Raw genomic sequence first — 56,496 nt, 5'->3', positions numbered from 1 at the left:
TTCAACGATTTCAGCGAACGATAAATAACGGCTGCCCAACAGACCCATGTCGTGTTGGAGGACTCGGTGCTACCGGACCGACTGGGCCAACCGGCATTGGCGGCGGCATTACAGGGCCTACAGGCGCTACTGGCATTGGCATTACTGGACCGACTGGTGCGACAGGCATTGGAATTACCGGGGCAACTGGTGTTACTGGTGCCACCGGCAATACGGGGGCAACTGGTGTTACTGGTGCCACCGGCAATACGGGGGCAACTGGAATTGGGATCACTGGTGCTACAGGCGTTACAGGAGCAACAGGGATTACTGGACCAACTGGTGATGGCGGTGGCGTTACAGGAGCGACAGGCGCTACAGGGGCAACTGGTATTACCGGACCAACTGGAGCAACTGGCTTAGATGGTGCCACTGGCGCCACGGGGGCGACTGGTGTCACTGGGGTTACAGGTGTCACAGGTCCAACTGGTGGTGGCGGCGGAGAGATTTTTGCTGCACTCCGAGCTGTTAGAACCATTTCAACGACGATTCCTGCACCAGGTATTTTCACAGTTGATTATGACGCCACACAATATCTTTTCAATGCAGGCTTTGATGGGATTAACTTCACTGCACAAATAGGTGGAATTTATCAAATTGAAGCAGGCCTGAGAGCTGTACTAATTGACCCGATTAACCAAACAAGTCCCGAGAACTTCTTATATATTCAAGTAAATGGTGCTAATGTGGCAGAAAATAATACCGTTACCAATACTGCTCAAAATACCTTTCAAGTATCAACAAGCGTCTTCTTGAATCCAGGAGATAGTGTCGCCATTGCTGTTCAAAGTGATCAGGAAGTATCGATTGAACCAACACCAGAAGTAAGCTTCTTTAGCGTGACAAGACTACCATCACCTGAGACAATTTAATTCAAAAAACTCCCCTTTTGCAATGGGGGGTCCTACATAAACAATCCCAAGCTTAAGTTTGAGAGCCTTGTGTGATATATTAACGTTCAAAGAATATCAATAAAAAACACCATGCACACGCGGTTCATGGTATTCCTAATTTATATACTTTCTTAACTTCCAAAAAAAAGCAGACATTCATGGATTTCCATGAACACCTGCTTCTTTACGATTGGCATGCACCTTAATTGACTAACGTCGACATAAAGTTAGATGCTTTTCTGCTTCTGTGCCTTCAAATGTGTCACCTTAATCTGCTGCAGCAACCTTATAAATTGAACCGCCATCAGTGCTTGCAATTAGCGCGCCATCCTCCGTTACAAGAATATCACGGAAACGTTCGCCTTCGTCAGTTAGTAGGCGTTCTTCTCCAACGATAAGGTCATCTTCAATCACGACACGTACAATGTAGCTCGGTGCTAAACCACCAATAAACAAGTTGTTCTCCCATTCAGGAATGGCGTCGTTATCATAGAATGACATCCCACTTGGTGCACTTGTTGGATCCCAATAATATCTTGGTTCAATAAAGCCTTGCTCTTCGTGTTCTGAAATACCATCATTAACTAATTCACCAGTGTACTCAATCCCATAGGAAACAATTGGCCAACCATAGTTATTACCTGGTTCAATAATATTCAATTCGTCCCCAGCTTGTGGGCCAAATTCAACAATCCATAAGTCTTCTGTTTCAGGGTGGAAGTCCACACCTTGAATATTACGGTGACCGTAGCTGTAAATACCATCTAGCGCGTCTTCATCATCAATAAATGGATTCGTATCTACTGCTTCACCATCTTGTGTAATGTGAATGACTTTACCTAAGTAAGCATCTAAGTCTTGTGCACGTTCGCGAATCGGATCATCTGAACGCTCACCAGTTGTTAAAAACAAGTTGTCTTCATCATCAAAGATAATACGTCCACCATAGTGTAAGTCACCATCATATGCTGGTTCTGCTTGGAAGATTACTTCAAAATCTTCAAGTGAAGCTTCATCTTCTGATAAAACACCTTTACCGACAGCCGTTACAGTGCCACCTTCAACATCTTGAGCAAACGTCATAAATACTAATCTTGATTCGTCAAAATCAGGTGCAATGGTTACATCAAGTAAACCACCTTGACCTTCGTTATTTACTTCTGGTGTACCTTCGATTGGATCTGAAACAGAGCCATCTTCAAGGTCTACAATAAGCAGTTCTGCTGAATCTCTTTGCGTTACAAGTAAGCGGTTTGTATCAAACTCTTCCATACCCCAAGACACACCAAGATCCTCTACAACAACTTCCACATCAAGTTCTGTTTCAGTCTCTACTTCAGGTGCTCTTGTTTGTTCTGGAAATGCTGGTTCAAACTCAGTAACTTTTGGTTCAGACTCTGCACTATTATCTGTACTTTCATCAGCGCCTTCGTCAACACTTTCTTCTGTATCAGCATCCGAGTTATCCGTTGATTCTTCATCTGAAGTATCACCATTGCCACATGCTGCCAAAGTCAATACAAACATCAGCATTGTCAAAGACATTAATCTTGACCACGAAACTTTCGTCATTGCTTTTCCTCCCTATTTCTAAAACATTAAACTGAATATATGGTATAAAAATCTTAACCACTTTTTGACACTGAATTAAAGGGGACTGAACTTTTACGAGCAAAATGAAACCCCTTTAAAAACAACACTATCAAAATTATCTCCAAATGACAAATTATTAAACGAATGTACCTAAACTTGAGTACATTTTTCTTTTTTTGAATTGCAAAATCAACAACAATCCTTTATTCAGAACTGTGGTAAAAATGACAGAAAATAAGCACCAGCAAGATGCTGATGCTTTAAATCTTTTAAGTGCTTTATACCGTTCAAACCAATTTGCATCGATTTGAACAAAAAACCCTCTCTGCTCCAGAAGGGCAAAGAGGGTAAACATTGATATAGCAAGTATATTAACGTTTTGAGAACTGAGGCGCACGACGTGCTGCTTTAAGACCGTATTTTTTACGTTCTTTCATACGAGCATCACGCGTTAAGAAGCCAGCAGACTTTAACGTTGGACGGTTGTCAGGATCTACTTGAAGCAGCGCACGCGCTACACCATGACGGATCGCACCAGCTTGACCAGTGAAGCCGCCTCCGTTTACATTAACGTGTACATTGTATTGATCAGTTACACCTGTTTCAACAAGTGGTTGTTTCACGATAAGCTTTAATGTGTCAAGACCGAAATATTCGTCAAGAGAACGACCGTTTACAACGATTGTACCGTCACCAGGAACGAGACGAACACGTGCTACAGAATGCTTACGACGACCTGTGCCGTAGTATTGTACTTGAGCCATAATCCATTACCTCCTAAAGATTAACCGCGAAGCTCGTACGCTTCTGGTTTTTGTGCTTGATGATTGTGTTCAGAACCTGCATATACATGAAGCTTCATGCCTTGCTTACGACCTAAAGTGTTCTTTGGAAGCATTCCTTTGATCGCTAGCTCAAGCATACGCTCAGGCTTGTTTGCACGCATTTCGTGTGCAGCTGTTTGCTTAAGTCCACCTGGGTGGTTCGTGTGACGGTAGTAGATCTTATCTTGAAGCTTGTTACCAGTTAACTGGATTTTGCTTGCATTCAAGATGATTACGTGATCCCCTGTGTCTACATGTGGTGTAAATGTTGGTTTGTGTTTTCCGCGTAGGATTGAAGCAACTTCTGAAGATAGACGACCAAGCGTTTGACCTTCAGCGTCAACAACGTACCACTTACGCTCAACTTCGTTTGGCTTTGCCATATATGTTGTACGCATCATTAAACCTCCTAATAATAAAACAAGTGTTGTTTATTCTCTATTCAGTGCTTGTGTTTTTTAAGCTGGCTGTTCAAGAAACACAAGGCGTTATTGTGATTTCATTCCGCAACCCGGGGCAGTGGGTCTTTAGAATTACCATCTAACATCATACAATATATAAGGAATAATGTCAATTTATTTTATAAAAACTTATCCGGGTGTTTCCTCTTTTTTGAAAGGGTCTGTTTCATAATCAACATGCCACAAAAATAAGCCTTGGGCAGCTGCTGTTTTACCTGCTTGAGTACGATCCTGACTAGCTAAAATCGTCTCCATATCTTTTGCTGTTCGCTTGCCTGTCCCCACTTCGATTAAGGTTCCAACAATGATCCGAACCATGTTGTAAAGAAACCCATTTCCTCTAATAGAAAATTCTAGTTCTCCATCATTCGGTTGTATTGATACATTTGTGATTGTCCGAACTTTGTCCACAACTGCTGTGTTCGCTGCACAAAAAGCCGAAAAGTCGTGTGTTCCTAATAGATATTGCGCAGCTGTCTGCATAGCAGGAACATCAAGTGATTGTTTGCTGTGCAACGCGTGGTTCCGACGAAATACATTCGGCACATCGCCGTGATGAATATAGTAACGATATTCTTTTCCAATTGGTTGAAAGCGTGCGTGAAAGTCCTCTTCCACTTCACTTACTTGTTCTACAACGACGTCAGATGGTAGATGTGCATTTAACGCTTGAAGCCAGTTTCGTTGCTCCATTTGTAGAGTAGAGTCAAAATGAATCACTTGTGCCTTTGCATGAACACCTGCATCGGTTCTTCCTGATGCTGTGACAGGGACAGGCTGCCCTTTATGAATTTTTTCCAAAGCGTGCTCGACAACAGCTTGAACCGTTCTTTTTTCAGGCTGCACTTGATAACCACTGAATTCAGTGCCATCGTAAGCAAGCTTGCATGCATACCTTGCCATGATTTCTCTCCTTTTTACTAAAGCCATAGAACAAGACATGCCACTACAATACTAACTGAAAGTGCGCAGGAATCTTTTCCTTGCCATTTTTTCTGTTTCCACATTGTATAGGTGCCTCGACTACTGTAGCCTCTTGCCTCCATTGCTTCTCCTAATTCTTCTGCTCGCTTTAATGCACGAACAAGGAGCGGGACAAGCAAAGGAATGAACAACTTGATTCGATTTTTTATAGATGTGTTATAACGAATATACCCTCTTGCCCGTTGCGCTTGTTGAACCAAGTGTAGTTCATCACGCAATATGGGAATAAAGCGTAAGGAGATCGACACCATCGTTGCCAGATCTCTTACCGGAACGCGAAGGTTTTTTAATGGGTTTAATAGTAACTCAATGCCTTGTGTTAATTGGTACGAACTTGTAGTTGCTGTCATGACGATCGCAATGAGGAAAAGCATAAGCGTTCGCCACATAAATAAACTAGCCATCGTTATCCCTTCATCGGAAATAGCAAGAGGTCCGATTGAGAACAAGACTTGTCCCTCTTGAATGACAACAACCTGAAAAAGTGAAAACACGATTAGAAAAACAGCTACTGGCATCAATGACCGGATTATCATTTTTACTGGGAGTCGGCTAAAACCGATTAAGACGCCAACTAAAAGTGACGCTACAAAAATGGCGCCCATTGACGTAACAAAGAACAACACAAGCGCAAATAAAAAGGTGCTAATAAGTTTCACCCTTGGATCAAGCGCATGAATGATCGAATCTCTTTCAATATAATCGCCAACAACCAAAGATTTTCTACTTGTCATCTGCTTGATTCCCTACATTTTTTAGCCATGAGGTGGCGACCCAGTCAGCGACTTCTTCAGCTGTTTTTAAGAAAGGAACCGATCCTTTGTCATGAACCAAGTTGTTTGCGAATGCCATCGCTCGGGGATATGGTACATTTCCGCTCACGAGTACATCAGCTGTTTTACCAACACCAACCAGTTTTCCTTCGCTTAAGGCAATACAGTAGTCACAATATAAAGCGACATCATCCATGGAGTGAGTCACCATCCAGATGGTTGCACGCTCTTGTTGCTGGTAACGTCGAAACACATCCATCATCCCATGCTTTAATTTAGGATCAAGTCCTGATGTTGGTTCATCCAATATCAATAGCTTAGGTCTCATAATTAAAATGGCAGCGATGGCCACCCGTCGCATTTGTCCACCTGATAAATGAAAGGGCGAGCGCTTTAAAATAGATGGATCTAATTCGACCATATCGAGGGTGTTCGCAACCTTTTCTTGAATACATTCTTTTCGCTCACCTTTAAGCTGTAAACCAAATGCTAATTCTTCGTAGACGGTATCAGCAAATAACTGCTGCTCCGGGTATTGAAACACATACCCAATCTCGTCTAACGCTCGGACATGTTGATGGTCATGAATATTTTCCCCGTTAACAAGTACCGTACCCATAGTTGGCTCCAGTACACCACTTATTAATTGAGCAAGTGTCGATTTGCCTGACCCAGTCTTACCAACTACCGCTGTAAAACTGAGCTTTGGGATGTGTAAATTGATCGTCTGCAAAGCATGTCGTTGCGTTGTTTGTCTTGTTGCATATTGGTAACTTACGTTTTTAAAGCAAACCTCCATAATGCATCACATAGCTCCTCATCCGATGTTATGGCGTTCTTATTTACATGGATTCCATTTGCATTTAGATCGTTAATTAACGTATAAAGAAATGGAGCATCAAGACCTAATTCCTCCATAATCTTTGGATCATCGAGTAATGGCAGTAACGATCCATCAAAACCAATCTCCCCATCCACTAGTCCAATGATACGTGTGCATTTAGCCACTTCTTCCGCGTCGTGGGTTATCGTTACAATCGACGTACCCTCATGCTGAAGTTGATCCATATACTGCAAAATCTCTTTTCGTCCCTCTGGATCAATCATGGCAGTGGCTTCATCTAAGATTAACCACTTTGGTTCAAGAATCAGAATTCCAGCCAACGCTACACGTTGTTTTTGTCCACCAGATAATTCATTTATTGGTCGAGTTCGCAAATGATGAATGTCTAGCTTTTTTCCATACGTGTCAATTCGCTTGCTAATTTCACTTGCTTGAACGGACTGGTTTTCTAGACCAAAGGCTAAATCATCTTCTACAATCGGGCGCACCATTTGATTATCTGGATTTTGAAACAAAAACCCAATGTCAGCACCACGAAGATTATTGCTAAACTCTATTGAGCCCTCTGTCGGTGTGAGTAATCCCTTTATCAGCTTTCCAAGTGTTGATTTGCCCGAGCCACTTTTGCCGATAATCGCTACCCGTTCGCCTTCATAAAGTGTGAGCGAGACGTGCTTAATGAGGGGGTCTTCACTGTTGTATGAAAAAGAAACGTCTTTTATGGCAAGCATCAAGCCTATTCCTTTCTAAAACAAAAAAGGGCATAGAGTGAAGAAAGCTTCTTGCTTCCATAATCTCCTGCCCTTAATCGCCGCTTACATGAGTTCTTTATACGAACTCAATAATTGCCATTGGTGCACCGTCTCCGCGACGAGGACCAACTTTAAGAATGCGTGTGTATCCACCTTGACGCTCTTCAAAGCGAGGCGCAATCTCAGCGAATAGCTTTTGGATTGCGTCTTGACCATTTTCTTCGTTTGCAACTTCTTTACGTACGAAAGATGCTGCTTGACGACGAGAATGAAGGTCTCCACGTTTACCTAATGTCACCATTTTTTCAACGAGTGGACGCAATTCTTTTGCTTTAGCTTCAGTCGTTTCAATACGCTCATTAATAATTAAATCTGTTACTAAATCACGTAGCAACGCCTTACGTTGTGAACTTGTACGACCAAGTTTTGCGTATGCCATGCTATATTCCCTCCTTTAACCCAAAAAAACAATTATTCTTCGTTACGAAGCCCGAGACCTAACTCGCCTAGCTTCTCTTGTACTTCTTCTAGAGACTTACGTCCAAGGTTACGAACTTTCATCATGTCTTCTTCTGTTTTATGCGTAAGCTCTTGTACCGTATTGATACCAGCACGCTTTAGACAGTTATAAGAACGAACAGAAAGATCAAGCTCTTCAATCGTCATCTCCAAGACTTTTTCTTTTTGGTCTTCTTCCTTCTCAACCATGATTTCCGCATTTTGTGCTTGATCCGTTAAGCCTACGAAAATATTTAAATGCTCTGTTAGGATTTTCGCTCCAAGAGATACTGCTTCTTCAGGGCGAGTGCTTCCATCGGTCCATACATCAAGGGTTAGTTTATCATAGTTTGTGACTTGCCCAACACGTGTATTTTCAACTTGATAGTTTACACGCGCCACCGGTGTATAGATCGAGTCAATTGGAAGAACGCCAATTGGCTGGTCGTCGCTTTTATTTCCATCAGCAAGGATATATCCTCGACCGCGTTTTGCCTGAAGGCGCATGCGGAACGATGCTCCTTTTGTAAGCGTAGCGATATGAAGCTCAGGATTTAAAATTTCTACATCACTATCGTGAGTCAAGTCTCCAGCTGTAACATCGCCTTCACCTTGAACATCAATTTCAAGTGTTTTCTCATCATCCGAGTAAATCTTTAAAGCTAGTTTCTTAAGGTTCAAAATGATCGTTGTCACATCTTCCACGACACCCTCAATTGTTGAGAATTCATGTAGGACACCGTCAATTTGAACTGAAGATACAGCTGCACCAGGAAGCGATGATAGTAGAATGCGACGTAAGGAGTTTCCTAGTGTTGTTCCATAACCACGTTCAAGGGGCTCAACAACAAACTTGCCGTATGTTGCATCTTCACTAACTTCAACCGTCTCAATATTCGGCTTTTCAATTTCAATCATTAAACAAACCCTCCTTCAAAACGTCGAACTCTGGTAAACACAAGGATTGCCCAAAGGACAATCATTAAGCCTTCCCATGAGCAATGCCTATTAGTCTAACCTTCATTGTCTAATAGATCTCGTCTTATCCATTATAGACACTACTAAGAAATCTATACAATGATTGATTTTATTATACTCTGCGACGTTTCGGCGGGCGACAGCCGTTATGAGGAACAGGTGTTACGTCTTTGATCATGTTAACCTCTAACCCAACTGCTTGTAATGAACGGATAGCCGCTTCACGACCAGCTCCAGGACCTTTTACAGATACCTCGATTACCTTCATGCCGTGCTCCATTGCTGTTTTCGCAGCAGTTTCAGCCGCCATTTGTGCAGCGAAAGGAGTAGACTTACGAGAACCTTTAAATCCTAAAGCACCAGCACTTGCCCAAGAGATTGCATTACCATGCGTATCAGTGATCGTCACAATTGTGTTATTGAACGTTGAGCGAATGTGAGCCATTCCTGTATCAATATTTTTCTTTTGACGACGCTTTGGACGAGTATTCGTTTTCTTAGCCATATGATTTGTTCCCTCCTATCTATTTTTTCTTGTTCGCTACTGTACGAGCTGGACCTTTGCGCGTACGAGCGTTGTTTTTTGAATTTTGTCCACGAACGGGCAATCCACGACGATGACGGATTCCACGGTAGCTTCCAATTTCAATTAGACGCTTAATGTTTAGAGACACTTCACGACGAAGATCCCCTTCAACTTGAAAACTTTCAACAGCTTCACGGATACGACCAAGTTCTTCCTCAGTCAAATCGCGAACACGTGTATTCTGATCAATACCAGCAGTTTCAAGAACTTTCGCTGCTGTTGATTTACCAATACCGAATACGTACGTAAGTGAAATTACAACGCGCTTATCGCGTGGAATGTCAACACCTGCAACACGTGCCATAGGCTCGGCACCTCCTTATCGTTTAGCCTTGTTTTTGTTTATGCTTTGGATTTTCGCAAATTACCATGACATTGCCTTTACGGCGAATAACTTTACATTTTTCACAGATCGGTTTTACCGACGGTCTTACCTTCATTGTATAAACCTCCTTGTGTACGGAGAGTGTTTTTTATTTATAGCGGTACGTAATTCTTCCACGCGTTAGATCATAAGGAGAAAGCTCAATTGTCACTTTATCACCAGGCAAAATGCGGATAAAGTGCATACGAATTTTCCCAGATACATGCGCAAGAATTTTATGACCGTTCTCAAGTTCAACACGAAACATTGCGTTTGGAAGTGGCTCGATAACCGTACCTTCAACTTCAATAACGTCTTCTTTCGCCATGGGTAGTTTCCTCCCTTCGAGTTAGATGCTAACAAATCCAGAACTACACAGACATTCTATCTTACCTGAAAACTTATGCTTTCGTCAAGATTTCATACCCGGTTTCTGTAATTGCAATCGTATGCTCAAAATGGGCACAATTTTTCTTATCTACAGTTACGACAGTCCAATTATCAGAAAGTGTTTTTACATATCGACTACCTGCATTAATCATTGGCTCAATCGCAAGTACCATACCGGGCTTTAAGCGCGGCCCTTTTCCTGGAGGTCCGTAATGAGGAATTTGTGGATCCTCGTGTAAGTTTTGACCAACACCGTGGCCAACATACTCACGAACCACAGAAAATCCAAGAGGTTCAACATGTGATTGAATCGCATGTGAGATATCTGACAAGCGATTGCCTGGTCGAGCTTGCTCTAAGCCTTTATAGAGCGACTCTTCCGTCACATCAAGCAACTGTTGATCTCCCTCTTTAATTGAACCGACCCCATACGTCCAAGCGGAATCGCCATGGTAGCCATTATAATATGCGCCTATATCTAAGCTAATAATGTCACCATCTTCAAGCACTCGATTACCAGGAATGCCGTGCACCAACTCTTCGTTTACGGAAGCACAAACGCTTCCTTTAAACCCCCCATAACCTAGGAAAGAAGGTGTTGCATCATGTGAACGAATAAACGTTTCAGCAATTGAATCGAGTTCACCAGTCGTAATACCTGGTTTGATATATGGTTTCAAGTGAGCATGTGTCAGTGCGACAATACGCCCAGCCTGTCTCATAATTTCAAGTTCACGTTCTGTTTTAATTACAATCATGCATGCGTCTCCGCCAGTAATGCTTCGATATCTTTATAGACATCATTAATATCTCTATTACCGTCAATATGCTTTAGATAACCTTTTGACTCGTAAAAGTCAATTAATGGTTGTGCTTGTTGTTGATTCACTTCAAGACGTTTCTTAACCGTCTCTGGTTTATCATCATCACGTTGGATCAACTCACTACCATCTACATCACATTTTCCTTCAACCTTTGGTGGGTTGTAAAGAAGATGATACGTTTTACCAGAAGTTGGTGAAACGCGACGTCCTGTTAATCGCTCAATGAGTAAATCTTCAGGAACGTGGATATTCAACACATAATCGAGTTCTTTATCAAGAGATGAAAGGATCTCTTCAAGACCTTCTGCTTGTGCAATGGTTCTCGGGAAGCCATCTAGTAAAAAACCTTTTTCACAATCCTTTTGTGAAAGACGATCTTTTACGATTCCGATCGTTACTTCATCCGGAACAAGACCACCAGCATCCATATATGATTTTGCTTGTAATCCAAGTTCTGTTTCATTTTTCATCGCAGCGCGAAACATATCACCAGTTGAGATATGCGGTAAGCCAAATTGATCAACAATTTTTTCTGCTTGTGTACCTTTTCCGGCACCAGGCAATCCCATCAAAATTAAGTTCATTTTAAATCCCCTTCCTGCAAGTTCTAGAAAAGATGAACGGAGGAGGGCAAGACCCAATTCCGCTCTCTTTAGTTGATAAATCCTTTATAAGATCGTTTTATTAACTGACCTTCAATTTGCTTCATCGTATCAAGGGCAACCCCGACGATGATTAAAAGACCAGTTCCACCAATCTGAACTTGAGGTGGGAGATCTAAAAGAGCAATAAAGACAACCGGGATTGTTGCAATGGTTGCTAAGAATAATGCACCCACGAACGTTAACCGGTATAAAATCCGTGTAATAAACGTTTGTGTCGCTTGACCAGGACGAATGCCGGGAATATATCCACCTTGTCTCTTTAAATTGTCGGCCATTTTTTCTGGATTTACTTGCACAAACGTATAGAAATACGTGAATGCCACAATCAGAAGAACAAAAATCGATCCGCCAATTAAAGTTCCAGGAACAAAGTTTTGTACAATCCAATTTGCCCAAGCACTGTCTTCCGTACCAACAAACGTTGCGATTGTGGATGGGAAGTAAAAGAGTGCAGATGCAAAGATGACTGGGATAACCCCTGCTGCGTTTACCTTAATTGGTAAGTGCGTTGATTGTCCGCCCACTGGGCTGCGATTGACAACACGTTTTGCATATTGCACAGGAATTTTACGTAGTGCTTGTTGCACATAGATCACACCGATAATAATAAGTAAAACAATAATCGCCAACAGTGCCACAGTAACGATTGCTAGGAATAGCTGATCGCCTGCTCCTTCAATTTCCGAAACATATAACGTATTTAACATGTTTGGTACACCTGCAGCGATACCGGCAAAGATAATGATAGAGATTCCATTTCCAACACCATGTGCTGTAATTTGTTCACCCACCCACATTAGAAATGCCGTACCAGCAGTCAATACCATCGCAATGTAAATGTACGTCATTGGACCAGGATTCACAATTAAATCAACTGAGCCTGTTGCAGCCATAGAGTTAAAACCGATGGACATGGCAATAGCTTGAACAAAACCTAAAACGATCGTTCCATAACGAGTAACCTGTGTTAGCTTTTTCCGACCAGCCTCACCTTGCTTCGCCCACTCAGCAAACTTCGGTACCACGTCTAGCTGTAAAAGCTGAACGACGATGGATGCTGTAATGTAAGGCATAATCCCCATCGCAAAAATCGAGAAGTTACTTAATGCTCCACCACCGAAGGTATCAAGAAAACCGAACGCATTCGCTTCTCCAAATAGCATGTCAAGTGCATCACTATTTGTACCTGGTACTGGAATAAATGTACCAACTCGAAATACGATAAGCATCAAAAGCGTAAAGATGATTTTGCGACGTAAATCTCTCACACGGAAGATGTTGGAGATCGCCTTAAACATTAAACCACCTCGGTTGTTCCGCCAGCAGCTTCAATTGCTTTTACTGCAGATGCAGAGAACTTGTTTGCTTTAACAGTCAAGTTTTTATCTAAGCTGCCATTTCCTAACACTTTAATACCGTGTTTTACATTCTTAACTGCTTTTGATTCAATTAAGAGTTCAGGAGTAACTTCTGTTCCTGCTTCAAAACGGTTTAGTACATCAAGGCTAACAACCGTGTATTCTTTACGGTGAATGTTCGTAAAACCACGTTTTGGTAAACGACGATAAAGTGGATTTTGACCACCTTCAAAACCAAGTCTTACGCCACCACCTGAACGTGCTTTTTGACCTTTGTGTCCTCTACCAGAAGTTTTTCCGTTACCAGAACCAATTCCGCGACCTACACGATTACGGACTTTGCGTGAACCTTCTGCTGGTTGTAACTCATGAAGTTTCATGCTTCCTACACCTCCTCGTTGCTAAAAATCATCTATTTACGCGTCAATTTCGCTTACAGTTACTAAGTGTTTTACTTTGTTAACCATTCCACGAATTGCTACGTTATCTTCTTGTACTACAGTTTGGTGCATTTTACGTAAACCAAGTGTGTTTACTGTCACGCGTTGATCGCTAGGACGGCCGATCAAGCTACGTGTAAGGGTGATTTCTAATTTCTTTGCCATCGTAATCCCTCCCTTAACCTAACAGTTCTTCTACGGATTTGCCACGTAGTTTTGCTACTTCTTCAGCGCGTTTAAGGCTTGTTAAACCTGTAAGTGTAGCACGAACCATGTTAATTGGGTTGCTTGAACCTAGAGACTTAGAAAGAATGTCACCAACACCAGCAAGATCAAGTACAGCACGTACAGGACCACCGGCGATAACTCCAGTACCTTCTGAAGCTGGCTTAAGCAATACGCGTCCAGCACCAAAACGTCCAACAATTTGGTGTGGGATTGTTGTATTAACAAGCGGTACTTCAATTAAGTTTTTCTTTGCATCTTCAACAGCTTTACGGATTGCTTCAGGTACCTCCTGAGCTTTCCCCATTCCAAAGCCGACGTGACCGTTTTTGTCTCCAACTACAACAAGTGCAGCAAAGCGGAAGCGACGACCACCTTTAACAACCTTAGCGACACGGTTGATCGTGACGACTTTTTCTTCAAGTTCCAAAGTATTTGGATCAATTGAACGCATAAAAAGGTTTCCCTCCTTCGTTTTTAGAATTTCAGACCTGCTTCGCGAGCTGCATCTGCAAGCTCTGCAACGCGTCCGTGATATAGATATCCTCCACGGTCAAACACGATTGTTTCGTGTCCCGCTTCGATCGCACGTTTTGCAACGGCTTCGCCAACTTGGCGAGCTGCTTCTTTATTTGAACCCTTTTCGATCTTCAATTCTTTATCAAGTGATGAAGCTTGAGCAAGAGTTACACGATTCACGTCGTCAATTAGTTGAGCGTAAATGTGCTTAGAAGAACGGAATACGTTTAAACGTGGACGCTGCGGCGTACCGCTTAAAGTGCGGCGTACGTGAGCGTGTCTTTTCTTACGGCCTGTATTTGAGTTAGGCTTCGTAATCATGAGACGTCATTCCTTTCTTTGTCGATACTAATTATTTACCAGTTTTACCTTCTTTACGACGCACATACTCGCCTTCGTAACGAATACCTTTACCTTTATAAGGCTCAGGCTGACGTACAGCGCGGATGTTAGAAGCAAGTGCACCAACACGTTCCTTGTTAATTCCTCTAACAATAACTTTTGTGTTAGATGGCACTTCAATTTCTAGACCTTCTTCAGGTGTAATTTCAACTGGGTGAGAATAACCAACGTTAAGCACAAGCTTATTGCCAGATTTTGAAGCACGGTAACCGACACCGTTCAGTTCAAGTCCACGCTCAAATCCTTTTGTTACTCCTTCAACCATGTTGTTTACATTCGCACGCATCGTACCATGAAGAGCGCGGTGCTCCTTATGATCAGACGGACGTTCGAAAGTCATTTCATTGTTTTCTAAGTTTACTTTAATATCTTGGTGAAGCTCACGGCTTAATTCACCTTTAGGTCCTTTAACAGTACAAAGGTTACCATCTAAAGAAACTGTAACTCCCTCAGGAATTGTAATAGGTTTCAGTCCAACTCGAGACATTTGTAGTACACCTCCATTTCAATTAAGCTTTATTACCAAACGTAAGCGAGAACTTCGCCGCCGATTTGTTGTTGACGCGCTTCTTTATCAGTTAATAAACCTTTAGAAGTCGACACGATTGCAATCCCAAGACCACCTAATACGCGAGGTAGTTCCGTTGATTTTGCATAAACACGTAGTCCTGGCTTAGAAATACGTTTAAGACCAGTAATAACACGTTCGTTTGATGTTCCGTATTTCAAAAAGATACGAATAACACCTTGTTTATTATCTTCAATGTACTCATAATCGCGAACAAAACCTTCACGCTTAAGAATTTCAGCGATTTCCTTCTTCACCATAGAAGCAGGAAGCTCAAGTTTCTCGTGACGTACAAGATTCGCGTTACGAATACGAGTTAGCATATCTGCAATTGGATCCGTCATGACCATAGTTAATTACCTCCTTCCCAATCGATTTACCAGCTTGCTTTTTTCACACCAGGAATTTGCCCTTTATAAGCAAGTTCTCTGAAGCAAATACGGCAAAGTTTAAATTTACGCAACACTGAATGAGGACGTCCGCAACGCTCACAACGAGTATAAGCTTGAACGTTATACTTAGGTGTGCGCTTTTGCTTTGCAATCATAGATTTTTTTGCCAACGTGTTCCCTCCTCTTCTTTAAGAGATTATTTTTGGAACGGCATGCCTACTTGTGTAAGTAATTCACGCGCTTCTTCATCTGTTTGTGCAGTTGTTACAATAACAATATCCATACCACGGACTTTATCAACTTTATCGTAGTCGATCTCCGGGAAAATTAGTTGTTCTTTCACGCCAAGCGTGTAGTTTCCACGACCGTCGAATGCTTTTTTAGAAATCCCACGGAAGTCACGTACACGTGGAAGTGAAACGGAAACCAATTTATCCAAGAAGTCATACATACGCTCTCCGCGTAGTGTAACTTTCGCTCCGATTGGCATACCTTCACGCAACTTAAAACCAGCGATTGATTTTTTCGCTTTCGTGATAACAGGCTTTTGACCAGTGATCTGTTGAAGTTCTTCAACCGCTTTGTCTAAAACTTTTGCGTTTTGAACAGCTTCACCAACACCCATGTTCACAACAATTTTTTCAATCTTTGGCACAGCCATCACAGAAGAGTAGTTAAACTTCTCTGTTAGAGATGAAACAATCTCGCCTTGATATTTTTCTTTCAAACGATTCATTTAGGTTGGTCCTCCTTTCACCTTACTGACTACTTGATGATTTCGCCAGATTTTTTTGCTACACGCACTTTTTTACCATCTTCATCTTTAAAACCTACACGCGTACGCTCTCCAGTTTTAGGATCAACAAGCATAACGTTAGAAGAATGAATTGGTGCTTCTTGATCAAGAATTCCACCTTGTGGATTATCTTGTGAAGGTTTTGCGTGTTTCTTCACCATGTTAATTCCTTCAACAAGCACACGGCTTTTTTTCGGGTAAGCTTCAAGGATCGTCCCTTGCTTCCCTTTGTCTTTACCAGCAATAACGATTACTGTATCGCCTTTTTTGACATGCATCACTTTTGCACCTCCCTGAGTAAACATCGATTGATCTCTTTATTCCGAACGAAACTTATAGTACCTCAGGAGCAAGAGAAACAATTTTCATAAACTGTTTGTCTCGAAGTTCACGTGCTACCGGACCGAAGATACGAGTACCACGAGGACCCTTATCGTCACGTACGATTACAGCTGCGTTCTCATCAAACTTAATATACGAACCGTCGTTACGGCGAACACCGCTTTTAGAGCGAACGATTACAGCGCGAACAACTTCGCCTTTCTTAACAACGCCACCTGGTGTTGCTTGTTTTACCGAACAAACAATGACATCACCAACGTTAGCTGTCTTACGTCCAGAACCACCAAGAACTTTAATACAAAGAACTTCACGCGCTCCAGAGTTATCAGCAACTTTTAAACGGCTTTCTTGTTGAATCATACTGTTTTACCTCCCTTCAACCGTAGCCTATTAAATAATAATAGCTTCTTCTACAATTTCTACTAAACGAAAACGTTTATCTTTTGAAAGTGGGCGAGTTTCCATGATACGAACGATGTCGCCTACTTTTGCAGTATTTTCTTCATCATGTGCTTTGAACTTCTTTGAGTACTTTACACGTTTACCATAAAGGCGATCGACCTTGTATGTTTCAACAAGAACACTAATCGTTTTCTCCATTTTGTCAGAAACGACACGACCTTGGTAAACTTTACGCTGATTGCGGTCCATGCAGCAAACCTCCTTTTTTAGCCGTTGTTAATTCCGAGCTCACGTTCACGCAAAACAGTTTTTGCACGAGCAATACCTTTGCGGACTTCACGAATGCGAACCGGGTTTTCAAGTTGCCCAGTTGCTAGTTGAAAGCGTAGGTTGAAAAGCTCTTCTTTAAGAGTTTGCGTTTTTTGTTCGATTTCAGCAGTGGTTAAGTTACGGATATCAGTTGCTTTCATTTGAGTCACCACCCACTTCTTCACGTTTTACGAATTTACATTTAATAGGCAACTTATGAGAAGCAAGACGTAAAGCTTCACGAGCTACTTCTTCAGGTACGCCTGAGATTTCAAACATGATCTTACCAGGTTTTACAACGGCAACCCAACCTTCTGGAGCACCTTTACCTGAACCCATTCGAACTTCTAGTGGCTTAGCAGTGTAAGGCTTAGATGGGAAAATCTTAATCCAAACTTTACCGCCACGTTTCATATAACGAGTCATTGCAATACGAGCTGATTCAATTTGACGGTTTGTGATCCATGAAGCTTCTAGAGCTTGTAAACCATATTCACCGAAATGTACTTCTGTACCGCCTTTCGCACGACCACGCATTTTTCCACGGTGTTCACGACGATATTTAACGCGTTTAGGCATTAACATGTTTAGTTGCCTCCTTCCTCTTTGTTCGTTCCTTTCGCTGGAAGGACTTCACCACGGTAAACCCAAATTTTCACACCGATTTTTCCGTATGTTGTATCAGCTTCAGCTGTACCATAGTCAATATCAGCACGAAGTGTGTGAAGTGGAACTGTTCCTTCGCTATAGTGCTCAGCACGAGCGATATCTGCGCCACCAAGACGACCAGATACTTGTGTTTTGATTCCTTTAGCGCCTGAACGCATTGTGCGTTGGATCGCTTGTTTCATTGCACGACGGAAAGAAATACGATTCTCTAATTGACGAGCAATATTTTCAGCAACTAATTTCGCATCAAGATCAGCTTGCTTAATTTCTGAAATGTTAATGTGTACTCTTTTACCTGTAAGTTGGTTTAAAGATTTACGTAAAGCTTCAACTTCTGAACCGCCTTTTCCGATCACCATTCCTGGCTTGGCAGTAGAAATTGTGATATTCACACGGTTCGCAGCGCGTTCGATTTCTACTTTAGATACTGATGCATCTTTTAAACGGCCTTCAACGTGCTCACGGATTGAAATGTCTTCATGAAGTAGATCAGCATAGTCTTTTTTGCTAGCGTACCACTTTGAGTCCCAATCACGAATAACGCCAACGCGAAGTCCGATAGGATTTACTTTTTGACCCATGTGTTATCCCTCCTTCTTTTCTGATACAACCAATGTAATGTGGCTCGTACGTTTGTTAATCCGGCTTGCACGACCTTGTGCACGCGGACGGAAACGTTTAAGCGTTACGCCTTCGTCAACGAAAGCTTCTGAAATAACGAGATTATTCGGCTCCATTTCGTAGTTGTGCTCTGCGTTCGCAATTGCGGAGTTAAGAAGCTTTTCAACTACTGGAGAAGCAGATTTAGGTGTATGCTTTAAGATTGCAATCGCTTCGCCGACTTGTTTTCCACGAATAAGATCGATCACAAGACGAACTTTACGAGGCGCAATGCGAACCTGTTTAGCAACAGCTTTAGCTTGTTCCATGAGAGTGGTCCTCCTTTCTTACTTAACGTCTTGTTTTCTTATCTGCGGCATGCCCTTTATACGTACGTGTAGGAGCAAATTCACCAAGTTTGTGTCCAACCATATCTTCTGAAACATATACCGGTACGTGCTTACGTCCATCATAGACAGCGAAAGTGTGTCCAATAAAGTCAGGGAAGATAGTAGAACGACGAGACCAAGTTTTTACAACTCTTTTCTCGCTTGTTTCGTTTAGTGCTTCAACCTTTTTCATCAAGTGATCATCAACGAAAGGTCCTTTTTTCAAACTACGGCCCATGTGAGTGCCTCCCTTCGAGATTCGACCACGGTCCTAAATGAGAACCGTAGACAAACCACGTTATTTTTTACGACGACGTACGATGTACTTGTCGGAGTGTTTGTTTTTCTGACGCGTTTTGTATCCAAGAGTTGGTTTACCCCATGGAGACATTGGTGACGGACGACCAATTGGTGCTTTACCTTCACCACCACCGTGTGGGTGATCGTTAGGGTTCATTACAGAACCACGAACTGTTGGACGAATACCTTTCCAACGAGAACGTCCAGCTTTACCGATGTTAATAAGCTCGTGCTCTACATTTCCAACTTGACCAATTGTTGCACGACAAGTTGAAAGGATGTAACGAGTTTCACCAGAGTTCAAACGTACTAATACGTACTGACCTTCTTTACCAAGAAGTTGAGCTTCCGTACCAGCAGAACGAACTAACTGACCGCCTTTACCAGGGCGAAGTTCAATGTTATGAATCACAGTACCTACAGGGATATTGATAAGTGGTAACGTGTTACCAACTTTGATATCCGCTTCAGAACCAGACTCAATCATTGCTCCTACTTTTAAACCTTTTGGTGCCAAGATATAACGCTTTTCACCATCAACATAGTTAATTAATGCGATATTCGCAGAACGGTTTGGATCATATTCGATCGTAGCAACGCGACCTGGAATTCCATCTTTATTACGCTTAAAGTCAATAACGCGGTATTGACGCTTATGACCGCCACCTTGGTGACGTACAGTTAAACGACCTTGGTTGTTACGTCCACCTTTATTGTGTAGAGGCGCAAGTAACGACTTTTCCGGTTTGTCTGTAGTGATTTCAGCAAAATCTGATCCACTCATATGACGACGACCGGCACTGGTCGGTTTATACTTTTTAATAGCCATGTTCAGTTCCCTCCTTCTCTAAATTCTTACGCTTCAAAGAAGTCTAGTTCTTTACTATCTGCTGATAGTTGAACGACTGCTTTCTTGCGTTTTGCAGTAAAGCCTGTGAAACGACCGAATCGCTTAGACTTTCCTTTGTAGTTGACTGTATTGACGCTGTTAACCTTCACTTCAAAGATTTCTTCAATCGCATCTTTGATTTGAGATTTATTCGCGCGAACATCTACGTCAAACGTGTACTGTTTATTTTCCATTAAGTCAGCAGACTTCTCAGTAATAATAGGGCGCTTAATGATATCACGTGCGTTCGACATTACGCAAGCACCTCCTCTACCTTTTCGACTGCGTCTTTAGTGATGACAACTTTGTCATGCTTAAGCAAGTCTAAAACGTTGACACTGTCGGCTGTAAGGAAAGTAACATTTGGTAAGTTACGAGCAGATAAAGCAACATTTTCATTGTAGTCAGCTGTTACAATCAATGCTTTTGAATCTACTGATAAACTTGCAAGTACTTCCTTCATAGATTTTGTTTTAATTGCTTCAAAAGAAAGATTATCAAGAACAACTAATTCTGAACCTTGTACTTTAGAAGACAAAGCAGATTTAAGTGCTAAGCGACGAACTTTCTTTGGTAGTTTGTAGCTGTAGCTACGTGGAGTTGGTCCAAATACAACGCCACCGCCAACCCATTGTGGGGAACGGATAGAACCTTGACGCGCACGTCCGGTTCCTTTTTGACGCCATGGCTTTCTTCCACCACCACGAACTTCAGAACGACCTTTTGTTTTATGCGTACCTTGACGTAAAGACGCTTGCTGCATGATAACTGCATCATGTACAACACTGTTATTTGGTTCAATCCCAAATACTGCATCAGCAAGTTCGATATCTCCAACTTCAGAACCTGTTTGGTTAAAAACTGTAACTTTTGGCATTCGAATGGCCTCCTTTCTATAACATTAAGCTTTAACTGCAGATTGAACAGTTACGTAGCTTTTTTTCGCTCCAGGAACGTTACCTTTTACTAGAAGAAGATTACGCTCTTCATCTACACGAACGATCTCTAGGTTTTGGATTGTAATTTGCTCTCCACCCATACGTCCAGGTAATAATTTACCTTTGAATACGCGGTTTGGCGCTACAGGTCCCATTGAACCTGGGCGACGGTGGTAACGAGAACCGTGAGTCATAGGTCCACGAGATTGGTTATGGCGTTTAATTGCGCCTTGGAAACCTTTCCCTTTAGATGTACCTGTTACATCAACGACTTCTCCTGCTGCAAATGTTGTTACGTTAATCGCTTGACCAACTTCTACCTCGTCAAGTTTAACGTCACGGATTTCCTTGATGAAGCGCTTAGGTGTTGCTTCTGCTTTCGCTGCATGACCCGCTTCTGGTTTGTTAGGCTTTTTCGCATCAGCAAAGCCGATTTGAATTGCTTCATATCCATCTGATTCAATTGTCTTCTTTTGAAGAACGACGTTTGGCTCAGCTTGAATTACTGTTACAGGAATGGCTTCACCGTTTTCAGCAAACACTTGAGTCATACCAATTTTTCTTCCTAAGATTCCTTTGGACATCCGTTACACCTCCTATTAAATATATAAATTTTATTTTAGCTTATAGCTTAATTTCAATATCAACGCCAGATGGTAAATCTAAACGCATTAAAGCATCCACAGTTTGTGGTGTTGGATTCACAATGTCAATTAGACGTTTGTGCGTACGCATTTCAAACTGTTCACGAGAATCTTTGTACTTGTGAACTGCTCGTAATACTGTGTATACAGATTTCTCAGTTGGAAGTGGAATCGGTCCTGATACGCTCGCACCTGAACGTTTTGCCGTTTCAACAATCTTCACAGCTGACTGGTCTAGCACACGATGATCATACGCTTTTAAACGAATACGAATCTTTTGCTTTGCCATGATAGCCCTCCTTTTTCGCCCATTTTATAAAATAGACATACTCCGCGGAAATTTCCTCACCCTCCCATGGCAAAGGGGCCGGGTGTGTCAGCAACCTTCCGCATCATCGCTGTCAAACATGCCACACATAATAATTGTATTTCTAGTATAAAAACAAAGAAACGCACCTATCGGGCACACTTCTACTATTATATAGACTAATACCTATGAATGCAAGGGGTTATGCTGTTTTTTTCAAAAGAAAAAGAGGACGAAATAAATCCGTCCTCTTTTTTATTTATTACTTCTGGATTGTAGCTACAACGCCAGCGCCTACAGTACGGCCACCTTCGCGAATTGAGAATTTAGTACCTTCCTCAAGTGCGATTGGAGCGATTAGCTCAACAGTCATTTCAACGTTATCACCAGGCATTACCATTTCAGTACCTTCTGGTAATTGGCAGATACCAGTTACGTCAGTTGTACGGAAATAGAATTGTGGACGATAGTTAGAGAAGAATGGAGTATGACGTCCACCTTCTTCTTTTGAAAGAACATAAACTTCAGCTTTGAAGTTTGTGTGTGGCGTGATTGTACCAGGCTTAGCTAGTACTTGTCCACGTTGGATATCTTCACGAGCTACCCCACGAAGAAGCGCACCGATGTTGTCGCCAGCTTCAGCATAGTCAAGAAGCTTACGGAACATTTCTACACCTGTAACAGTTGTAGATTTTTTCTCTTCTTCAATACCAAGGATTTCTACAGTATCACCAACGTTAAGTTGTCCACGCTCTACACGACCAGTAGCAACTGTTCCACGACCAGTGATTGAGAATACATCCTCAACAGGCATCATGAATGGCTTATCTTTGTCACGCTCTGGAGTTGGGATATATTCGTCAACAGCGTTCATAAGCTCAACGATTTTTTCTTCCCACTCAGCTTCACCTTGAAGTGCTTTAAGAGCAGAACCTTGGATAACTGGAGTATCATCACCAGGGAAGTCATACTCAGAAAGAAGGTCACGTACTTCCATTTCTACTAGTTCAAGTAGCTCTTCGTCATCTACCATGTCACATTTGTTTAAGAATACAACTAGGTAAGGTACGCCTACTTGACGAGAAAGAAGAATGTGCTCACGCGTTTGTGGCATTGGACCGTCAGCAGCAGATACTACTAGGATTCCGCCGTCCATTTGCGCAGCGCCAGTGATCATGTTTTTAACATAGTCAGCGTGACCTGGGCAGTCAACGTGTGCATAGTGACGAGTATCAGTTTCGTATTCAACGTGCGCAGTAGAGATTGTAATTCCACGCTCACGCTCTTCTGGAGCACCGTCAATTGCGTCATACGCCATTGCTTGGCCTTTACCAGAACGCTTAGCAAGTACAGTTGTAATTGCAGCAGTTAAAGTTGTTTTACCATGGTCGACGTGTCCAATTGTACCGATATTGGCATGTGTTTTGGAACGATCAAATTTTGCTTTTGCCATGATTCATTTCCTCCCTTAAATACAGTTAATTTTTTTATTCATAAGAAAGGTAGCTGACTAGCAGCCAATTCCTTTCCTAGCTTACAATAAATCATCACTCAAAACAACGCGGAAGCATTACGCTCCAGTTTGCTTTTTAATGATTTCCTCAGATACACTCTTCGGCACTTCTTCGTAGTGATCAAAGAACATAGAATACGTTCCGCGACCTTGCGTACGAGAACGAAGGCTTGTCGCATAACCGAACATTTCAGCAAGTGGAACAAACGCCTTAACGATTTGTGCATTACCACGAGCTTCCATGCCTTCAACACGTCCACGACGAGCTGTTACATCACCCATAATGTCACCCATGTATTCTTCAGGGATAACAATCTCAACTTTCATTAGAGGCTCAAGTAGAGCTGGGCTACATTTTGATTTCGCATTTTTCAATGCCATAGAAGCGGCAATTTTAAATGCCATCTCAGACGAATCGACATCATGGTAAGAACCATCATAAAGTTTCGCTTTAAGATCGATTACAGGGTATCCAGCAATCATACCATTATCTAGTGCTTCCTCAATACCTGCTTCTACAGAAGAGATATATTCACGAGGTACTGCACCACCGACAATCGCATTTTCGAATTCAAATCCAGCGCCTTCTTCGTTCGGAGAGAACTCAACCCAAACGTGACCAAACTGTCCACGACCACCAGACTGACGTACGAATTTACCTTCAACTTTTGCAGACTGACGAATTGTTTCACGGTAAGAAACTTGTGGTGCACCCACATTCGCTTCTACCTTGAACTCACGTTTCATACGATCAACAAGAATGTCTAGGTGAAGTTCACCCATACCACCGATAATCGTTTGACCCGTTTCTTCATCAGTGTGCGTTTTAAACGTAGGATCTTCCTCTGCTAGTTTAGCAAGAGCAATAGCCATTTTATCTTGGTCTGCTTTTGATTTAGGTTCAACAGACAAGTGGATAACTGGATCAGGGAACTGCATGGACTCTAAGATTACAAGGTTCTTTTCATCACATAAAGTATCACCAGTTGTTGTATCTTTCAAACCTACTGCAGCCGCAATATCGCCTGAGTATACAGTTGCAATCTCTTCACGAGAGTTTGCATGCATTTGAAGGATACGTCCAACACGCTCACGCTTGTCTTTAGTCGCATTACGAACATAAGAACCAGAGTTAAGCGTACCAGAATAAACACGGAAGAACGTTAGTTTACCAACGAATGGATCTGTCATAACCTTAAATGCTAATGCAGAGAAAGGTTGATCATCACCAGGCTCACGAGTCACTTCTTCTTCAGAATCTGGCACGTGTCCGCGAATTGCCGCAACATCAAGAGGAGATGGTAGGTAATCAAGAACCGCATCAAGAAGCGCTTGAACACCTTTGTTTTTGAAAGCTGAACCACAAATTACAGGATAAAATTCTACGTTGACTGTACCTTGACGGATAGCCGCTTTAATTTCGTCCTTTGTTAATTCTTCGCCTTCAAGATATTTCATCATTAACTCTTCATCTAGCTCAGCAACTGCTTCAACTAATGATTCACGCATTTTTTTTGCTTGTTCTTCATATTCAGCAGGGATATCTGTTACTTCCCAGTTTTGACCAAGATCATCTTTAGAGATGTGCGCAGTCATTTCAATCAAATCAATAAATCCAGAAAACTCATCTTCTGCACCGATTGGCAATTGAATTGGGTGAGCATTTGCTTGCAAACGATCACGTAACGTTCCTACTGAATACATAAAGTCTGCACCCGTTTTATCCATCTTGTTGACGAATACGATACGTGGTACACCATATGTTGTTGCTTGACGCCATACAGTTTCTGTTTGCGGTTCAACACCAGATTGTGCATCAAGTACCGCAACTGCCCCATCAAGTACACGCAAAGAACGCTCTACTTCTACCGTAAAGTCTACGTGTCCAGGAGTATCAATGATATTGATACGGTGGTCTTTCCACTGAGCTGTTGTCGCAGCAGACGTGATCGTAATTCCACGCTCTTGCTCTTGCGCCATCCAGTCCATTTGAGAAGCACCTTCGTGTGTTTCACCAATCTTATGCACACGACCTGTGTAGAACAAAATACGTTCAGTAGCGGTTGTTTTACCGGCATCGATGTGAGCCATGATGCCGATATTACGTGTATCTTTTAAGGAGAATTCTCTTGCCATAGTAACGTTCTCCTTTCAACCTTATATTTTAAAATCTTACCAACGGTAGTGAGCAAACGCTTTGTTCGCTTCTGCCATTTTATGCATATCTTCACGTTTCTTAACAGCTGAACCAGTGTTGTTCGCTGCATCAAGAATTTCGTTAGCAAGACGCTCTTCCATTGTCTTTTCGCCACGAAGACGTGAATAGTTTACTAACCAACGTAAACCTAGTGTTGTACGACGGTCAGGTCTAACTTCAACCGGTACTTGATAGTTTGAACCACCAACACGGCGAGCTCTAACTTCAAGAACTGGCATGATGTTTTTTAATGCTTGATCGAAAACTTCCATAGGTTCGTTTCCGCTACGCTCTTTAACAAGATCAAAAGCATTATATAAAATCGTTTGAGCTGTTCCACGCTTCCCGTCAACCATGATGCGGTTGATGAGGCGGGTTACAAGCTTGGAATTATACATTGGATCAGGTAATACATCACGACGTGGTACTGGACCTTTACGAGGCATGTGTCCCCCTCCTTTCACCGATTATCCTTATTTGTTTATTACTTTTTCTCTTTTGGTTTTTTCGTTCCGTATTTAGAACGACTTTGCATACGGTTTTGAACACCTGCAGTATCAAGTGCACCACGAACGATGTGGTAACGTACCCCTGGTAAGTCTTTTACACGACCTCCACGAATAAGTACAACACTGTGCTCTTGTAAGTTGTGTCCAATTCCTGGGATGTATGCAGTAACCTCAATTGAGTTCGTTAGACGTACACGAGCATATTTACGAAGAGCCGAGTTCGGTTTCTTCGGTGTCATTGTACCAACACGTGTGCACACCCCACGTTTTTGTGGAGAAGATACATTTGTTTGTGCTTTTTTGTAGCTATTGTATCCTTTATTAAGTGCAGGTGAGTCAGACTTTTTCACTTTGTCTACGCGACCTTTACGAATTAACTGGTTAATAGTAGGCATTTTTGTTTCCTCCCTTCCCTTATTTTAAGACCACCGATCCAGGTGGTTCATGTTTAGGCAAAAGAATAAGTTGTCTTGATCACTCAAAACAAACTTTCTATTTCCTTAACGCTACAGTGGCTGCACCGACTTCAATTCCACATGCTTTACCAAGCTGCTTCATCGAATCGACATATACGACCGCAACATCTGTATCAATAGCAGCACCGACGACCTCTTGCTTTATACGCGGATCGGCATCGTTTGCCACGTACAGCTCTTTAATTAAATGAGCATGTAGTGCTTTCAGTGTCTGTTTTCTTCCGATCACTCGATCTTTCGCCTGTTCTACTTTTTCATAAGACATTGTCATACCTCCAAAGCAGCAGACTATCAGGCACACTTTGATATAGTATCACCGTGAGATAGGCTGTGTCAACAGCCTATCCGGTGATTTTCGCAAATTATTCTTGAACAAGCGCCTCTTCAGAGACAACTTCTTCCTTTTGTTCTGCTTTTTCATCATGTGCAGAATGAATGCCGAGGTTTTTGTAGCGCTGTAATCCTGTTCCAGCTGGTACAAGTTTCCCGATGATAACATTCTCTTTAAGTCCAAGAAGTTCATCACGCTTTCCTTTAATCGCTGCATCAGTTAGGACACGAGTTGTTTCCTGGAATGACGCTGCTGACAAGAAGGAATCTGTTTCAAGAGACGCTTTGGTAATCCCAAGTAAGACAGGTCGACCAGTTGCCGGTCGATCATTGCTTATTAAGACTTTACTGTTAGCATCATTAAACTTCTGAATTTCCACGAGTGAACCAGGTAATACACCAGTATCCCCAGCATCAACAACACGAATTTTACGAAGCATTTGGCGAACCATTACTTCCACGTGCTTATCGCCAATTTCTACCCCTTGTAGACGATAAACTTTTTGAACTTCACGTAAGAGGTATTCTTGAACGCCGCCCATACCTGTTACTTTAAGCAATTCTTTTGGATCGATTGAACCTTCAGTAAGTGTTTGGCCTGCAACCAATTTATCACCAGGAACAACTTTTAGACGAGATCCATAAGGAATCGCATAGTTTTTCGTTTCAAGAGCGTTTTGAATGGTCACTTCACGCTTATCACCATCTTTAACGTCGATTACTTCCCCGTCAATTTCGGTAATTGTCGCTTGACCTTTAGGGTTACGAGCTTCAAACAATTCTTGAATACGCGGAAGACCTTGTGTAATATCGTCTCCGGCTACACCACCTGTGTGGAATGTACGCATTGTAAGCTGTGTTCCTGGCTCACCAATTGATTGAGCAGCAATAATACCAACTGCTTCACCAACTTCAACGTCGCTTCCGGTAGCGAGGTTACGACCATAACATGCCTTACATACGCCGTGACGAGTATTACATGTAAATACAGAACGGATGGTAACTTCTTCAACACCTGCGTCAACGATTTGTTTCGCAATGTCTTCGCTCATCAATTCACCGCGGCGAATAAGAATCTCTTCTGATTCTGGATGACGGACAGTTTTGAACGCTACACGACCTACAAGACGGTCATATAAATTCTCAATTGTTTCTGTACCTTCTTTAATTGCAGCTACTTCAAGACCACGATCAGTACCACAATCGTTTTCACGAACAATAACATCTTGTGCCACATCAACAAGTCGACGTGTAAGGTAACCTGAGTCAGCAGTCTTAAGTGCTGTATCAGCAAGACCTTTACGCGCACCGTGGGTAGAGATAAAGTACTCGAGTACTGTTAGCCCTTCACGGAAACTTGATTTGATTGGAAGTTCAATGATACGTCCAGATGGGTTAGCCATTAGTCCACGCATACCAGCTAACTGCGTAAAGTTAGATGCGTTACCACGGGCACCTGAATCACTCATCATAAAGATTGGGTTACGCTCGTCAAGTGTTCCCATTAACTTACTTTGGATGACGTCTTTCGCTTCACTCCAGATGGAAATGACACGATCATAACGCTCTTCTTCAGTAATTAGACCACGACGGAATTGCTTCGTAATACGTTCAACCTTTTTGTCTGCTTCTTCAAGAATCTCTTTTTTCTCAGATAGAACTACGATGTCAGATACACCAACGGTAATACCAGCTTTTGTTGAATAAGTGAAACCAAGGTCTTTCATGCGGTCAAGCATCTTAGACGTTTCTGTAATCTTAAATTTCTTAAAGACTTCAGAAATGACGTTACCTAGGAATCCTTTCTTGAAAGGAGCAACAATTGGACGATTTTTAAATTCAGCTTTGATATCTGTATCACTTGATACAAGATACTTATCTGGTGTTTCAACTTCAAGATTTAAGTTTGTAGGCTCATTCATATACGGGAATGAGTCTGGCATGATCTCATTAAAAATTAACTTACCGACAGTTGTTAGAAGAAGCATATCTTGTTGCTCTTCTTTAAACGTTGGTTTATTTAAAGAGGAAACAGGAACCGCTACTCTTGTATGAAGATGAACATAACCATTTTGGTACGCAATAATAGCTTCGTTTGTATCTTTAAATACAGAACCTTCTCCACGCGCTTCTGCATTTTCCATCGTTAAATAGTAGTTACCAAGTACCATATCTTGTGATGGCGTTACAACCGGTTTACCATCCTTAGGGTTCAAGATGTTTTGAGCTGCTAGCATAAGGATACGTGCTTCAGCTTGCGCTTCTGCTGATAATGGTACGTGTACAGCCATTTGGTCACCGTCAAAGTCAGCATTATAAGCTGTACATACGAGAGGGTGTAGTTTAATTGCACGGCCTTCAACTAAAATCGGTTCAAATGCTTGAATACCAAGGCGGTGAAGAGTTGGTGCACGGTTCAATAATACTGGATGCTCACGAATGACTTCTTCAAGCACATCCCATACTTCCGGCTGAACACGTTCTACTTTTCTCTTCGCACTTTTGATGTTATGAGCCAACCCTTTTGAAACAAGTTCTTTCATAACGAAAGGCTTAAATAGTTCAAGCGCCATTTCCTTTGGCAATCCGCACTGGTACATTTTCAAGTTCGGTCCTACAACAATTACAGAACGACCAGAATAGTCAACACGTTTTCCTAGTAAGTTTTGACGGAAACGACCTTGCTTCCCTTTTAGCATGTGAGATAGTGATTTTAACGGACGGTTACCAGGACCTGTTACAGGACGACCACGACGACCGTTATCAATCAACGCATCCACCGCTTCTTGAAGCATACGTTTCTCATTTTGAACAATAATATTTGGTGCGCCTAAATCTAAAAGACGCTTTAGACGATTATTACGGTTAATAACACGACGATATAAATCATTTAAATCAGAAGTTGCAAAACGTCCACCGTCTAATTGCACCATCGGACGTAGTTCCGGCGGAATAACGGGTAGAACATCAAGGACCATCCATGAAGGTTCATTTCCTGAATTACGGAATGCCTCTAACACTTCTAGACGTTTGATTGCACGGGTACGTCTTTGCCCCTGTGCCGTTTCTAACTCTTCTTTTAACGCATTTACTTCTTTTAATAAATCAATATCTGCTAAAAGCTTACGAATCGCTTCAGCACCCATAGAAGCTGTAAACGTACGACCATATTTATCATAGTACGCACGGTACTCTTTTTCAGAGAGAAGTTGTTTCTTTTCAAGAGGCGTGTCGCCTGGATCTGTTACAACATAAGATGCAAAATAAATGACTTCCTCAAGAGAACGAGGAGACATATCTAGCACTAGCCCCATTCGGCTAGGAATCCCTTTAAAATACCAGATGTGAGAAACAGGTGCAGCTAATTCAATGTGCCCCATCCGCTCACGGCGTACTTTTGCACGAGTGACTTCAACGCCACATCGGTCACAAACGACACCTTTATAACGAACACGTTTGTATTTCCCACAATGACATTCCCAGTCTTTTTGTGGACCAAAGATACGCTCACAAAAAAGACCGTCTTTCTCCGGCTTTAACGTACGATAGTTAATCGTCTCAGGTTTCTTCACTTCACCACGAGACCAAGAACGAATCTTATTTGGCGATGCCAAACCAATTTTCATGTATTCAAAGTTATTTACATCGATCAAGGGGCCAACCTCCCTTATGATTTCCACTTATGTGGAGTCCCTTTTATAGGTGTTACTTTCCACCCTCTATAAATGGATGAGGGAAGGAGGATTTCTCCTCCCTCCTCACTATTAAGCTTGTGATTCGTTTGTTTCAAGTTGGAGATTTAGCTTTTCAGACGTTTGCTCATCTTCATCATCTAATTCTCTCATTTCAATCTCTTCTTCGTTGCTTGAAAGCATCTTCACGTCCATGCCTAGAGACTGTAATTCTTTAATTAATACTTTAAATGATTCAGGAACACCCGGTTCAGGGACATTCTCACCCTTAACAATTGCTTCGTACGTTTTCACACGTCCGACTACATCATCCGATTTTACAGTTAAAATCTCTTGAAGGGTATAAGCAGCTCCATAAGCCTCGAGTGCCCAAACTTCCATCTCACCAAAACGCTGTCCACCGAACTGCGCTTTACCACCAAGTGGCTGCTGGGTAACAAGAGAGTAAGGCCCTGTTGAACGTGCATGTAATTTATCATCAACCATGTGTGCAAGTTTAATCATGTACATGATCCCTACAGATACACGGTTATCAAACGCTTCACCTGTACGTCCATCATAAAGAATTGTCTTTCCGTCACGAGCCATGCCCGCTTCGTCAAGAGTTCCCCATACATCTTCTTCACGCGCTCCATCAAATACTGGTGATGCAACATGAATGCCAAGCTTACGAGCAGCCATTCCTAAATGGAGCTCAAGCACTTGTCCGATGTTCATTCGCGAAGGTACCCCTAATGGGTTTAACATGATGTCGATTGGTGTTCCGTCTGGAAGATACGGCATATCCTCTTCTGGAAGGATACGTGAAATAACACCTTTATTTCCGTGACGACCAGCCATCTTATCGCCTTGGTTAATTTTACGCTTTTGTACGATGTAAACACGTACGAGTTGGTTCACGCCTGGCGGAAGTTCATCGCCGTCTTCACGGTTGAAAATCTTTACGTCTAAGACAATTCCGTCTCCACCGTGTGGTGCGCGGAGTGACGTATCTCGGACTTCACGCGCTTTTTCCCCAAAGATTGCGTGTAAAAGACGCTCTTCAGCTGTAAGTTCGGTTACACCTTTTGGCGTTACTTTACCAACGAGAATATCGCCGTCTTTTACTTCTGCACCAGTACGGATAATCCCACGCTCATCAAGGTTGCGCAATGCGTCCTCACCTACGTTTGGAATATCTCTTGTAATTTCTTCAGGTCCAAGTTTTGTATCACGAGCATCACTTTCATACTCTTCTATATGAACAGATGTGTACACATCGTCTTTAACAAGACGCTCACTTAAAATGATCGCATCCTCGTAGTTATACCCCTCCCATGTCATGAAACCGACAAGAACGTTACGGCCAAGCGCCATTTCGCCTTGTTCCATTGAAGGACCATCGGCAAGGATTTCGCGTTTTTCAACAACGTCACCTTCACGAACAATCGGGCGTTGGTTATAACTTGTTCCTTGGTTCGAGCGAATAAACTTTTGCAGTCGGTATTTATCAAGGTCGCCTTTGACTTGCTTCCCGTCAACCTCTTCCATACGACGTACCCAAATTTCTTTCGCTGTTACACGTTCAACTTCACCAGGATACTTCGAAACAACCGCTGCACCAGAGTCTTTCGCAGACATATGTTCCATTCCTGTACCTACTAGAGGCGCTTCCGGAACTAACAATGGCACTGCCTGACGTTGCATGTTCGCTCCCATTAATGCTCGGTTGGAGTCATCGTTTTCCAAGAACGGAATACAAGATGTAGCGGCTGATACAACCTGTTTCGGCGATACATCCATGTAATCAATTCGTTCGAAAGGAACAACCGTGTTTTCACCACGGAAACGAGCAATGATGTTTTCGTCAACAAACGAACCATCATCATTCAATTTCGCGTTCGCCTGAGCAACCACATAGTTATCCTCTTCATCAGCTGTTAAGTAATCAATACGAGCTGTTACTTTACCAGTCTCAGGGTCCACACGACGGTACGGCGTTTCCATGAAACCAAACTCGTTTACTTTCGCATAAGATGAAAGAGAGTTAATTAGTCCGATATTCGGTCCCTCTGGCGTTTCAATCGGACACATACGGCCATAGTGGGAATAGTGAACATCTCGCACTTCCATGCCAGCACGTTCACGTGTTAAACCACCAGGTCCAAGCGCAGATAAACGGCGCTTATGCGTTAACTCAGCAAGTGGATTTGTTTGATCCATGAACTGAGAAAGCTGAGAACTACCAAAGAATTCTTTTATAGACGCAATAACCGGTCGAATGTTAATAAGCGCTTGTGGCGTAATCACATTCGGATCTTGGATCGACATACGTTCACGAACTACACGCTCCATACGAGAAAGACCAATACGGAACTGGTTTTGTAAGAGCTCTCCTACTGAACGTAAACGACGGTTACCAAGGTGATCAATGTCATCTGTATCGCCAACGCCGTGCAATAAGTTAAAGAAATAACTAATTGAAGCGATGATATCTGACGGCGCAATATGCTTTACATTACGATCAACCATACCGTTACCAATAACAGAAATAGTTCGATCTTCATCAAGGTCATCCGCAGCTTGAATACGAATCGATTGAATCTCAACGTCTGATTCTTCAAGTACCCCACCAGACGTACGAGCTGTGCGGAAGCCGACGTTTTTCTCTAAATATGGAATAAGCTTATCAAGTGTACGACGGTCAAGGAGCGTTCCCTCTTCTGCCAATACTTCGCCTGTTTCAGGATCGACTAATTTTTCTGCTAGACGTTGATTGAAAAGACGGTTCTTTATATGAAGCTTCTTATTAATCTTATAACGTCCAACATTCGCTAAATCATAGCGTTTCGGATCAAAGAAACGAGACTCTAACAAACTCTTCGCATTTTCGACTGTCGGTGGTTCTCCCGGACGTAGACGCTCATAGATTTCTAACAGTGCTTTGTCCGTTGAATCTGTGTTGTCTTTTTCAAGGGTCGCACGCAAGTACTCATTTTCACCTAAAAGGTCAATGATTTCTTGATCAGAACCAAAACCTAGCGCACGTAGTAATACCGATACAGGAATCTTCCTTGTACGATCGATACGAACATAAACGATGTCTTTTGCATCCGTTTCAAGTTCAAGCCACGCTCCACGATTCGGAATAACGGTAGCTGTGAACCCCTTTTTACCGTTTTTATCAAGTTTTTGGCTGTAATACACACTAGGTGAACGAACAAGCTGAGATACGATAACACGTTCTGCACCATTGATGACAAACGTGCCTGTTTCTGTCATGAGAGGGAAATCCCCCATAAATACTTCTTGTTCTTTTACTTCACCTGTTTCTTTGTTGATTAGACGTACCTTCACTCTTAACGGAGCAGCAAAAGTTACATCACGCTCTTTCGACTCATCAACCGGATATTTAGGCTCACCCAAGCTGTAGTCAATAAATTCCAAGACTAAGTTACCTGTAAAGTCTTGGATTGGAGAAATGTCTTGGAACATTTCTCTTAAACCCTCATCAAGAAACCATTGATAAGAAGCTGTTTGAATTTCAATTAAGTTTGGCAGATCCAGCACTTCATTAATTCGCGCATAGCTTCTTCGCTGGCGGTGACGTCCATACTGAATTAGTTGACCTGTCAACTGATTCACCCCTTAAATCTCGCGTTTTAGTATCTAAACTTACAACTGTTTGATTATCATTGACTCATAGTCAAACAGATTGATCCTAATGCCTTACATGATCTAACACAAAAATGTTAGACTATACAAAACGAACAAAAAGCTTTATAGTATGAAAATCAGAAACATTTTTCATATAAATACGTATTGCTCTAGCATAACCAAAAATGAACCGTTTCAATCATTGAGCGTTCTCTCATGAATTTGGAAACGGCATTTTAGGCAGTTATACGCATTAAATAATAATAGCATAGAGAAAAAACCAAGTCAATTTTTTCTTGCAAAAAAGATAAAATACCCCTTATCCTTCTTTTTTACCTCGACCGCTTCTTCTCCAAAAAGCGACTCTAACTTTGATCGTGTAGACGACGCACCTTGCTTTTTCTGAATAACTACCCATAAGGTCCCACCAATGAGCAGCCTATTCCATGCATCTTCATAAATATCGTGGACTGTTTTCTTACCGGCTCTAATTGGCGGGTTCGTCATAATTGAAGCAAACTCCTCAGCATCACTTAAATCAGTAACGCCGTTTTCATAGCAGCGAACTTCGCAATTACTTACACCATTTTTTGATGCATTCTTTTCAGCCAACTGACACGCACGTTGATTTATATCCAGCATGACAACATGACGATTTGTATAGGCTTTAGCGATCGATAGACCAATCGGCCCATAACCACAGCCGACATCCAAGATCTTACCACTCACTTCAGGAGCTTCATAGGATTCTATTAAAAGCCTACTTCCGAAGTCAACTTCACCTTTTGAAAACACACCGCGATCAGTTGTGAAAGATAAGACCGTATCTCTTAGAGTATAGTTCCATGTTCGCTCGTCATGGCCAACCTTGGGTGAATGGGAGTAGTAATGATCACTCAACAAAATCTCTCCTTTTCTTTATGGGAAAAGAAGGCCCGCGGAAATGTTCCACGGACCTTCTTTTTGATGTTAAGTGAAATTACTTAACTTCTACGCTAGCGCCAGCTTCTTCAAGCTTGCCTTTGATTTCTTCAGCATCTTCTTTAGAAATACCTTCTTTGATTGGAGCTGGAGCACCATCAACAAGTGCTTTCGCTTCTTTAAGTCCAAGACCAGTGATTTCACGAACCACTTTAATTACGCCGATTTTAGATGAACCAGCAGACTCAAGTACTACATCAAATTCAGTTTGCTCAGCTGCTGCTTCTCCGCCACCTGCTGCTACTGCTACTGGAGCTGCTGCTGTTACACCAAACTCCTCTTCGATTGCTTTTACAAGGTCATTTAGCTCAAGAACTGTCATTTCTTTGATCGCTTCAATGATTTGATCTTTACTCATTGTAAATCCTCCTAATTCGATTATCTGTTATAGTTTAGGCGGTTAACTTACGCGCCTTGTTCTTCTTTTTGTTCTGCAACTGCTTTTGTCGCAAGTGCGAATTGACGAACTGGTGCTTGAAGTACGTTTGCAAGCATAGAAAGTAAACCGTCACGAGATGGAAGCTCAGCTAGTGCTTTCACTTCTGCAGCCGTAGCAACTTCACCTTCAATTACACCTGTCTTGATTTCAAGCGCTTCATTCTTCTTCGCAAATTCATTGATGACTTTCGCTGGAGCGATAACATCTTCTGCACCAAATGCAATTGCAGTTGGTCCAACAAGGTGTTCATCTAAACCAGTGTAGCCAGTTTCAGCTGTAGCACGGCGTACAAGTGTGTTTTTGTATACTTTATACTCAACACCAGCTTCACGCAATTGCTTACGAAGTTCCGTTACTTGCGCAACATTAAGACCACGGTAATCAACAATCACTGTTGATTTGCTGTCTTTTAGCTTCGCAGCAATTTCATCTACAACTTGTTGCTTTTGCTCGATAATATTGCTCATTGTTACACCTCCTGTAAAACGAATTGCATACCGTCCGGTTCCATATAGAAAGCCCTCGCGCAAGACACACGAGGGCAATTCACTCTAAACAAGAGATCTATTTGCTCACCTCGGTAGGAATGTTTTAAGCTTAATCGCTCCTACTGTCTACGGCATGACTATATTAATCACATGATAGAACTTACCACAGTTCTACAAGTAATGTCAAATGCAATTATTTAGCGTATGCTGAAGTAACAACACGAACACCAGGGCCCATTGTTGATGCTACTGCGATATTTCTAACATACGTACCTTTTGCAGCAGCAGGCTTTACTTTGTGAAGTGTTTCAATGATTGTTTTGAAGTTATCATTAAGCTTCGCTGAGTCAAAAGAAACTTTACCGATTGGTACGTGAATGTTTCCAGACTTATCAACGCGGTATTCTACTTTACCAGCTTTGATTTCTTCAACAGCTTTTGTTACATCAAACGTAACCGTTCCTGTTTTCGGGTTAGGCATTAGACCTTTTGGTCCAAGCACACGACCAAGACGACCAACTTGAGCCATCATGTCAGGAGTCGCAACGATTACATCAAAGTCAAACCAACCTTGGTTGATTTTGTTGATTAGATCATCTTCACCAACAAAATCTGCTCCAGCCGCTTCTGCTTCCTTCGCTTTTTCACCTTTAGCAAACACAAGAACACGCTGTGTTTTACCAGTACCGTGTGGTAGTACAACTGCACCACGGATTTGCTGGTCTGCTTTTTTAGGGTCAACGCCAAGACGGACAGCAACTTCAACTGATTCGTCAAATTTAGCGATTGATGTTTTCTTTACTAATTCAATAGCTTCTTCTGCTTGATACGACTTATCGCGATCAACAAGCTTCAAAGCATCTGTATATTTCTTACTTCTTTTAGCCATTTCATTTCCTCCTCGTATGTGGTTTTAACGGAAAGTCCTCCCACTATTTGAAAGGCTGCGACTCATTATGTTGAGCGCAACCTCTCAGCAAACGAACCAATTAATCTTCAATCACGATACCCATGCTGCGGGCAGTACCCTCAACCATGCGCATAGCTGCTTCTACAGATGCCGCATTAAGGTCGGGCATTTTTGTTTCAGCGATTTCTTGTACTTTATCGCGCTTAACCGTCGCAACCTTTGTACGGTTTGGTTCACCAGAACCAGACTCGATTCCTGCCGCTTTCTTAAGTAGAACTGCAGCTGGTGGAGTTTTTGTGATAAATGTAAAAGAACGGTCTTCAAATACAGTAATTTCTACTGGAATAATAAGACCTGCTTGGTCTGCTGTACGAGCGTTGAATTCTTTACAGAATCCCATGATATTTACACCTGCTTGACCAAGTGCTGGTCCAACTGGTGGTGCCGGATTGGCTTTACCTGCAGGGATTTGTAGCTTAACCATTTTAATTACCTTTTTAGCCACGTGACACACCTCCTTAAGTCCGTGATGTGGTTACCCGGATATGTCATTTTCATATCCTCCCACTCAAAAAGACGGATGCAAAAGCACCCGACTGTAAAGTATACTTTCATACTAAACATTAAGATTCTATCACCTATATGCAGATGGTGCAAGTTTTTTATGAAATCTTTTCTACTTGCGCAAATTCTAGTTCAATCGGTGTTTCTCTTCCAAACATGTTCACATGAACTTTTAACTTCTGCTTGTCCAACTGAATTTCTTCAATTGTACCAACGAAATCTGCAAATGGTCCTGTTTTCACTTTAACAGATTCTTTAATTTCAAAGTCAACGTCCATATGTTGTTCTTCTACACCCATCTGCTTCAGAATACGCTCAACCTCATCAGGCATTAACGCAGTTGGCTTAGAACCAGCGCCTGAAGATCCAACGAAGCCCGTTACACCTGGTGTATTCCGTACAACGTACCAAGAGTCATCTGTCATGACCATTTCTACTAATACATAACCTGGAAAGACTTTCTTTGTCACTTGTTTTGTTTTTCCGTTCTTTGTTTCCGTCTCTTCTTCAACAGGAACCAAAACACGGAAGATGTGATCCGTCATTTCCATTGATTCCACACGTTTTTCTAAATTTGCTTTTACTTTGTTTTCATAACCTGAATACGTGTGTACCACAAACCAATTCTTTTCCATTTTTCAGGACAGCTGTCCTTCCCTCCTTCTAATACACATTTATTTTCTTATTGTAAAAATCGTAATAAAAACGAAATTGCTTCATCCACTACGAAAAAGAATCCAACCATAACTGTTAATGTTGCTAATACAACAAGTGTATATTTTGTAAGTTCTTTTCTAGTTGGCCATGATACTCGCTTCATTTCTTTGCCTACATTACGTAGAAACGTCACAGGGCCCTTTCTTTCATCAGCCATCTTGCTAGGAGCACCTCCATTAGTTTGGAATCTCGAAAAAGAAACGCCTCATAGGACGTTTTCTGAGCTAATTATTTTGTTTCTAAATGGAGCGTATGTTCATTGCATCGTTTGCAAAATTTCTTCATTTCTAATCGGGCGTGCGTTTTGTTCTCCGCTGGATACGAGTAGTTTCTCGCTTGGCAACGTTCACAAGCCAAAATGCGTTTTGTCATTTAAATTCCACACCTCCAACGAATCCACATGCCCTTAGACTCTAGCACAGCTAGTAGGTAGTGTCAATCTATGGCAAAAGAATAAAAGAGCGGGACACAGGTCCACGCCCTTATTCTTTATAGCATTACACTCTTTAATTCAACGTAACGTTCAAGCTTTCGTTTGACACGCTGAAGCGCATTATCAATCGATTTAACATGGCGTTTTAAATCTACTGATATCTCTTGATAGGTTCGTCCATCTAAATAAAGCATTAATACTTGCCGTTCTAATTCACTTAAGATCTCACTCATTTTGCCTTCAATGTAGGAAAATTCTTCTCTGTTAATTAACAACGCTTCTGGATCTGTGATTTTGTTTCCACAAATGACATCCATTAGCGTTCGATCTGATTCCTCATCATATAAAGGCTTGTCCAATGAGACATAGGAATTTAGCGGTATATGTTTCTGCCTCGTTGCTGTTTTGATCGCCGTGATAATTTGTCTAGTGATACATAGTTCTGCAAATGCTTTAAACGAAGAAAGCTTGTCCCCATTGAAATCTCGCACCGCTTTATACAGTCCGATCATTCCCTCTTGCACGATATCTTCGTGATCGGCGCCAATTAAGAAATAAGACCGTGCCTTTGCTCTGACAAAATTGCGGTACTTTCCAATTAAATGCTCTAATGCAAGTGTATTGCCTGTTCGAACTTCGTTAATTAGTGAATCGTCTTCCCAGTTAACAAACGGATTTTCCTGAAACCTTACTGCGACTTCATCTACTAGACCTGCACCCAAACTAATCACTCCTCGCGATTGCATAGACATAATGTTGTGAAAAGTTATACACATTATATAGTACATTTTTCTAGCAGGTCAACAGCTTATTTGTCTCCTCGACGCCATTTTTCAAAAATTTCAGCAACTTCCTTTGATAAGCTAATTTTCGACGATTCTTGCACGAACTTTGTCTTTTGTACCATTTTGTCGATTCTTTTTGAAGCTAACTCTGTTTCAATTAAAAGTTCTTTCGCCGATTTACGTAGTGCGCCGCTCCCAAACACAACAGATTGCTCTGCCATATCAGAAGTCGCCACATAAATGACGCGATCAATTCGTTTTAATTCACGAGCTAGCTTCTCGATTCGTTCATCTGCAGTTTCTTTATTTTTTGTATAGATTACATCCACTCGGTGCGTGTGATAGGCCTTTCCGATTCCGGAAACCATATGAGCATCGAAAACAACCTTTACGTCATACCCCGTATAGGCGGCGTATTCAGCGAGCATACCTACTAGCTTGTCCCTTGCCTGCCCTAGATCTTTATCTTTGAGTCGCTGTAACTCAGGCCACGCTCCAACCATGTTATAGCCATCAACGAGCAGAATGTTCATTTCAATCGATTCCTTTTCTTTTTCGGAACACTTCATACATTAATAAACTAGCTGCAACTGACGCATTTAATGATGTAACATTCCCAACCATTGGGATCTGTAACAAGAAATCACATTTCTCTTTTACTAAGCGACTAATTCCTTTGCCTTCACTCCCAATTACGAGCCCAAGAGGCAAATCGAAAGACCCCTGATTGTAATTTTGATCGCCTTTTGCATCCGTGCCAGCAAACCAGAGACCGCGCTTTTTTAAATCGTCCATTGTTCGTGTAATGTTCGTCACACGCGCAACAGGAATGTATTCAATCGCCCCTGTAGATGACTTTGCGACGGTTTGCGTTAACCCAACTGCACGGCGTTTTGGAATAATAATCCCATGAGCGCCGACAGCATCAGCTGTACGCATAATTGAACCTAAATTATGTGGGTCTTCAATTTCATCGAGAATGAGAAAGAATGGGTCTTCTCCTTTTTCCTCAGCTTTTGCAAACAAATCATCAATCTCTGCATAGCTATAAGCTGCTATAGATGCGACCACACCTTGATGATTTTGGTGGCCAACGAGCTGATCGAGCTTTTTCTTAGGCGCCGTTTGAACAAGAATGTTCTTTTCTTTCGCTAGTTGAATCAGATTTGTCATTTGCCCACGTTGCGACCCTTCTCCGACCCAGACTTTGTGAATGTCTCGCCCAGACTTTAGAGATTCGATGACTGGATTTTTTCCTGTAACAAATTCACTTTGATTTTCATTAGGTGCTTCGCTCGGTTGACGATTGCTTTTATCCGGGCTGCGCTTAGGTTTTCCTTTTTTCTCATGTGGTGGACGTTCCTTTTTCATGATTCCAGCCCTCCTTTATCTTTAATGATTTGAACAGCTTGATTCATTAACTGCTCTAAACGTTCGTTTTCCTCTAATACATATAAGTAACCTAGTAGTGCCTCAAAACCTGTAGAATTACGGTATGTCGCGATATCGGTGTTTTTAGGAACTGTATGAGACTTTGCGTTTCTTCCTCTTTTCACGACCGCTCTCTCCGCTTCACTTAACAAGCCTTTATTTTCTAATTCATGCAGGATGTACGATTGTGCTTTTGCAGAGACGTAGGTCGTTGCTGCACGATGCAGTCTGTTTGGGCGTACAGCCCCATCTTTAAGAAGCTCAAAACGAACGTGCTTCTCAAAGACGGCATCCCCCATATAAGCTAAAGCTAAACCATTTAACTGCTTCCATTCCATTTTTGACTTCACGTTATCCTCGCTTCCATCTCACACCTTGAGGCGTATCCTCCAACAAGATATTTTTTTCCTTTAGAATATCTCGAATCTCGTCTGCACGAGCAAAATTTCTTGCTTTACGTGCTTCATTTCGCTCTTCAATAAGGGCATCAATCTCCTCGTCTAACAGCGCTTGTTCTTGATGTAGCTGTAAGCCTAACACATCACTAATTTCTTCAAAAAGTTGTAGAAACGCTGATAACACCGCTTTTGATGTTTGTGCTTCGTTCGCATACACATTTGCCTCTTTTGTTAAATCAAATAAGACACTAATGGCATTGGCACTATTAAAATCATCGTCCATTTCCGTGATAAACCGCTGTTTGTACGTTTCAATTTTTTCAAGCCATTGTTCTTTTTCGCCTAAATCAACGCTTTCGTTTAAGCGGTGTTTTAAATTCGTAACCGCATTTCTTAATCGCTCTAAACTTGTCGTCGCGCTTACTAACAATTCATCACTAAAGTTAATCGGCGTACGATAGTGAGTCGTTAGCATAAAATAACGAACCACATCTGCCGGATATTGTTGAATAATGTCATGGGCTAACACGAAGTTACCAAGAGATTTCGACATCTTTTCGTTATTAATGTTGACAAACCCGTTATGCATCCAGTAATTCGCTAATTTTCTACCTGTTAGTGACTCAGATTGCGCAATTTCATTTTCATGGTGCGGGAACGTTAAATCTTTTCCTCCTGCATGAATATCGATTGTATCGCCTAAATTCTTTTTAATCATTGCGGAACATTCAATATGCCAACCAGGTCGACCATGTCCCCAAGGACTTTCCCATGAAATTTCCTCTGGCTTTGCCGCTTTCCATAAAACAAAGTCAACTGGATCTTCTTTTCGTTCATCTACGCCAATTCGCGCACCACTTTGTAACTCGTTTAACGATTGACCAGAGAGCTTGCCATAGTCATCAAACTTTCTTGTACGGAAATAAACGTCGCCACCTGCTTCATAGGCAAATCCTTTGTCTTCTAATTGCTTAATAAAATCAATAATATCATCCATTGTTTCCGTCACACGTGGGTGCATATCCGCTTTCTGAACATTTAATGCCTCGGTATCGGTGTGATAGGCTTCAATAAATCGTTCAGCGACTTCAAACACTTCTTCACCAAGTTCTTGAGCCGCGCGGATGATCTTATCATCTACATCCGTAAAATTAGAAATAAAGGTAACATCATAACCACGGTAGACGAGGTAACGCCTCACCATGTCATACACAATCGGAGGTCTTGCATTCCCAATATGAATATAATTGTAAACCGTCGGGCCACAGAAATACATTTTCACTTTACCTGGCTCCATTGGTGTAAACTCTTCTTTTCGATTGGTTAAGCTATTATAAATTCTTAACATCGTTAACTTCCTTTCCAGTCTCTATGATCCGTCTAAACAATTGGTATCGTTACGTCGTCGAGCGACTATTTTCTTTTGATAACCGGGCACACTCTTGTTTTAAACGCTGAATTTCTTTTTCCATTTCTGAAATACTATCAGCAATTGGGTCAGGTAATGAATGATCTAATGTATGCGAAGAAGCTACTTTTTTTCCATTTTTAATGACAATTTTTCCTGGTATTCCTACAACCGTTGAGTAGGGAGGTACTTCTTTTAGCACAACGGAACCTGCACCAATTCGTGCTTGCTCGCCAATCGTAAAGGACCCAAGTACTTTTGCTCCAGTCGCAATTAGAGCACCGTCTCTCACCGTTGGGTGTCGCTTTCCTTTTTCTTTCCCAGTCCCACCTAGCGTTACACCTTGGAAAATCGTCACGTCATCGCCAATCTCACACGTTTCACCAATTACGACACCCATTCCATGGTCAATAAAAAGCCTCTCGCCAATTTGAGCTGCAGGATGAATTTCAATTCCCGTTAAAAAGCGAGAGAACTGTGCGAGTAATCGTGCTAAAAAGAAGCATCCTCTTTTCCATAAAGCGTGAGCAATCCGATGTCCCCAGATCGCATGAACGCCTGAATACGTAAAAATGATTTCTAGCCTATTTCGAGCTGCCGGGTCTCGGTCAAATACAACATCAATGTCGCTTAACATGGTTCGCAATAAACTCAATCGATTTCCCTCCTTTTTGTGACAATAAAAAAACCTCCGTACCTATAGTAGGTACAGAGGCACAATTTGTACGGTTCCACTCTGTTTTCCAGAATCAATCTGGGTCTCTTAAACCTTAACGTGGTCTACCGCTCACTCCTACTACGCGTATGCATTCAAAGCAAGATTCATGGGTGCATGTTCAACACATTCCTTCTGAATGACTTCCAGCTCTTGGTCATCCTCTCTGTAGATCTCCTGTGGTTACTTTTCCCAATCAACATGTATGTCTATATGCTATTGTTGTACAGCTTCATGTAAGCGAGTTGTCACAACCGCTTTTCCTAGAAGTTCAATCGTATCGCCGAGCTCCGGTCCATGGGTTTGACCACTTACTGCAGCACGGATCGGCATAAATAATTTCTTCCCTTTATGTCCTGTAGCTTTCTGCGTTGCTTTAATGGCCTTTTTAATTTCTGGAACCGTGTACTCTTCTAACTGATCAAGCTCTTTCGCAAATTGTGTAAGCACTTCTGGTACTTGTTCTTCGGCTAAAACCGCTTTGGCATCTTCTGTATAATCTACGTCTTTTTTGAAAAATTGTTCCGTTAACGTGACGATTTCTGCGCCATATTGCATTTGCTCTTGGTAAAGACCGATTAAACGCTTTGCCCACTCTAAACGCTCTTCGCCCATATTTTCGGAAATACGTCCACTCGAGATTAAATGCGGCAATGCCAATTCAATCACACTCTCTAAATCGGCTTCTTTAATGTACTGATTGTTCATCCAAGCAAGCTTGTCTGTATCAAACACAGCAGGAGCTTTTGAAACCCGATCAAGCGTAAATTGTTCTTCTAATTGTGCTAACGTAAAGATCTCCTCTTCTCCAACAGGAGACCAGCCTAATAGAGCTAAGAAATTGACCAATGCTTCTGGCATATAGCCGAGTTCTTTATACTGTTCCACAAACTGAATGATGGATTCATCACGCTTACTCATTTTTTGACGGTCTGGATTTAAGATTAGCGATGCGTGCGCAAACGTCGGTACTTCCCAACCAAATGCTTCAAACAAAAGAATTTGTCTCGGCGTATTTGATAAATGCTCTTCTCCACGGATAACGTGACTAATCTTCATAAGATGATCATCGATGACAACAGCAAAGTTATACATTGGCACGCCATCTTTACGCGCGATAACAAAATCACCAATTCCGTTTGAATCAAACGATACTTCTTCTCTTACCGAGTCTTGGAACGTAATCATTTGATTTTGTGGTACTTTAAAACGAACAACCGGTTTAATTCCCTTTGCTTCATACTCTGCACGCTCTTCTTCCGTTAAATCACGATCGCGACCACTATACTTCGGCATTTCACCGCGGGCTTTTTGCGCTTCACGCTCTGCCTCTAACTCTTCTTCGGTCATATAACAATAATACGCTTTGTCTTCATCTAAGAGTTGTTGAACATAATCTTTATATAAATGAACGCGCTCCATTGAGCGGTATGGACCATATTGCCCTTCAGCAGTATCGACACTTTCATCCCATTGAATCCCTAGCCATTTCAAGCTATCCATTAGCTTTTCAGTTGCCGTTTCCACATTTCTTGCTTGATCTGTATCTTCAATACGAAGCACAAATGTTCCACCTGTATGCTTCGCCATTAAATAGTTAAACAATGCTGATCGTGCTCCACCAATATGTAAATGTCCAGTTGGACTTGGAGCAAACCGTACCCGTACTTCTTTTGCCATGTCGCTGCACTCCTCTAGCTCTTATTCTGAATTATTCTAGCACGTTCTACCTGCAAAACAAAGATCGATTAGCTTTTCGTTAACAAAATAACCGCTTGAGCTGCAATTCCTTCTTCACGACCGACAAAACCTAATTTTTCTGTTGTCGTCGCTTTTAAGCCAACATTTTCAATATTTGTTTCCAAAAGCTGCGCAATTTGTTGCCGCATTGGATCAATGTAAGGTGCGAGTTTTGGTTTTTGTGCCATCACCGTGCAGTCCACATTTCCTAATGTATAACCAGCTTCTTTTACTAACGTCCACACTTTTTGCAACAATACTTTTGAATCTGCATCTTTGAATGCTTCGTCCGTATCAGGAAAATGCTTTCCTAGATCGCCAGCAGCAATTGCACCTAGGGCTGCATCTGTAATAGTATGTAAAAGCACATCTGCATCAGAATGACCGAGCAACCCTTTATGATGAGGAATCTCCAGACCTCCGAGGATTAAGGGTCTTCCCTCTACTAGTTGATGTACATCATACCCTTGTCCGATTCGAATCATGTTCTGTTTTCTCCTTTGTTTTCAAGATCGTCTCTGCAAATAATAGATCTTCTGCTGTCGTTAATTTTATATTCAAATAGTCACTTTCAACAATCGCTACTTGCTTCCCTTGTCGTTCTAGCAAACTTGCATCATCTGTGCCTAAGTACGCTGCTTGCCTCGCCTCTGCATGTGCAGACATGATTAAATGATATCGAAACCCTTGCGGCGTCTGTGCAGACCATAAGTCATGTCGTTGCACCGTTTCACTTATGACACCTGACGCTACTTTTTTAATCGTTTCTTTTACAGGAACCGCGGCAATTGCTCCACCTTGCACGTTTGCTTGAGCCACTACTTTATCAATCACATTTTGCGTCACAAATGGCCTTGCACCATCATGAATTAAAACAAGATCCGTCTCTGTCATCGCTTGCAGTCCAGCGTATACACTATCTTGCCTCTCTTTTCCACCTACAACAAATTGACCTACCTTTTCAACTGCATACGATTGAATAAGATGCTGCATATCTTCTTTTTCGTCTTTACTTACAATAAGCATGATTTCTTTACACTGTGGATCCTGTTCAAACAAACGGAGCGAATGAATAATGAGTGGAATGTCGCCTAGCTTAATCAACTGTTTATTAAAGCCAGCCTTCATTCGCTTCCCTTGACCAGCAGCCAAGACAATTGCTTTATATTCCATCTTAATCTCCTTCAACTATACCTTATCCGTAGTTTACCATGGAAGCTACATTAGCTCAAAAAAACCTGCCCTAAGCAGGACAGGTTTCTCAAATACCCTTACTGGGCCTTTTCTAGCGATTTCGGTTTAGCAAAGATCATTCTGCCTGCACTTGTTTGCAAGACACTTGTCACCGTCACGTCGGTATGTTTATTAATCCAATCACGACCACCTTCTACGACGATCATAGTCCCGTCATCTAGGTAAGCCACCCCTTGATGGTTTTCTTTACCTTCTTTAATGACATGAACACTCAAAACTTCTCCTGGCAATACTACAGGCTTTACGGCGTTAGCCAAGTCGTTAATGTTTAATACTTGAACACCTTGTAACTCGCACACCTTATTTAAGTTAAAGTCATTCGTTACAACAACGCCTGACGTCACTTTCGCTAATTTAACAAGCTTGCTATCTACCTCTTGTATCTCTTCAAAATCGCCTTCATAAATTTCCACATCGATAGGAAGTTCTTTTTGAATTCGATTTAAGATATCAAGACCTCTTCGTCCGCGATTTCGTTTTAATGCATCTGATGAATCTGCAATATACTGAAGCTCATCAAGGACAAACTGCGGGATCACGAGCGTTCCTTCTAAGAAGTTTGTTTGGCAAATATCCGCAATTCTTCCATCAATAATGACACTGGTATCTAGAATTTTCAGCTGTTGTCCTCTTTTTTCATTCTCGTCATTTTCGTCTTTTTTCTTTTGACCATCGCGTTCCTTTGGCGTGCGAAAAGATTGAATAAATTGCACCATCTCATCACGTTTTTTAAATCCAATTTGGAACCCAAGATAACCCACTAAAATCGTAATGAAACTCGGCAAAATGTTGCTAATAACAGGTAAATCAAATAAATTTAATGGCGTACCTGCTAAGTAACCGACAATTAACCCGACGATAAGACCGATTGAACCCGTTAAAACATCCGCTATGGGTGCTTTCACAATCGTTTCTTCGACCATTTTGAAAAAATTAACAATATAACGTGCTATAAACAACGATACGATAAAAAATAGTAGTGCACCAATGGTCGCTCCTGTATATGGGGTATCTAACCAAGCGGGTACATCATAACCTGTCGCATCAATCAATTCTGGAACAAACAAAACACCTAATGTGGCTCCGGCCAATATAAAAAAGATCTGAATAATCCATTTAAGCATGCATGTATACACCTCCTTGTAGCTATTATAGACAAGTATACAACTCTCAAACCTAGCAAACTGGATTTCCCACAAAAAAACATGAAATATTGAATTCTACAAGATTAACGTTTCAATTTAGACACAAAAAGAAGGGGAATCGCCCTTCTTTTTTAAATGTGTCGGTCTACAAACAATTGTTCTTGTATCCGACTTAAGCCGTTTTTTATCATTTTGGCACGAGCCTCTCCAATTCCGTCTACTTCATCTAGTTGTTCGACAGTTGCAACCATGACGCTTGATAAATGCCCGTATTCATTAATGACGTTCTCAATAATTTGAGATGGAAGTCTAGGGATGCGATGAAGAATTCGATAGCCGCGAGGAGAGGCAGGTTGATCAAGGAAATTGGTGGAACGTCCAAATCCTAGTGCTTTCACAATCGCCTGCTCGTCTAATAAATCTTCATTTAAAAGGTTCGTCAATTCAGCTAACGTTTTCGTCACGTCTTGATGACGATCTTTCGAATAATCTTTTAACAGATGGATCGCTTCTTGCTCCGTATTAGAGACAAGCTCCCGTAACTGCATCGTAATTAAACGTCCTTCATCTCCAAGTTCCAATATAAAGTTTTGAATTTCCTGCTTAATTCTTAATACCATCTGTACTCTATGGATAACCTGCACAACATCGCTATACGTGACAAGCTGTTCAAACTCCATAGCACCTAAATTCGTAATGCTCTGGTCTAGTACAGAACGATATTTTTCAAGGGTTTGAATCGCTTGGTTGGCTTTAGTTAAAATAACGCCAATATCCTTTAATGCATAACGATGCTCCCCCTGATAAAGAGTAATGACGTTTCGTCTTTGTGAAATCGAGATCGTTAAGTTCCCAGTTTGTTTTGCCACCCGTTCCGCAGATCGATGTCGAATGCCTGTTTCACTCGATGTAATATTGTTATTAGGGACAAGTTGAGTGTTCGCATATAAAATACGCTTTCCGTCTTCACTTAAAATGATTGCACCGTCCATCTTTGCTAACTCATACAAATATGCCGGGGAAAAATCACTGTTTATAAAGAAACCACCATCTACAATGTTCATCATTTCATTGTTATAACCTAAAACAATTAGACCACCGGTATTTGCACGCAACACGTTATCAATCCCCGCCCGCAAAGGTGTACCAGGCGCTACTAATTTTAAGATATTTTGGATAAAAGTTGTTCGATTTCTCTCTTCCATTTCCTACTACCTCCCTAAAGCAACATCGAGTGCTTTATCAAGCGTCGGCACGCCTACTACTTCAATACCCTCAGGCGTCGTCCAACCACCTAAGTTCTTCTCTGGTATAATAACGCGCTTAAAGCCTAGCTTCGCCGCTTCATTTACTCTCTGTTCTATTCTAGATACCCGTCTAATTTCACCTGTTAAACCTACTTCTCCAATTGCAACATCCATTGGCTCTGTTGGTTGATTCCGAAAGCTAGAGGCAATACTTAGTGCAATGGCTAAATCAACGGCCGGCTCATCCAGCTTCACACCTCCAGCCACTTTTAAATACGCATCTTGATTTTGTAACAGCATGCCAATTCTTTTTTCTAAGACCGCCATTAACAGTGACACACGATTATGATCCAATCCAGTAGCCATTCGTCTCGGATTTCCGAATCCCATAGGTGAAATTAATGCCTGTAACTCCACGAGAACAGGTCTTGTCCCTTCCATTGAAGCCACAACCACTGAACCTGCAGCACCTTGTGAACGCTCCTCCAGAAAGATTTCTGATGGATTTAGCACTTCTTCTAGACCTAATTCCTTCATTTCAAAAATACCCATTTCATTCGTTGAACCAAAACGGTTTTTTACCGCTCGAAGAATTCTATACGTATGATGGCGCTCCCCTTCAAAGTACAATACGGAATCAACCATATGTTCGAGCATTTTAGGCCCTGCAATGGAGCCTTGCTTCGTTACGTGACCAACAATAAAAACAGCCGTACCTCTCGTTTTTGCAATGCGCATGAACGTAGCTGTGCACTCTCGAACTTGAGCAACACTTCCAGGTGCTGAAGTCAACTCTTCTTGATAGACGGTTTGAATAGAATCAATGATTACTAAAGAAGGCTGTACTTGATCGATCGCTTGTTCAATGAGCGATACATCTGTTTCCGCAAGTACGTAAAGATCTTCTGACGAGAGCTCTAGTCGATCCGCTCTCAGCTTCGTCTGCTTTACAGACTCTTCTCCTGAAATATAAAGTACCCGCTCTTTTGTTTTTGCTAACTTCGCAGATAATTGCAATAAAAGTGTTGATTTTCCGATTCCCGGATCGCCTCCTACCAAGACAAGTGAACCTGGGACAATTCCCCCACCTAGCACACGATTCAACTCCGTCATCGTCGTACTTACACGTGGTTCCTTCTCACTTACTACGCTTGTTATCGGTTGGGCTTTATGAATGGTTGCACCTGATGTGACAAAACTTCTTGATCGTTGCTTTTCTTGAACAGCTTTTTCTTCCACTAATGTATTCCAGCTTTGGCACCCTGGACACTTGCCCATCCATTTCGCTGATTCATATCCGCACTCTTGACAGACAAATTTCGTTTTTGCTTTTGCCATCGTTCATTCCTCCGTTACTTTCCACTATGCCAAGTGTATCAAAAACAAGGAAAAAACGCTTGATTTTTAAAAAAACCGGAGGATCGTCTCCTCCGGTTGTTCGTTCTTATACACTTGTTTCTTCTTTTGCCTCAACAGTCAACTGGCCGTCTTTAACAAATATGACTGCTTTTTGTCCTTTGACAATCGTTCCTTTTAACAGTTCTTCAGACAAGCGATCTTCAACTTCTTTTTGCAATGCACGACGCAACGGACGAGCACCATACTCTGGATCGTAGCCTGCATCTGTGATTTTGTCTTTCGCTTCTTCCGTCAGTTCAAAGTCAATTCCTTGTTCAGATAATCGATTCTTCAGCTGATCAGCCATCATGGTAATGATTTCTCGAACATGCTTTTTCTCAAGTGCATGGAAGACTACAATCTCATCAATACGGTTTAAAAACTCTGGTCTAAAGCTATTCTTCAGCTCAGACATGACGCGATCTTTCATATCTTTGTATTCTTGACCTTCTGTCTCTGTAGAGAACCCAAGATACTTATTACGCTTTAACTGAGATGCTCCAACGTTTGATGTCATAATAACCGCCGTGTTGCGGAAATCAACGGTACGGCCTTTTGAATCCGTTAAGCGACCGTCCTCTAACACTTGTAACAAAATGTTAAAGACGTCTGGGTGAGCTTTCTCAATTTCATCTAATAAAATAACAGAGTACGGCTTACGGCGAATTTTTTCCGTTAATTGGCCGCCTTCCTCATGACCTACATAACCTGGAGGTGAACCGACAAGACGACTCGTCGCATGTTTCTCCATATACTCAGACATATCAATTCGAATAACAGAGTCTTCATCACCAAACAATGTCTCGGCAACTGCACGAGCAAGTTCTGTCTTACCGACACCTGTTGGACCAAGGAAAATAAATGAACCAATTGGACGTTTCGGGTCTTTAAGCCCTGCTCTTGCACGACGAACGGCTTTTGAAATGGATTTAACTGCTTCTTCTTGACCAACAATCCGATCATGCAAAATGCTTTCCATTTTTAAGAGACGATCTGTTTCTTCTTCAGCTAGCTTTGAAACAGGAATTCCGGTCCAACTTGCTACAACTTGGGCAATGTCTTCTACAACCACTTCTGTATTCTCTTGACCTTGCTTTTTCTTCCATTCATTTTTCATTTCTTCTAGCTCTTCACGTAAACGCTGTTCAGAATCACGTAAAGAAGCAGCTTTTTCGAACTCTTGGCTTTGCACAGAAGCATCTTTTTCTTTCCGTGTTTCTTCTAACTTCGCTTCAAGTTCTTTTAAGTTTGGTGGGGCTGTATAAGAACGTAAGCGTACTTTTGAAGCAGCCTCATCAATTAAATCAATCGCTTTATCTGGTAAGAAGCGATCTGAGATATAGCGATCTGAAAGTTTTACGGCTTCTTCTACTGCATCGTCTGTAATCGTTACACGATGATGCGCTTCATAGCGATCACGTAAGCCAAATAAAATTTGAACCGATTGATCAAGGGTTGGCTCATCAACCTGGATCGGTTGGAAACGACGTTCTAGTGCCGCATCTTTTTCGATATACTTCCGGTACTCATCAAGAGTGGTTGCCCCAATACATTGTAGCTCACCACGAGCCAATGAAGGTTTCAAGATGTTAGATGCATCAATTGCACCTTCAGCACCACCTGCACCAATTAATGTGTGTAGCTCATCAATGAACAGAATGACATTTCCAGCTTGACGAATTTCATCCATCACTTTTTTCAAACGATCTTCAAACTCACCACGGTATTTCGTACCTGCTACAACCGTACCCATGTCTAATGTCATCACACGCTTATTGCGAAGCGTTTCTGGAACTTCATTCGCAATGATACTTTGAGCCAATCCTTCTGCTATCGCCGTTTTACCGACACCTGGTTCACCGATAAGTACAGGGTTATTCTTTGTACGTCTGCTTAACACTTGTATAACACGCTCAATCTCTTTACTACGCCCTATAACAGGATCGAGGGTTTCTTCTCGAGCAATCGCTGTTAAATCTCTGGCTAAGCTATCAAGTGTAGGCGTATTTGCATTCGCTGTTGAACCGCCAGCTTGCGCAGAGCTACCACCTTCATTGCTTCCAAGCAGTTGTAATACTTGTTGTCTCGCTTTATTTAGACTCACGCCTAAATTATTTAGCACACGAGCCGCGACGCCTTCACCTTCACGAATTAATCCTAGTAAAATATGTTCTGTTCCCACATAGGAATGACCTAATTTTCTTGCTTCATCCATTGAGAGTTCAATAACTTTTTTTGCTCGAGGTGTGTAGTGAGGGGTACTATGAATACTTTTTTGTACTTCTTGGCCCTTCCCTACTAATCCTTCTACTTCTTTTTGGAGTTTATCTGATCCTAAGCCAAGCTGCTGAAGAGCTTTGGCCGCAATTCCTTCACCTTCACGAATCAAACCTAACAAGATATGTTCCGTTCCAATATTATGATGGCTCAAGCGAATTGCTTCTTCTTGTGAAAGAGCTAATACCTTTTGTGCACGCTCAGAAAATCTTCCAAACATCATAAATAATGACACCTCCAGAGGAATTGTATTACTCGTTATTGTCTTCTAATTTTAATCGTTCTCTAATTAATGTCGCTCGCCTCTCGTCTCGTTGATCAGGCGATAAGACTGTTTCAGCATATCTTTGTAAAAATCCAGGCTGGGTCACAATCATTAATTCATTTAAGATACTAGCTGAAATCCCTTCAATTAATCCTAAATCAATTCCCAATCTGACGTCAGATAAACGTCTTGTCGCTTCTTTTGAATCAATCACATAACTATGGGAAAGGATTCCAAGCGATCTGTGGACACGATCCATAAGTTTCAAATATGAATGATCGAGTAATGAACCACGGGCTGACCGCTCTTGTTGAATCAGTTGCTTCACAACGCCTTGAAGTTCATCAATAATATCTTGTTCTGATTTACCTAGCGTCATTTGATTTGAGATTTGAAATAAATTCCCTAATGCTTCGCTACCTTCTCCATAAATTCCTCTAACAACGAGACCCAATTGGTTAATTGCTGGCAAGATACGTTGTAATTGCTGGGTAATGGCGAGAGCAGGTAAATGCATCATGACCGATGCACGCATCCCTGTACCAACATTTGTCGGACAACTAGTTAGGTACCCATACTGTTTATCGTATGCATAAGTAAGGTGAGACTCCATCCAATCATCTAAAGAACTTGCAGCTTGAAACCCATGTTCAAGGTCAAACCCTGATGTTAGAACTTGTATACGAAGATGATCTTCTTCATTCACCATAATACTTACAGACTCGTCTTTACTTAATAAAACCGCGCCATGCTTAGACCGCTCTGCTAAATGTGGACTAATGAGATGTTTTTCTACAAGCATTCGTTTATCATTTGTTTTCATTTCATCCATTGTTAACATTTCTGCATTTCCAAGTGCATTGCTTTGTGTCGATGCTAACGCTTCTTGCACGTACTGAGTAACTGTATAGGCTTCTTCTTTTGATGATAAAAGCGGGAAGGAGAACGCGTTCATGTTTCTTGCTAATCTTATTCGGCTACTTAAAACAATATCCGATTCGACCCCGTCTTTTTTCATCCAAGGACTAATCGCATGCTCTAAGAATTGATTTAAACTCACTCGTCTTCCCCTCCCTCTTTAGGGCGATCTTTCCGCTTCGACAATGCCCTAATTTCATCTCGAAGTTCTGCAGCCTTTTCAAATTCTTCTTTTTGAATATGTTCATTTAAGGTTGCTCGCATTTCTTCAATTCGTTGCTCGATTTGAATTGATTCACCAATTCGTTTTGGGATTTTCCCGCTATGCTTATTATTTCCACCATGTACTCTGCGAAAAACTGAGGAGAGTTTGTTTGAAAATGTATCATAACAAGTCGCACAACCAAAGCGACCAACGTGAAGAAATTTTTCATAGCTTAGTCCACAATTAGGACATTTTAATGCAGCTTTTTCATTTGTATCTCTCTGCGAAGAGCCATTGTCCTCTGTATTAAATAGGCCAGAAAAAAGGTGGTGGATAGAGAAACTGTCACTTCCCGGTATAGCCTCGCCTTTTTCTCTTGCGCAGTGTTCACATACATGCATCTCTGTTTTCTTTCCATTAACAATTTTTGTGAAATGCAATGTCGCTTGTCGCACATTACACTCTTGGCATACCATCATCATCACCCCTTTATCTATTACCGATTTTCTGTATACTTAAGCGTCTCAATCATCGCTTTTAAAAGATTTGCTCGTATTTCATCTCGATGTTCAATGGTCGACTTATAAAGCTCTCTTTCTAAAATACTAGACATTAGCTTCGCTTCACGTTTTGTTATGGCGTCTTCTTCAAAGAGACGAAAAACAATATTTTGAGCTGTTTGTTGATCAATTTTCAAGCCAATTAACTGTTGCATATGATCAAATAAAGCGGCGTCTTCATGGGACTCTACTTTTGTTATCCGTATATAGCCGCCACCACCACGCTTACTTTCCACTACATAGCCTTTTTCCAAAGTAAAGCGTGTACTAATCACATAATTGATCTGCGAAGGTACACATTGAAACTGTTTTGCAAGCTCGCTTCGCTTTATTTCCAGCAGCTCTTTGCCACTACGAGTCAATGTCATTTTTAAATATTGTTCAATTAAGTCCGTTATATTGCTCATAAATCAACCCTCCTAGTAAAGGACAACATTGACTTTGACTATATTTGACTATTAATAACTTTATTATAAGCTGTTTACTAAAAAACTTCAACAACTAACTCTTTTCTATTATCGCCAAAGTCTCTACTTCTAGACCTATCTCCGGTAGATTGTTTTACTTTTTTTGAAAAGGGTAATTCTGTTTGTTAGGAAGGTGGATATTTATGCGAGTACACATATTAAAACGCGAACAGCATTTGAACATAACGCTTGATCAAGCCTGGGAATTTTTCTCTAGTGCTAAAAATCTTCAAGCGATTACGCCTAGCTATATGAATTTTACAATTACAAACGATCCCGGAAAAACGATTTATACTGGCCAATTGATTACTTATAAAGTGAGCCCTCTTTTATCAATTCCCCTAACTTGGGTAACGGAGATTACACAAGTTGAAGATCAGTCTTACTTTATTGATGAGCAGCGTTTTGGTCCTTTTAAGCTTTGGCATCATCAGCACCTTTTTTCAGAAACAGAAGAAGGAGTCACTATGGTTGACATTGTTCACTATAGCCTACCCTTTTCATTTCTTGGGGAAATCGCTCGTCGTTTAATGGTAAAGAACCGGTTAGAAGAGATTTTTGACTATAGGTATGCGACGTTAGAAAAAGAGTTTAACGAAAAATAGGTTAACTCGTTGCATCGTCCTTTGGCTCCGTCATGATTTTCTACGGGGATGCTTCACACGTTCTTTTTACGATAGGTCCTTCACGACGTTCTACGAAAACGACCCTTTCGTCTCACAGGAGGGCACGATGTCTTTCCCTGATGTTTATTCATGATGGATCTAGGTTCGTTCTTTATTCGATCTATGTGCTTGCTTCTTCATTTCGCTTCTTCGAAGCGCAGCTCTTTTGCGCCTCTCTATACAAAAAAAAGACACCTATTCAGGTGTCTCTCTGCTTGCCTGGCAACGTCCTTTGGCTCCGTCATGATTTCCTACGGGGTCGGTTCGCACGAAGCGATTTCAAGGTTGCGATTCCATGTCGCCTTACGAAATTCACTCTATGTGCTTGCTTCTTCATTTCGCTTCTTTCGAAGCGCAGCTCTTTTGCGCCTCTCTATACAAAAAAAAGACACCTATTCAGGTGTCTTTCTGCTTGCCTGGCAACGTCCTACTCTCACAGGGGGAAGCCCCCAACTACCATCGGCGCAAAAGAGCTTAACGACCGTGTTCGGCATGGGAACGGGTGTGACCTCTTTGCTATTGCCACCAGACTATGTTGACGTCCGATCAACGGCGAATCTCTTCGTCTTGTTTCTCGTTGTCAAAGGTAAAAGAATCAACGATTCTTTCAAAACTAAATCTAGAAATCAAACTCACGTCAAGAAAAAATTTAGGATAAGCCCTCGACCGATTAGTATCAGTCCGCTCCATGTGTCGCCACACTTCCACTTCTGACCTATCAACCTCATCATCTCTAAGGGGTCTTACTGGCTTACGCCATGGGAAATCTCATCTTG

Annotated in this window: 70 protein-coding genes, 2 rRNA genes and 1 other annotated feature (1 of these 73 only partly in view); of the genes, 2 read left to right on the top strand and 70 right to left on the bottom strand. The window is 41.7% G+C overall.

The genetic code is table 11. The annotated features are described in order from the left end of the window. Positions 1–911, top strand: the 3' portion of a protein-coding gene (locus ACE1TH_RS20200) for a hypothetical protein (RefSeq protein WP_255224357.1). 58 nt of this gene lie to the left of the window's left edge; 911 of the gene's 969 nt are visible here — the last part of the coding sequence; its start codon lies off the left edge, out of view; it ends in the stop codon at positions 909–911. 288 nt (positions 912–1,199) lie between these two features. Here ACE1TH_RS20200 and ACE1TH_RS20195 read toward each other — a convergent pair whose 3' ends face one another. The 68 genes from ACE1TH_RS20195 to ACE1TH_RS19860 form a co-directional block, all read right to left on the bottom strand. Further along, a complete protein-coding gene (locus tag ACE1TH_RS20195; protein ID WP_255224356.1) occupies positions 1,200–2,504 on the bottom strand; it encodes a PQQ-dependent sugar dehydrogenase in 1,305 nt (434 codons plus the stop codon). A 392-nt stretch (positions 2,505–2,896) separates the two neighbouring features. Further along, a complete protein-coding gene (rpsI, locus tag ACE1TH_RS20190) occupies positions 2,897–3,289 on the bottom strand; it encodes a 30S ribosomal protein S9 (protein ID WP_099305413.1) in 393 nt (130 codons plus the stop codon). A gap of 20 nt (positions 3,290–3,309) precedes the next feature. Then, entirely contained in the window at positions 3,310–3,747 is a 438-nt protein-coding gene (rplM, locus tag ACE1TH_RS20185) for a 50S ribosomal protein L13 (protein ID WP_035395693.1), read from the bottom strand. A gap of 192 nt (positions 3,748–3,939) precedes the next feature. Then, positions 3,940–4,713 (bottom strand): tRNA pseudouridine(38-40) synthase TruA, encoded by a 774-nt coding sequence (gene truA / locus ACE1TH_RS20180; protein ID WP_375079823.1) that lies wholly within the window; start codon positions 4,711–4,713, stop codon positions 3,940–3,942. Between the two features lie 17 nt (positions 4,714–4,730). Further along, positions 4,731–5,528, bottom strand: a complete 798-nt coding sequence (locus ACE1TH_RS20175) for an energy-coupling factor transporter transmembrane component T family protein (protein WP_375079822.1) — start codon at positions 5,526–5,528, stop codon at positions 4,731–4,733. Further along, positions 5,518–6,366, bottom strand: coding sequence for an ATP-binding cassette domain-containing protein (locus ACE1TH_RS20170; protein WP_099305419.1), 849 nt, complete (start codon positions 6,364–6,366; stop codon positions 5,518–5,520). The genes ACE1TH_RS20175 and ACE1TH_RS20170 overlap by 11 nt, the downstream gene beginning before the upstream one ends. Beyond that, the gene (locus tag ACE1TH_RS20165) at positions 6,342–7,142 is read right to left on the bottom strand and encodes an ATP-binding cassette domain-containing protein (protein WP_099305421.1); all 801 of its coding nucleotides are present in this window, start codon (positions 7,140–7,142) and stop codon (positions 6,342–6,344) included. Before ACE1TH_RS20165 ends, ACE1TH_RS20170 begins: the two co-directional genes overlap by 25 nt. Before the next feature lie 97 nt (positions 7,143–7,239). Continuing rightward, positions 7,240–7,602: a 50S ribosomal protein L17 gene (gene rplQ, locus ACE1TH_RS20160; RefSeq protein ID WP_099305423.1), complete on the bottom strand. Its 363-nt coding sequence runs from the start codon at positions 7,600–7,602 to the stop codon at positions 7,240–7,242. Between the two features lie 32 nt (positions 7,603–7,634). Then, positions 7,635–8,579 carry a DNA-directed RNA polymerase subunit alpha gene (locus tag ACE1TH_RS20155; RefSeq protein WP_099305425.1) on the bottom strand — a complete coding sequence of 315 codons (945 nt, stop codon included), beginning with the start codon at positions 8,577–8,579 and terminating at the stop codon, positions 7,635–7,637. Positions 8,580–8,751: 172 nt separating this feature from the next. Continuing rightward, positions 8,752–9,144, bottom strand: coding sequence for a 30S ribosomal protein S11 (rpsK, locus tag ACE1TH_RS20150; RefSeq protein WP_099305427.1), 393 nt, complete (start codon positions 9,142–9,144; stop codon positions 8,752–8,754). Between the two features lie 19 nt (positions 9,145–9,163). Further along, on the bottom strand, positions 9,164–9,529 hold the full coding sequence (rpsM, locus tag ACE1TH_RS20145; RefSeq protein ID WP_099305429.1) for a 30S ribosomal protein S13: 366 nt from the start codon (positions 9,527–9,529) through the stop codon (positions 9,164–9,166). A 22-nt stretch (positions 9,530–9,551) separates the two neighbouring features. After that, complete coding sequence (rpmJ, locus tag ACE1TH_RS20140) at positions 9,552–9,665, bottom strand: 50S ribosomal protein L36 (RefSeq protein ID WP_003333770.1); 114 nt, start codon at positions 9,663–9,665, stop codon at positions 9,552–9,554. Between the two features lie 33 nt (positions 9,666–9,698). After that, positions 9,699–9,917, bottom strand: a complete 219-nt coding sequence (infA, locus tag ACE1TH_RS20135; RefSeq protein ID WP_035395681.1) for a translation initiation factor IF-1 — start codon at positions 9,915–9,917, stop codon at positions 9,699–9,701. Between the two features lie 73 nt (positions 9,918–9,990). Continuing rightward, on the bottom strand, positions 9,991–10,737 hold the full coding sequence (gene map, locus ACE1TH_RS20130; protein ID WP_099305431.1) for a type I methionyl aminopeptidase: 747 nt from the start codon (positions 10,735–10,737) through the stop codon (positions 9,991–9,993). Then, positions 10,734–11,387, bottom strand: a complete 654-nt coding sequence (locus tag ACE1TH_RS20125; RefSeq protein WP_099305433.1) for an adenylate kinase — start codon at positions 11,385–11,387, stop codon at positions 10,734–10,736. Before ACE1TH_RS20125 ends, map begins: the two co-directional genes overlap by 4 nt. Before the next feature lie 68 nt (positions 11,388–11,455). Then, a complete protein-coding gene (secY, locus tag ACE1TH_RS20120) occupies positions 11,456–12,766 on the bottom strand; it encodes a preprotein translocase subunit SecY (protein ID WP_099305435.1) in 1,311 nt (436 codons plus the stop codon). Then, complete coding sequence (gene rplO, locus ACE1TH_RS20115; RefSeq protein ID WP_099305437.1) at positions 12,766–13,206, bottom strand: 50S ribosomal protein L15; 441 nt, start codon at positions 13,204–13,206, stop codon at positions 12,766–12,768. The genes secY and rplO overlap by 1 nt, the downstream gene beginning before the upstream one ends. A 36-nt stretch (positions 13,207–13,242) precedes the next feature. Further along, the gene (rpmD, locus tag ACE1TH_RS20110; protein ID WP_099305439.1) at positions 13,243–13,431 is read right to left on the bottom strand and encodes a 50S ribosomal protein L30; all 189 of its coding nucleotides are present in this window, start codon (positions 13,429–13,431) and stop codon (positions 13,243–13,245) included. 13 nt (positions 13,432–13,444) lie between these two features. Further along, entirely contained in the window at positions 13,445–13,945 is a 501-nt protein-coding gene (rpsE, locus tag ACE1TH_RS20105; protein WP_099305441.1) for a 30S ribosomal protein S5, read from the bottom strand. A 23-nt stretch (positions 13,946–13,968) separates the two neighbouring features. Then, positions 13,969–14,331, bottom strand: coding sequence for a 50S ribosomal protein L18 (rplR, locus tag ACE1TH_RS20100; protein ID WP_099305443.1), 363 nt, complete (start codon positions 14,329–14,331; stop codon positions 13,969–13,971). A gap of 31 nt (positions 14,332–14,362) precedes the next feature. Next, positions 14,363–14,899, bottom strand: coding sequence for a 50S ribosomal protein L6 (gene rplF, locus ACE1TH_RS20095; protein ID WP_099305445.1), 537 nt, complete (start codon positions 14,897–14,899; stop codon positions 14,363–14,365). Between the two features lie 32 nt (positions 14,900–14,931). After that, complete coding sequence (rpsH, locus tag ACE1TH_RS20090) at positions 14,932–15,330, bottom strand: 30S ribosomal protein S8 (RefSeq protein WP_035395667.1); 399 nt, start codon at positions 15,328–15,330, stop codon at positions 14,932–14,934. Between the two features lie 26 nt (positions 15,331–15,356). Continuing rightward, positions 15,357–15,542 carry a type Z 30S ribosomal protein S14 gene (locus ACE1TH_RS20085; RefSeq protein ID WP_011245027.1) on the bottom strand — a complete coding sequence of 62 codons (186 nt, stop codon included), beginning with the start codon at positions 15,540–15,542 and terminating at the stop codon, positions 15,357–15,359. A 26-nt stretch (positions 15,543–15,568) separates the two neighbouring features. Beyond that, positions 15,569–16,108, bottom strand: a complete 540-nt coding sequence (gene rplE, locus ACE1TH_RS20080; protein ID WP_099305447.1) for a 50S ribosomal protein L5 — start codon at positions 16,106–16,108, stop codon at positions 15,569–15,571. Between the two features lie 29 nt (positions 16,109–16,137). Beyond that, complete coding sequence (gene rplX, locus ACE1TH_RS20075; protein ID WP_099305525.1) at positions 16,138–16,446, bottom strand: 50S ribosomal protein L24; 309 nt, start codon at positions 16,444–16,446, stop codon at positions 16,138–16,140. Positions 16,447–16,501: 55 nt separating this feature from the next. Further along, positions 16,502–16,870 carry a 50S ribosomal protein L14 gene (gene rplN, locus ACE1TH_RS20070; RefSeq protein ID WP_099305449.1) on the bottom strand — a complete coding sequence of 123 codons (369 nt, stop codon included), beginning with the start codon at positions 16,868–16,870 and terminating at the stop codon, positions 16,502–16,504. 30 nt (positions 16,871–16,900) lie between these two features. Beyond that, positions 16,901–17,161: a 30S ribosomal protein S17 gene (gene rpsQ, locus ACE1TH_RS20065; protein ID WP_099305451.1), complete on the bottom strand. Its 261-nt coding sequence runs from the start codon at positions 17,159–17,161 to the stop codon at positions 16,901–16,903. A 17-nt stretch (positions 17,162–17,178) separates the two neighbouring features. Beyond that, a complete protein-coding gene (gene rpmC / locus ACE1TH_RS20060; RefSeq protein WP_035395658.1) occupies positions 17,179–17,382 on the bottom strand; it encodes a 50S ribosomal protein L29 in 204 nt (67 codons plus the stop codon). Then, positions 17,369–17,806 carry a 50S ribosomal protein L16 gene (gene rplP, locus ACE1TH_RS20055; protein ID WP_099305453.1) on the bottom strand — a complete coding sequence of 146 codons (438 nt, stop codon included), beginning with the start codon at positions 17,804–17,806 and terminating at the stop codon, positions 17,369–17,371. Before rplP ends, rpmC begins: the two co-directional genes overlap by 14 nt. A 2-nt stretch (positions 17,807–17,808) precedes the next feature. Then, positions 17,809–18,471, bottom strand: a complete 663-nt coding sequence (rpsC, locus tag ACE1TH_RS20050; protein WP_099305455.1) for a 30S ribosomal protein S3 — start codon at positions 18,469–18,471, stop codon at positions 17,809–17,811. 3 nt (positions 18,472–18,474) lie between these two features. Beyond that, positions 18,475–18,819, bottom strand: a complete 345-nt coding sequence (rplV, locus tag ACE1TH_RS20045) for a 50S ribosomal protein L22 (RefSeq protein WP_035395652.1) — start codon at positions 18,817–18,819, stop codon at positions 18,475–18,477. 22 nt (positions 18,820–18,841) lie between these two features. Then, entirely contained in the window at positions 18,842–19,117 is a 276-nt protein-coding gene (rpsS, locus tag ACE1TH_RS20040; RefSeq protein ID WP_099305457.1) for a 30S ribosomal protein S19, read from the bottom strand. A gap of 60 nt (positions 19,118–19,177) precedes the next feature. Beyond that, positions 19,178–20,008, bottom strand: a complete 831-nt coding sequence (rplB, locus tag ACE1TH_RS20035; protein WP_099305459.1) for a 50S ribosomal protein L2 — start codon at positions 20,006–20,008, stop codon at positions 19,178–19,180. Between the two features lie 26 nt (positions 20,009–20,034). After that, complete coding sequence (gene rplW, locus ACE1TH_RS20030) at positions 20,035–20,322, bottom strand: 50S ribosomal protein L23 (RefSeq protein WP_099305461.1); 288 nt, start codon at positions 20,320–20,322, stop codon at positions 20,035–20,037. After that, entirely contained in the window at positions 20,322–20,945 is a 624-nt protein-coding gene (gene rplD, locus ACE1TH_RS20025) for a 50S ribosomal protein L4 (RefSeq protein ID WP_099305463.1), read from the bottom strand. Before rplD ends, rplW begins: the two co-directional genes overlap by 1 nt. 24 nt (positions 20,946–20,969) lie before the next feature. Then, positions 20,970–21,590, bottom strand: coding sequence for a 50S ribosomal protein L3 (gene rplC / locus ACE1TH_RS20020; RefSeq protein WP_099305465.1), 621 nt, complete (start codon positions 21,588–21,590; stop codon positions 20,970–20,972). Positions 21,591–21,630: 40 nt separating this feature from the next. Next, on the bottom strand, positions 21,631–21,939 hold the full coding sequence (gene rpsJ, locus ACE1TH_RS20015) for a 30S ribosomal protein S10 (protein ID WP_099305467.1): 309 nt from the start codon (positions 21,937–21,939) through the stop codon (positions 21,631–21,633). Positions 21,940–22,219: 280 nt separating this feature from the next. Further along, entirely contained in the window at positions 22,220–23,410 is a 1,191-nt protein-coding gene (gene tuf, locus ACE1TH_RS20010; RefSeq protein ID WP_099305469.1) for an elongation factor Tu, read from the bottom strand. Positions 23,411–23,527: 117 nt separating this feature from the next. Continuing rightward, the gene (fusA, locus tag ACE1TH_RS20005; RefSeq protein ID WP_099305471.1) at positions 23,528–25,606 is read right to left on the bottom strand and encodes an elongation factor G; all 2,079 of its coding nucleotides are present in this window, start codon (positions 25,604–25,606) and stop codon (positions 23,528–23,530) included. A gap of 36 nt (positions 25,607–25,642) precedes the next feature. Continuing rightward, positions 25,643–26,113: a 30S ribosomal protein S7 gene (gene rpsG / locus ACE1TH_RS20000; protein WP_099305473.1), complete on the bottom strand. Its 471-nt coding sequence runs from the start codon at positions 26,111–26,113 to the stop codon at positions 25,643–25,645. 38 nt (positions 26,114–26,151) lie between these two features. After that, on the bottom strand, positions 26,152–26,571 hold the full coding sequence (gene rpsL, locus ACE1TH_RS19995; RefSeq protein ID WP_099305475.1) for a 30S ribosomal protein S12: 420 nt from the start codon (positions 26,569–26,571) through the stop codon (positions 26,152–26,154). 97 nt (positions 26,572–26,668) lie between these two features. Beyond that, complete coding sequence (locus ACE1TH_RS19990; RefSeq protein ID WP_099305477.1) at positions 26,669–26,917, bottom strand: 50S ribosomal protein L7ae-like protein; 249 nt, start codon at positions 26,915–26,917, stop codon at positions 26,669–26,671. 97 nt (positions 26,918–27,014) lie between these two features. Then, positions 27,015–30,635: a DNA-directed RNA polymerase subunit beta' gene (rpoC, locus tag ACE1TH_RS19985; RefSeq protein WP_255224354.1), complete on the bottom strand. Its 3,621-nt coding sequence runs from the start codon at positions 30,633–30,635 to the stop codon at positions 27,015–27,017. A gap of 111 nt (positions 30,636–30,746) precedes the next feature. Next, positions 30,747–34,289, bottom strand: coding sequence for a DNA-directed RNA polymerase subunit beta (rpoB, locus tag ACE1TH_RS19980; RefSeq protein WP_099305481.1), 3,543 nt, complete (start codon positions 34,287–34,289; stop codon positions 30,747–30,749). Between the two features lie 306 nt (positions 34,290–34,595). Next, a complete protein-coding gene (locus ACE1TH_RS19975; protein WP_099305483.1) occupies positions 34,596–35,210 on the bottom strand; it encodes a class I SAM-dependent methyltransferase in 615 nt (204 codons plus the stop codon). 79 nt (positions 35,211–35,289) lie between these two features. Continuing rightward, entirely contained in the window at positions 35,290–35,649 is a 360-nt protein-coding gene (gene rplL, locus ACE1TH_RS19970) for a 50S ribosomal protein L7/L12 (protein ID WP_099305485.1), read from the bottom strand. A gap of 47 nt (positions 35,650–35,696) precedes the next feature. Continuing rightward, positions 35,697–36,197 (bottom strand): 50S ribosomal protein L10, encoded by a 501-nt coding sequence (gene rplJ / locus ACE1TH_RS19965; RefSeq protein ID WP_099305487.1) that lies wholly within the window; start codon positions 36,195–36,197, stop codon positions 35,697–35,699. Positions 36,198–36,233: 36 nt separating this feature from the next. Continuing rightward, positions 36,234–36,368 (bottom strand) — a sequence feature (ribosomal protein L10 leader region). A 43-nt stretch (positions 36,369–36,411) separates the two neighbouring features. Then, positions 36,412–37,107 carry a 50S ribosomal protein L1 gene (gene rplA, locus ACE1TH_RS19960; RefSeq protein ID WP_099305489.1) on the bottom strand — a complete coding sequence of 232 codons (696 nt, stop codon included), beginning with the start codon at positions 37,105–37,107 and terminating at the stop codon, positions 36,412–36,414. Positions 37,108–37,207: 100 nt separating this feature from the next. Further along, entirely contained in the window at positions 37,208–37,633 is a 426-nt protein-coding gene (gene rplK / locus ACE1TH_RS19955; RefSeq protein ID WP_099305491.1) for a 50S ribosomal protein L11, read from the bottom strand. A 157-nt stretch (positions 37,634–37,790) separates the two neighbouring features. Beyond that, positions 37,791–38,327 carry a transcription termination/antitermination protein NusG gene (nusG, locus tag ACE1TH_RS19950; protein ID WP_099305493.1) on the bottom strand — a complete coding sequence of 179 codons (537 nt, stop codon included), beginning with the start codon at positions 38,325–38,327 and terminating at the stop codon, positions 37,791–37,793. Positions 38,328–38,374: 47 nt separating this feature from the next. Beyond that, a complete protein-coding gene (gene secE, locus ACE1TH_RS19945; RefSeq protein WP_176554494.1) occupies positions 38,375–38,566 on the bottom strand; it encodes a preprotein translocase subunit SecE in 192 nt (63 codons plus the stop codon). A gap of 71 nt (positions 38,567–38,637) precedes the next feature. Then, on the bottom strand, positions 38,638–38,781 hold the full coding sequence (gene rpmG, locus ACE1TH_RS19940; RefSeq protein ID WP_099305495.1) for a 50S ribosomal protein L33: 144 nt from the start codon (positions 38,779–38,781) through the stop codon (positions 38,638–38,640). Positions 38,782–38,898: 117 nt separating this feature from the next. Then, positions 38,899–39,564 carry an RNA polymerase sporulation sigma factor SigH gene (sigH, locus tag ACE1TH_RS19935; RefSeq protein WP_099305497.1) on the bottom strand — a complete coding sequence of 222 codons (666 nt, stop codon included), beginning with the start codon at positions 39,562–39,564 and terminating at the stop codon, positions 38,899–38,901. An 86-nt stretch (positions 39,565–39,650) separates the two neighbouring features. After that, a complete protein-coding gene (locus tag ACE1TH_RS19930) occupies positions 39,651–40,160 on the bottom strand; it encodes an NYN domain-containing protein (RefSeq protein ID WP_099305499.1) in 510 nt (169 codons plus the stop codon). Between the two features lies 1 nt (position 40,161). Continuing rightward, complete coding sequence (gene rlmB, locus ACE1TH_RS19925; RefSeq protein ID WP_099305501.1) at positions 40,162–40,998, bottom strand: 23S rRNA (guanosine(2251)-2'-O)-methyltransferase RlmB; 837 nt, start codon at positions 40,996–40,998, stop codon at positions 40,162–40,164. Next, positions 40,995–41,396 (bottom strand): Mini-ribonuclease 3, encoded by a 402-nt coding sequence (locus ACE1TH_RS19920; RefSeq protein ID WP_099305529.1) that lies wholly within the window; start codon positions 41,394–41,396, stop codon positions 40,995–40,997. Before ACE1TH_RS19920 ends, rlmB begins: the two co-directional genes overlap by 4 nt. A gap of 13 nt (positions 41,397–41,409) precedes the next feature. Continuing rightward, entirely contained in the window at positions 41,410–42,804 is a 1,395-nt protein-coding gene (cysS, locus tag ACE1TH_RS19915) for a cysteine--tRNA ligase (protein ID WP_255224353.1), read from the bottom strand. A gap of 49 nt (positions 42,805–42,853) precedes the next feature. Beyond that, entirely contained in the window at positions 42,854–43,501 is a 648-nt protein-coding gene (gene cysE / locus ACE1TH_RS19910; RefSeq protein WP_099305532.1) for a serine O-acetyltransferase, read from the bottom strand. Between the two features lie 294 nt (positions 43,502–43,795). Further along, positions 43,796–45,259, bottom strand: coding sequence for a glutamate--tRNA ligase (gene gltX / locus ACE1TH_RS19905; RefSeq protein ID WP_255224352.1), 1,464 nt, complete (start codon positions 45,257–45,259; stop codon positions 43,796–43,798). Between the two features lie 68 nt (positions 45,260–45,327). Next, entirely contained in the window at positions 45,328–45,804 is a 477-nt protein-coding gene (gene ispF / locus ACE1TH_RS19900; protein WP_141556832.1) for a 2-C-methyl-D-erythritol 2,4-cyclodiphosphate synthase, read from the bottom strand. Then, complete coding sequence (gene ispD, locus ACE1TH_RS19895) at positions 45,779–46,492, bottom strand: 2-C-methyl-D-erythritol 4-phosphate cytidylyltransferase (RefSeq protein ID WP_099305507.1); 714 nt, start codon at positions 46,490–46,492, stop codon at positions 45,779–45,781. The genes ispF and ispD overlap by 26 nt, the downstream gene beginning before the upstream one ends. A gap of 98 nt (positions 46,493–46,590) precedes the next feature. Then, positions 46,591–47,697, bottom strand: coding sequence for a PIN/TRAM domain-containing protein (locus ACE1TH_RS19890; RefSeq protein ID WP_099305509.1), 1,107 nt, complete (start codon positions 47,695–47,697; stop codon positions 46,591–46,593). A gap of 152 nt (positions 47,698–47,849) precedes the next feature. Next, positions 47,850–48,923 carry a DNA integrity scanning diadenylate cyclase DisA gene (gene disA / locus ACE1TH_RS19885; RefSeq protein WP_099305511.1) on the bottom strand — a complete coding sequence of 358 codons (1,074 nt, stop codon included), beginning with the start codon at positions 48,921–48,923 and terminating at the stop codon, positions 47,850–47,852. Between the two features lie 6 nt (positions 48,924–48,929). After that, positions 48,930–50,303: a DNA repair protein RadA gene (gene radA, locus ACE1TH_RS19880; protein ID WP_099305513.1), complete on the bottom strand. Its 1,374-nt coding sequence runs from the start codon at positions 50,301–50,303 to the stop codon at positions 48,930–48,932. Between the two features lie 106 nt (positions 50,304–50,409). Beyond that, positions 50,410–52,863, bottom strand: a complete 2,454-nt coding sequence (gene clpC, locus ACE1TH_RS19875) for an ATP-dependent protease ATP-binding subunit ClpC (protein WP_099305515.1) — start codon at positions 52,861–52,863, stop codon at positions 50,410–50,412. Positions 52,864–52,891: 28 nt separating this feature from the next. Next, positions 52,892–53,965: a protein-arginine kinase McsB gene (gene mcsB / locus ACE1TH_RS19870; protein ID WP_375079821.1), complete on the bottom strand. Its 1,074-nt coding sequence runs from the start codon at positions 53,963–53,965 to the stop codon at positions 52,892–52,894. After that, positions 53,962–54,504: a protein-arginine kinase activator protein McsA gene (mcsA, locus tag ACE1TH_RS19865; RefSeq protein WP_099305519.1), complete on the bottom strand. Its 543-nt coding sequence runs from the start codon at positions 54,502–54,504 to the stop codon at positions 53,962–53,964. Before mcsA ends, mcsB begins: the two co-directional genes overlap by 4 nt. 20 nt (positions 54,505–54,524) lie before the next feature. Continuing rightward, positions 54,525–54,995, bottom strand: coding sequence for a CtsR family transcriptional regulator (locus tag ACE1TH_RS19860; protein ID WP_099305521.1), 471 nt, complete (start codon positions 54,993–54,995; stop codon positions 54,525–54,527). A gap of 203 nt (positions 54,996–55,198) precedes the next feature. Between ACE1TH_RS19860 and ACE1TH_RS19855 the strand changes: the two genes are divergently transcribed. Continuing rightward, entirely contained in the window at positions 55,199–55,660 is a 462-nt protein-coding gene (locus ACE1TH_RS19855; RefSeq protein WP_255224349.1) for an SRPBCC family protein, read from the top strand. A gap of 474 nt (positions 55,661–56,134) precedes the next feature. On the opposite strand, the gene rrf is transcribed toward ACE1TH_RS19855, so the two are convergent. Continuing rightward, positions 56,135–56,250: ribosomal RNA gene (rrf, locus tag ACE1TH_RS19850) — 5S ribosomal RNA — on the bottom strand. Positions 56,251–56,370: 120 nt separating this feature from the next. Beyond that, positions 56,371–56,496 (bottom strand): 23S ribosomal RNA (locus ACE1TH_RS19845); the annotation flags it as partial.

It is taken from the genome of Shouchella sp. JSM 1781072, assembly GCF_041949915.1.
In the GTDB taxonomy this organism is placed as follows: domain Bacteria; phylum Bacillota; class Bacilli; order Bacillales; family Bacillaceae_D; genus Shouchella.
This window is presented reverse-complemented; position numbering and strand designations above follow the sequence as displayed.

Coding starts and splice junctions, on each gene's coding strand:
- ispF (WP_141556832.1), bottom strand. CDS start 45,804: ATGATTCGAATCGGACAAGGGTATGATGTACATCAACTAGTAGAGGGA.
- rpsJ (WP_099305467.1), bottom strand. CDS start 21,939: ATGGCAAAGCAAAAGATTCGTATTCGTTTAAAAGCGTATGATCATCGT.
- rplJ (WP_099305487.1), bottom strand. CDS start 36,197: ATGAGCAATATTATCGAGCAAAAGCAACAAGTTGTAGATGAAATTGCT.
- rplF (WP_099305445.1), bottom strand. CDS start 14,899: ATGTCTCGAGTTGGACTGAAACCTATTACAATTCCTGAGGGAGTTACA.
- rplM (WP_035395693.1), bottom strand. CDS start 3,747: ATGCGTACAACATATATGGCAAAGCCAAACGAAGTTGAGCGTAAGTGG.
- rplD (WP_099305463.1), bottom strand. CDS start 20,945: ATGCCAAAAGTTACAGTTTTTAACCAAACAGGTTCTGAAGTTGGAGAT.
- rpsG (WP_099305473.1), bottom strand. CDS start 26,113: ATGCCTCGTAAAGGTCCAGTACCACGTCGTGATGTATTACCTGATCCA.
- rpmG (WP_099305495.1), bottom strand. CDS start 38,781: ATGACAAAACGCATTTTGGCTTGTGAACGTTGCCAAGCGAGAAACTAC.
- ACE1TH_RS19855 (WP_255224349.1), top strand. CDS start 55,199: ATGCGAGTACACATATTAAAACGCGAACAGCATTTGAACATAACGCTT.
- disA (WP_099305511.1), bottom strand. CDS start 48,923: ATGGAAGAGAGAAATCGAACAACTTTTATCCAAAATATCTTAAAATTA.
- gltX (WP_255224352.1), bottom strand. CDS start 45,259: ATGGCAAAAGAAGTACGGGTACGGTTTGCTCCAAGTCCAACTGGACAT.
- rplC (WP_099305465.1), bottom strand. CDS start 21,590: ATGTCCAAAGGAATCTTAGGAAGAAAAATTGGTATGACTCAAGTGTTT.
- rpmD (WP_099305439.1), bottom strand. CDS start 13,431: ATGGCAAAGAAATTAGAAATCACCCTTACACGTAGCTTGATCGGCCGT.
- rplV (WP_035395652.1), bottom strand. CDS start 18,819: ATGGAACAAGCTAAAGCTGTTGCTAAACAGGTTCGCATTGCGCCTCGT.
- ACE1TH_RS20195 (WP_255224356.1), bottom strand. CDS start 2,504: ATGACGAAAGTTTCGTGGTCAAGATTAATGTCTTTGACAATGCTGATG.
- rplW (WP_099305461.1), bottom strand. CDS start 20,322: ATGTCGAACGCACGTGATATCATTAAGCGCCCTATTATTACTGAGAAG.
- ispD (WP_099305507.1), bottom strand. CDS start 46,492: ATGGAATATAAAGCAATTGTCTTGGCTGCTGGTCAAGGGAAGCGAATG.
- ACE1TH_RS20175 (WP_375079822.1), bottom strand. CDS start 5,528: ATGACAAGTAGAAAATCTTTGGTTGTTGGCGATTATATTGAAAGAGAT.
- ACE1TH_RS20170 (WP_099305419.1), bottom strand. CDS start 6,366: ATGGAGGTTTGCTTTAAAAACGTAAGTTACCAATATGCAACAAGACAA.
- rplR (WP_099305443.1), bottom strand. CDS start 14,331: ATGATTACGAAGCCTAACTCAAATACAGGCCGTAAGAAAAGACACGCT.
- rplN (WP_099305449.1), bottom strand. CDS start 16,870: ATGATTCAACAAGAAAGCCGTTTAAAAGTTGCTGATAACTCTGGAGCG.
- rplA (WP_099305489.1), bottom strand. CDS start 37,107: ATGGCTAAAAGAAGTAAGAAATATACAGATGCTTTGAAGCTTGTTGAT.
- rpmC (WP_035395658.1), bottom strand. CDS start 17,382: ATGAAAGCAACTGATATCCGTAACTTAACCACTGCTGAAATCGAACAA.
- tuf (WP_099305469.1), bottom strand. CDS start 23,410: ATGGCAAAAGCAAAATTTGATCGTTCCAAAACACATGCCAATATCGGT.
- rpsH (WP_035395667.1), bottom strand. CDS start 15,330: ATGGTCATGACGGATCCAATTGCAGATATGCTAACTCGTATTCGTAAC.
- infA (WP_035395681.1), bottom strand. CDS start 9,917: ATGGCGAAAGAAGACGTTATTGAAGTTGAAGGTACGGTTATCGAGCCA.
- ACE1TH_RS19990 (WP_099305477.1), bottom strand. CDS start 26,917: ATGTCTTATGAAAAAGTAGAACAGGCGAAAGATCGAGTGATCGGAAGA.
- cysS (WP_255224353.1), bottom strand. CDS start 42,804: ATGTTAAGAATTTATAATAGCTTAACCAATCGAAAAGAAGAGTTTACA.
- rpsM (WP_099305429.1), bottom strand. CDS start 9,529: ATGGCACGTGTTGCAGGTGTTGACATTCCACGCGATAAGCGCGTTGTA.
- clpC (WP_099305515.1), bottom strand. CDS start 52,863: ATGATGTTTGGAAGATTTTCTGAGCGTGCACAAAAGGTATTAGCTCTT.
- ACE1TH_RS20165 (WP_099305421.1), bottom strand. CDS start 7,142: ATGCTTGCCATAAAAGACGTTTCTTTTTCATACAACAGTGAAGACCCC.
- rplQ (WP_099305423.1), bottom strand. CDS start 7,602: ATGGCATACGCAAAACTTGGTCGTACAAGTTCACAACGTAAGGCGTTG.
- rplX (WP_099305525.1), bottom strand. CDS start 16,446: ATGCATGTCAAAAAAGGCGATACAGTAATCGTTATTGCTGGTAAAGAC.
- rplE (WP_099305447.1), bottom strand. CDS start 16,108: ATGAATCGTTTGAAAGAAAAATATCAAGGCGAGATTGTTTCATCTCTA.
- ACE1TH_RS20125 (WP_099305433.1), bottom strand. CDS start 11,387: ATGAACTTAATTTTGATGGGATTGCCTGGTGCCGGAAAAGGTACACAA.
- mcsA (WP_099305519.1), bottom strand. CDS start 54,504: ATGGTATGCCAAGAGTGTAATGTGCGACAAGCGACATTGCATTTCACA.
- radA (WP_099305513.1), bottom strand. CDS start 50,303: ATGGCAAAAGCAAAAACGAAATTTGTCTGTCAAGAGTGCGGATATGAA.
- nusG (WP_099305493.1), bottom strand. CDS start 38,327: ATGGAAAAGAATTGGTTTGTGGTACACACGTATTCAGGTTATGAAAAC.
- rpmJ (WP_003333770.1), bottom strand. CDS start 9,665: ATGAAGGTAAGACCGTCGGTAAAACCGATCTGTGAAAAATGTAAAGTT.
- rlmB (WP_099305501.1), bottom strand. CDS start 40,998: ATGAAAAAGGAACGTCCACCACATGAGAAAAAAGGAAAACCTAAGCGC.
- rpsC (WP_099305455.1), bottom strand. CDS start 18,471: ATGGGTCAAAAAGTAAATCCTATCGGACTTCGCGTTGGCGTTATTCGT.
- rpsL (WP_099305475.1), bottom strand. CDS start 26,571: ATGCCTACTATTAACCAGTTAATTCGTAAAGGTCGCGTAGACAAAGTG.
- rplO (WP_099305437.1), bottom strand. CDS start 13,206: ATGAAACTTCATGAGTTACAACCAGCAGAAGGTTCACGCAAAGTCCGT.
- ACE1TH_RS19920 (WP_099305529.1), bottom strand. CDS start 41,396: ATGGAATGGAAGCAGTTAAATGGTTTAGCTTTAGCTTATATGGGGGAT.
- rpsI (WP_099305413.1), bottom strand. CDS start 3,289: ATGGCTCAAGTACAATACTACGGCACAGGTCGTCGTAAGCATTCTGTA.
- cysE (WP_099305532.1), bottom strand. CDS start 43,501: ATGTTAAGCGACATTGATGTTGTATTTGACCGAGACCCGGCAGCTCGA.
- rpsS (WP_099305457.1), bottom strand. CDS start 19,117: ATGGGCCGTAGTTTGAAAAAAGGACCTTTCGTTGATGATCACTTGATG.
- ACE1TH_RS20155 (WP_099305425.1), bottom strand. CDS start 8,579: ATGATTGAAATTGAAAAGCCGAATATTGAGACGGTTGAAGTTAGTGAA.
- rplP (WP_099305453.1), bottom strand. CDS start 17,806: ATGTTAATGCCTAAACGCGTTAAATATCGTCGTGAACACCGTGGAAAA.
- rpsE (WP_099305441.1), bottom strand. CDS start 13,945: ATGCGTTCAATTGATCCAAATACTTTGGAACTTGAAGAAAAAGTCGTC.
- ACE1TH_RS19930 (WP_099305499.1), bottom strand. CDS start 40,160: ATGAACATTCTGCTCGTTGATGGCTATAACATGGTTGGAGCGTGGCCT.
- rplL (WP_099305485.1), bottom strand. CDS start 35,649: ATGAGTAAAGATCAAATCATTGAAGCGATCAAAGAAATGACAGTTCTT.
- fusA (WP_099305471.1), bottom strand. CDS start 25,606: ATGGCAAGAGAATTCTCCTTAAAAGATACACGTAATATCGGCATCATG.
- secY (WP_099305435.1), bottom strand. CDS start 12,766: ATGTTTAAGGCGATCTCCAACATCTTCCGTGTGAGAGATTTACGTCGC.
- ACE1TH_RS19860 (WP_099305521.1), bottom strand. CDS start 54,995: ATGAGCAATATAACGGACTTAATTGAACAATATTTAAAAATGACATTG.
- rpsK (WP_099305427.1), bottom strand. CDS start 9,144: ATGGCTAAGAAAACGAATACTCGTCCAAAGCGTCGTCAAAAGAAAAAT.
- secE (WP_176554494.1), bottom strand. CDS start 38,566: ATGGCTGATGAAAGAAAGGGCCCTGTGACGTTTCTACGTAATGTAGGC.
- truA (WP_375079823.1), bottom strand. CDS start 4,713: ATGGCAAGGTATGCATGCAAGCTTGCTTACGATGGCACTGAATTCAGT.
- rpsQ (WP_099305451.1), bottom strand. CDS start 17,161: ATGGACCGCAATCAGCGTAAAGTTTACCAAGGTCGTGTCGTTTCTGAC.
- ACE1TH_RS19890 (WP_099305509.1), bottom strand. CDS start 47,697: ATGCTTAAATGGATTATTCAGATCTTTTTTATATTGGCCGGAGCCACA.
- map (WP_099305431.1), bottom strand. CDS start 10,737: ATGATTGTAATTAAAACAGAACGTGAACTTGAAATTATGAGACAGGCT.
- rplB (WP_099305459.1), bottom strand. CDS start 20,008: ATGGCTATTAAAAAGTATAAACCGACCAGTGCCGGTCGTCGTCATATG.